This window comes from Kutzneria sp. NPDC051319 (genome assembly GCF_040682195.1).
Lineage (GTDB): Bacteria > Actinomycetota > Actinomycetes > Mycobacteriales > Pseudonocardiaceae > Kutzneria.
In genome coordinates this window covers 1-57671 of sequence record NZ_JBFBAM010000028.1, presented here as the reverse complement: position 1 = coordinate 57671, position 57671 = coordinate 1, and the positions used below count along the sequence as shown (strand labels likewise).

Annotated in this window: 44 protein-coding genes and 1 pseudogene (1 of these 45 running past the window's edge); 16 read left to right on the top strand and 29 right to left on the bottom strand. The window is 71.2% G+C overall.

What is annotated here, in order from left to right; genetic code table 11:
- Both AB0M73_RS26110 and AB0M73_RS26105 read right to left on the bottom strand, forming a co-directional pair.
- Positions 1-1162: the beginning of a BTAD domain-containing putative transcriptional regulator gene (locus tag AB0M73_RS26110; RefSeq protein WP_363895236.1), read on the bottom strand. 2138 nt of this gene lie to the left of the window's left edge; 1162 of the gene's 3300 nt are visible here — the first part of the coding sequence; the start codon lies at positions 1160-1162; its stop codon lies off the left edge, out of view.
- A gap of 19 nt (positions 1163-1181) precedes the next feature.
- On the bottom strand, positions 1182-2555 hold the full coding sequence (locus AB0M73_RS26105) for an MFS transporter (RefSeq protein ID WP_363895233.1): 1374 nt from the start codon (positions 2553-2555) through the stop codon (positions 1182-1184).
- A gap of 294 nt (positions 2556-2849) precedes the next feature.
- Between AB0M73_RS26105 and AB0M73_RS26100 the strand changes: the two genes are divergently transcribed.
- Positions 2850-4016, top strand: a complete 1167-nt coding sequence (locus tag AB0M73_RS26100) for a CoA transferase (protein ID WP_363895385.1) — start codon at positions 2850-2852, stop codon at positions 4014-4016.
- On the top strand, positions 4013-4918 hold the full coding sequence (locus AB0M73_RS26095) for a hydroxymethylglutaryl-CoA lyase (RefSeq protein ID WP_363895230.1): 906 nt from the start codon (positions 4013-4015) through the stop codon (positions 4916-4918). Before AB0M73_RS26100 ends, AB0M73_RS26095 begins: the two co-directional genes overlap by 4 nt.
- Before the next feature lie 16 nt (positions 4919-4934).
- Here AB0M73_RS26095 and AB0M73_RS26090 read toward each other — a convergent pair whose 3' ends face one another.
- Positions 4935-5777 (bottom strand): IclR family transcriptional regulator, encoded by an 843-nt coding sequence (locus AB0M73_RS26090; protein WP_363895227.1) that lies wholly within the window; start codon positions 5775-5777, stop codon positions 4935-4937.
- 284 nt (positions 5778-6061) lie between these two features.
- Between AB0M73_RS26090 and AB0M73_RS26085 the strand changes: the two genes are divergently transcribed.
- Both AB0M73_RS26085 and AB0M73_RS26080 read left to right on the top strand, forming a co-directional pair.
- Positions 6062-6301, top strand: coding sequence for a hypothetical protein (locus tag AB0M73_RS26085; RefSeq protein ID WP_363895224.1), 240 nt, complete (start codon positions 6062-6064; stop codon positions 6299-6301).
- 252 nt (positions 6302-6553) lie between these two features.
- Positions 6554-7762 (top strand): erythromycin esterase family protein, encoded by a 1209-nt coding sequence (locus AB0M73_RS26080; RefSeq protein WP_363895221.1) that lies wholly within the window; start codon positions 6554-6556, stop codon positions 7760-7762.
- Here AB0M73_RS26080 and AB0M73_RS26075 read toward each other — a convergent pair.
- The 4 genes from AB0M73_RS26075 to AB0M73_RS26060 form a co-directional block, all read right to left on the bottom strand.
- On the bottom strand, positions 7731-8582 hold the full coding sequence (locus AB0M73_RS26075; protein WP_363895218.1) for a GNAT family N-acetyltransferase: 852 nt from the start codon (positions 8580-8582) through the stop codon (positions 7731-7733). The two genes, AB0M73_RS26080 and AB0M73_RS26075, sit on opposite strands and share 32 nt — an antisense overlap.
- Before the next feature lie 171 nt (positions 8583-8753).
- Complete coding sequence (locus tag AB0M73_RS26070) at positions 8754-9674, bottom strand: transporter substrate-binding domain-containing protein (RefSeq protein ID WP_363895215.1); 921 nt, start codon at positions 9672-9674, stop codon at positions 8754-8756.
- A gap of 15 nt (positions 9675-9689) precedes the next feature.
- Positions 9690-10454, bottom strand: coding sequence for an amino acid ABC transporter ATP-binding protein (locus tag AB0M73_RS26065; RefSeq protein ID WP_363895212.1), 765 nt, complete (start codon positions 10452-10454; stop codon positions 9690-9692).
- On the bottom strand, positions 10451-11380 hold the full coding sequence (locus AB0M73_RS26060) for an amino acid ABC transporter permease (protein ID WP_363895209.1): 930 nt from the start codon (positions 11378-11380) through the stop codon (positions 10451-10453). The genes AB0M73_RS26065 and AB0M73_RS26060 overlap by 4 nt, the downstream gene beginning before the upstream one ends.
- Positions 11381-11656: 276 nt before the next feature.
- Here AB0M73_RS26060 and AB0M73_RS26055 point away from each other — a divergent pair, with 276 nt between their 5' ends.
- From AB0M73_RS26055 to AB0M73_RS26045, 3 genes are read left to right on the top strand one after another with little or no spacing between them, the layout of a single operon-like run.
- The gene (locus AB0M73_RS26055) at positions 11657-12610 is read left to right on the top strand and encodes an NADPH:quinone oxidoreductase family protein (RefSeq protein WP_363895206.1); all 954 of its coding nucleotides are present in this window, start codon (positions 11657-11659) and stop codon (positions 12608-12610) included.
- A gap of 49 nt (positions 12611-12659) precedes the next feature.
- A complete protein-coding gene (locus AB0M73_RS26050) occupies positions 12660-13229 on the top strand; it encodes a DUF4232 domain-containing protein (protein WP_363895203.1) in 570 nt (189 codons plus the stop codon).
- Positions 13230-13250: 21 nt separating this feature from the next.
- Entirely contained in the window at positions 13251-13988 is a 738-nt protein-coding gene (locus AB0M73_RS26045) for an SDR family oxidoreductase (RefSeq protein ID WP_363895200.1), read from the top strand.
- A 184-nt stretch (positions 13989-14172) separates the two neighbouring features.
- Here the strand turns inward: AB0M73_RS26045 and AB0M73_RS26040 are convergent, their stop codons facing one another.
- From AB0M73_RS26040 to AB0M73_RS26020, 5 genes are read right to left on the bottom strand one after another with little or no spacing between them, the layout of a single operon-like run.
- Positions 14173-14367, bottom strand: coding sequence for a 2-hydroxymuconate tautomerase (locus tag AB0M73_RS26040; protein ID WP_043727863.1), 195 nt, complete (start codon positions 14365-14367; stop codon positions 14173-14175).
- A gap of 53 nt (positions 14368-14420) precedes the next feature.
- Positions 14421-15614, bottom strand: coding sequence for an MFS transporter (locus AB0M73_RS26035; RefSeq protein ID WP_363895197.1), 1194 nt, complete (start codon positions 15612-15614; stop codon positions 14421-14423).
- Positions 15614-16009, bottom strand: a complete 396-nt coding sequence (locus AB0M73_RS26030) for an MAPEG family protein (RefSeq protein WP_363895194.1) — start codon at positions 16007-16009, stop codon at positions 15614-15616. The genes AB0M73_RS26035 and AB0M73_RS26030 overlap by 1 nt, the downstream gene beginning before the upstream one ends.
- Positions 16006-16977, bottom strand: a complete 972-nt coding sequence (gene gshB, locus AB0M73_RS26025) for a glutathione synthase (protein ID WP_363895191.1) — start codon at positions 16975-16977, stop codon at positions 16006-16008. The genes AB0M73_RS26030 and gshB overlap by 4 nt, the downstream gene beginning before the upstream one ends.
- On the bottom strand, positions 16974-17948 hold the full coding sequence (locus tag AB0M73_RS26020) for a glutamate-cysteine ligase family protein (RefSeq protein ID WP_363895188.1): 975 nt from the start codon (positions 17946-17948) through the stop codon (positions 16974-16976). Before AB0M73_RS26020 ends, gshB begins: the two co-directional genes overlap by 4 nt.
- 81 nt (positions 17949-18029) lie before the next feature.
- Here AB0M73_RS26020 and AB0M73_RS26015 point away from each other — a divergent pair, with 81 nt between their 5' ends.
- The 5 genes from AB0M73_RS26015 to AB0M73_RS25995 all read left to right on the top strand — a co-directional run bounded on the left by AB0M73_RS26015 (position 18030) and on the right by AB0M73_RS25995 (position 24716).
- A complete protein-coding gene (locus AB0M73_RS26015; RefSeq protein ID WP_363895184.1) occupies positions 18030-20804 on the top strand; it encodes an AAA family ATPase in 2775 nt (924 codons plus the stop codon).
- A gap of 156 nt (positions 20805-20960) precedes the next feature.
- Entirely contained in the window at positions 20961-22334 is a 1374-nt protein-coding gene (locus AB0M73_RS26010; protein WP_363895181.1) for an FAD-binding oxidoreductase, read from the top strand.
- A 93-nt stretch (positions 22335-22427) separates the two neighbouring features.
- The gene (locus tag AB0M73_RS26005) at positions 22428-23249 is read left to right on the top strand and encodes an NAD(P)H-binding protein (protein WP_363895178.1); all 822 of its coding nucleotides are present in this window, start codon (positions 22428-22430) and stop codon (positions 23247-23249) included.
- The gene (locus AB0M73_RS26000; protein ID WP_363895175.1) at positions 23246-24169 is read left to right on the top strand and encodes an MBL fold metallo-hydrolase; all 924 of its coding nucleotides are present in this window, start codon (positions 23246-23248) and stop codon (positions 24167-24169) included. Before AB0M73_RS26005 ends, AB0M73_RS26000 begins: the two co-directional genes overlap by 4 nt.
- Before the next feature lie 184 nt (positions 24170-24353).
- The gene (locus AB0M73_RS25995) at positions 24354-24716 is read left to right on the top strand and encodes a hypothetical protein (RefSeq protein WP_363895172.1); all 363 of its coding nucleotides are present in this window, start codon (positions 24354-24356) and stop codon (positions 24714-24716) included.
- 53 nt (positions 24717-24769) lie between these two features.
- Here the strand turns inward: AB0M73_RS25995 and mmsB are convergent, their stop codons facing one another.
- The 11 genes from mmsB to AB0M73_RS25940 form a co-directional block, all read right to left on the bottom strand.
- The gene (gene mmsB / locus AB0M73_RS25990; protein ID WP_084578764.1) at positions 24770-26011 is read right to left on the bottom strand and encodes a multiple monosaccharide ABC transporter permease; all 1242 of its coding nucleotides are present in this window, start codon (positions 26009-26011) and stop codon (positions 24770-24772) included.
- Positions 26008-27546 carry a multiple monosaccharide ABC transporter ATP-binding protein gene (mmsA, locus tag AB0M73_RS25985; RefSeq protein ID WP_363895169.1) on the bottom strand — a complete coding sequence of 513 codons (1539 nt, stop codon included), beginning with the start codon at positions 27544-27546 and terminating at the stop codon, positions 26008-26010. The genes mmsB and mmsA overlap by 4 nt, the downstream gene beginning before the upstream one ends.
- A 5-nt stretch (positions 27547-27551) precedes the next feature.
- On the bottom strand, positions 27552-28682 hold the full coding sequence (chvE, locus tag AB0M73_RS25980; RefSeq protein ID WP_363895166.1) for a multiple monosaccharide ABC transporter substrate-binding protein: 1131 nt from the start codon (positions 28680-28682) through the stop codon (positions 27552-27554).
- Positions 28683-28708: 26 nt separating this feature from the next.
- Positions 28709-30211: an L-arabinose isomerase gene (gene araA, locus AB0M73_RS25975; RefSeq protein WP_363895163.1), complete on the bottom strand. Its 1503-nt coding sequence runs from the start codon at positions 30209-30211 to the stop codon at positions 28709-28711.
- 20 nt (positions 30212-30231) lie between these two features.
- Complete coding sequence (locus AB0M73_RS25970; protein ID WP_363895160.1) at positions 30232-30912, bottom strand: L-ribulose-5-phosphate 4-epimerase; 681 nt, start codon at positions 30910-30912, stop codon at positions 30232-30234.
- Positions 30909-32579, bottom strand: a complete 1671-nt coding sequence (gene araB / locus AB0M73_RS25965) for a ribulokinase (RefSeq protein WP_363895382.1) — start codon at positions 32577-32579, stop codon at positions 30909-30911. Before araB ends, AB0M73_RS25970 begins: the two co-directional genes overlap by 4 nt.
- 38 nt (positions 32580-32617) lie before the next feature.
- A complete protein-coding gene (gene yjfF / locus AB0M73_RS25960) occupies positions 32618-33601 on the bottom strand; it encodes a galactofuranose ABC transporter, permease protein YjfF (protein ID WP_363895157.1) in 984 nt (327 codons plus the stop codon).
- Positions 33598-34617, bottom strand: a complete 1020-nt coding sequence (locus AB0M73_RS25955) for an ABC transporter permease (protein WP_363895154.1) — start codon at positions 34615-34617, stop codon at positions 33598-33600. The genes yjfF and AB0M73_RS25955 overlap by 4 nt, the downstream gene beginning before the upstream one ends.
- Positions 34614-36119 (bottom strand): sugar ABC transporter ATP-binding protein, encoded by a 1506-nt coding sequence (locus tag AB0M73_RS25950; RefSeq protein WP_363895151.1) that lies wholly within the window; start codon positions 36117-36119, stop codon positions 34614-34616. The genes AB0M73_RS25955 and AB0M73_RS25950 overlap by 4 nt, the downstream gene beginning before the upstream one ends.
- Positions 36120-36159: 40 nt before the next feature.
- A complete protein-coding gene (locus AB0M73_RS25945; RefSeq protein ID WP_198047710.1) occupies positions 36160-37086 on the bottom strand; it encodes an ABC transporter substrate-binding protein in 927 nt (308 codons plus the stop codon).
- A 135-nt stretch (positions 37087-37221) separates the two neighbouring features.
- Positions 37222-38268, bottom strand: a complete 1047-nt coding sequence (locus AB0M73_RS25940) for a LacI family DNA-binding transcriptional regulator (RefSeq protein ID WP_363895148.1) — start codon at positions 38266-38268, stop codon at positions 37222-37224.
- 300 nt (positions 38269-38568) lie between these two features.
- Between AB0M73_RS25940 and AB0M73_RS25935 the strand changes: the two genes are divergently transcribed.
- Complete coding sequence (locus AB0M73_RS25935; RefSeq protein WP_363895145.1) at positions 38569-41367, top strand: AbfB domain-containing protein; 2799 nt, start codon at positions 38569-38571, stop codon at positions 41365-41367.
- Between the two features lie 56 nt (positions 41368-41423).
- On the opposite strand, the gene AB0M73_RS25930 is transcribed toward AB0M73_RS25935, so the two are convergent.
- Positions 41424-42386: a winged helix-turn-helix domain-containing protein gene (locus AB0M73_RS25930; RefSeq protein WP_363895142.1), complete on the bottom strand. Its 963-nt coding sequence runs from the start codon at positions 42384-42386 to the stop codon at positions 41424-41426.
- Positions 42387-42579: 193 nt separating this feature from the next.
- Here AB0M73_RS25930 and AB0M73_RS25925 point away from each other — a divergent pair, with 193 nt between their 5' ends.
- Positions 42580-45255, top strand: coding sequence for a S8 family serine peptidase (locus AB0M73_RS25925; RefSeq protein ID WP_363895139.1), 2676 nt, complete (start codon positions 42580-42582; stop codon positions 45253-45255).
- A gap of 50 nt (positions 45256-45305) precedes the next feature.
- Here the strand turns inward: AB0M73_RS25925 and AB0M73_RS25920 are convergent, their stop codons facing one another.
- From AB0M73_RS25920 to AB0M73_RS25910, 3 genes are all read right to left on the bottom strand, one after another.
- Entirely contained in the window at positions 45306-46826 is a 1521-nt protein-coding gene (locus AB0M73_RS25920) for a trypsin-like serine protease (RefSeq protein ID WP_363895137.1), read from the bottom strand.
- Positions 46827-46942: 116 nt separating this feature from the next.
- Complete coding sequence (locus tag AB0M73_RS25915; RefSeq protein WP_363895134.1) at positions 46943-47344, bottom strand: ribonuclease domain-containing protein; 402 nt, start codon at positions 47342-47344, stop codon at positions 46943-46945.
- Between the two features lie 240 nt (positions 47345-47584).
- Positions 47585-48409, bottom strand: coding sequence for a chitosanase (locus AB0M73_RS25910; RefSeq protein WP_363895131.1), 825 nt, complete (start codon positions 48407-48409; stop codon positions 47585-47587).
- A gap of 158 nt (positions 48410-48567) precedes the next feature.
- Between AB0M73_RS25910 and AB0M73_RS25905 the strand changes: the two are divergent.
- Positions 48568-48725: pseudogene (locus AB0M73_RS25905) on the top strand (MFS transporter); the annotation flags it as partial.
- A 307-nt stretch (positions 48726-49032) separates the two neighbouring features.
- On the top strand, positions 49033-54234 hold the full coding sequence (locus AB0M73_RS25900) for an AAA family ATPase (protein WP_363895128.1): 5202 nt from the start codon (positions 49033-49035) through the stop codon (positions 54232-54234).
- Here AB0M73_RS25900 and AB0M73_RS25895 read toward each other — a convergent pair.
- Both AB0M73_RS25895 and AB0M73_RS25890 read right to left on the bottom strand, forming a co-directional pair.
- On the bottom strand, positions 54231-55922 hold the full coding sequence (locus tag AB0M73_RS25895; RefSeq protein ID WP_363895125.1) for an ABC transporter ATP-binding protein: 1692 nt from the start codon (positions 55920-55922) through the stop codon (positions 54231-54233). The genes AB0M73_RS25900 and AB0M73_RS25895 overlap by 4 nt on opposite strands.
- Positions 55907-57616, bottom strand: a complete 1710-nt coding sequence (locus AB0M73_RS25890) for an ABC transporter ATP-binding protein (RefSeq protein ID WP_363895122.1) — start codon at positions 57614-57616, stop codon at positions 55907-55909. The genes AB0M73_RS25895 and AB0M73_RS25890 overlap by 16 nt, the downstream gene beginning before the upstream one ends.
- Positions 57617-57671 lie beyond the last annotated feature (55 nt).

Here is a 57671-nt window from a genome sequence, read left to right as displayed (position 1 = left end):
CGATCACCAGCCCGCCGGCGGCGATCCTGGTGATCAGCGCCGTCACCTCGTCGAAGAGCGCGAACCGCTCCTCGGCGGTCGGCTCGCCGGCGACGTCCGACCGCCGGATCTCCGGCACGATGCGGGCGATCCGGTCGCCGGAGTCGCCCAACACCTCGGCGGCCACGGTCGGCTCGGTCTCGGCCAGCCACTGCCGGAAGATCTGCCGCCACGGCCAGTACGCCGGCGCACCCTCCTCGGCCACGCCCTGACCCCGCAACACCCTGATGCCACGCCCGAACTCGTCCAGGAGCGAGCTTTTGCCGATGCCGGCGGCGCCTTCCAACAGCACCACCGTCGGTCGGCCCGACAACGCCTTGGCCTGCCACTCGGTCAGCAGGGCCAACTCCGGCCGGCGGCCGACCAGCGTCGGGGCGTCCGGCTCGACGAGGCGGTGCTCCAGCTTCTCGTCGTTACGCAGGATGGCCAGCTCCAGCCGCCGCAGCTCGGCACCGGGATCGATGCCCAGCTCCTCGGCCAGATAGGCCCTGGTGCGGTGGAAGACGTCCAGCGCCGGCCCGGCCCGACCGCCTCGGTACAGCGCCAGCATCAGCTGCCCCACCAGCCGTTCCCGGGTCGGGTGGGCGTCGACGAGGCCGAGCAGCTCCTCGACGACGTCCCGGTGCCCGCCCAACCCGAGCAGGGCGTCCACCCGATCCTCGACGGCGACCAGCCGCGTCTCCTCGACGCCGGAAGCGAGCGTGTCCCGCGTCCGGTCCGAGGCCACGTCGGCCATGACCGGGCCCCGCCACAGGCCCAGCGCCTCGTCCAGCACCTCCAGCCGTGCCCGGTCGTCGGCTGTCTTCCGGGCCTGAGCGATCAGGGCCAGGAACCGGTGCACGTCGATGCGCATCGGGTCGCAGCGCAGGAGATAACCGGTTCCGTGCGTCTCGATCTCCACCGGCAGCCGGGACCGCAGGTCGGAGACGGCCACCCGGACGGCGTGCGAGGCCGAGCGCGGCGGGGACTCGGGCCAGACCAGGCCGACCAGCCGGTCGATCGGGACCAGCCGGTTGGCCTCCCAGGCCAGGACGCCGAGCACCAGCCGCCGCTGTCGCGGTCCGAGCGCCACGAGCTCGTCGCCAACCTGGGCTTCGACCGTGCCCAGCACCCGGATCTGCACCCTGTCCGTTTACCACACCTCAGCGAGGATTGATCGCTTCCACCGACCGCCCCGAGGTGCAGGGGCCGAGCACCGCGACGTCCACCGCCACGAGCACCAGCGCCGCGGCCACCACCGTGAACACGACGGTCGAACCCCCGTTGTTCAGCAGTGGCAGCAGCAGGAACGGCATCGCGCCCGTGGCCAGGCGGGACAGCGAGTACGTCCAGCCGGTGGCCGAGGCGCGCAGCTCCGTGGGGAAGATCTCGGCCTGATAGATGTGGTAGGCGTTGGAGAAGACGTTGCTGATGGCCGTGAACGCGAAGCCCGCGATGACGATCAGTGCGGGCGAGCCGGCCGTGGCGAACAGGATGCCGACCACGGCCATTCCGAGCACCGAGCCGATCACCAGGAACTTGCGTTCGATCCGGTGGATCAGCGGCACCGACAGCAGCGAGCCGATCGGGTAGCCGAGGAACGACAACGCCGTGTAGAGCAGGGAATGCTGCACGGTGAAGCCGCGCGAGGCCAGCACCAGCACGGCCAGCGTGCCGAAACCGTAGTAGCCGAAGGTCTGCAACAGGTGGAACGCGCCGAGCATGAGCATCCGACCGCGGTAGGGCTGCTTGGCCAGCGCGGCGGTGGTCAGCGGCTTCTTGGCCTCCCCGGACGGCGTCGTCGCCGTGAACGGGGACGGGCTCGGCTGCCGGCGCAGCGGCTTGGCCTGCGTGAACTCCTTGAGGGCGCGCTCCGCCTCGTCGTGACGGCCGGCCGACTCCAGCCAGCGCGGCGACTCCGGCAGACGGCGCCGCAGCACCAGCACGCCGATCGCGCCGACGGCGCCGATGGCCAGCAGCCAGCGCCAGCCGTCGATGCCCAGCGGGGACTGCGTGGCCAGGCCGAGGCTCAGGAAGCCCAGCGCCGGCACGGCCAGGAAGGAGCAGGTGTACGCCCACGCCGCGAGCCGGCCGCGGGAGCCGGCGGGCAGGACGTCGCTGAGGTACGCGTCGGAGACGGGGTACTCGGCGCCCACACCGATGCCGGCCAGGAAGCGGCAGGCCACGACCGTCGCGGCGTTCGGACTGAAGGCGCCGAGCAGGGAGAACAGCGAGTACCAGAGCAGGGAGAACAGGAACAGCCGGCGGCGGCCGAGGCGGTCGGCCAGCCGCGACACGAAGAACGCGCCGACGAACATGCCCAGGAAGGCCGAGGCCAGCACCAGTGCCAGTCCGGTGCCGGACAGGCCGAACTTCGAGGTCAGGGCCGTGCTCACGGTGCCGGCGAGGAACACCTCGTACATGTCGAAGAACAGGCCGAGGCCGACCGCGAGGACCACCCTCAGGTGCGTCCGGGTGACCGGCAACTCGTCCAGCCGCTGGGCCACCCGTGACCGGGTCGAACGTTCGTCGAGCATCGAATCCACGCCTCCAACCACCACGATGTGATTACTTGGCCACCCAGTGATGGAGCACGGTAAACCTCTTCACATACGACAACAAGTGCGGTCCCACCCCCTGGACACCCCGCCCGCTGTCAGTGCGCGTCAGACTGGCCTCCCAACGGCCCATGCGGTCCGCATGGGCCGTTCGAGTCGGGGCACGTGCGGGCGTGATTGAGGCGACAGTTCAGGGTTGTGACACCGGGAGTACCTTCATTGTGGTGAGTGCACCGCATTGTGGTTGAGGAGGTAGTCGTGGGCAAGCGGCCGATGAGCGGGATCCGGGTGCTGGAGCTGGGCAACTACATCGCGGCGCCGACGGCCGGCCGGCTGCTGGCCGACTTCGGCGCCGACGTGATCAAGGTGGAGCGGCCGGCCGGCGGCGACGAGCTGCGGCGCTGGCGTCTGGTCGAGGGCGACACCTCGCTGCTGTACCGGACCATCAACCGCGGCAAGCGGTCCGTGACGCTCGACCTGCGCAGCGACGCCGGCCGCAAGATCGCGCTGGACCTGGCCTCGCACTGCGACGTCGTGCTGGAGAACTTCCGCCCCGGCACGCTGGAGCGCTGGGGGCTCGGGCCGGACGAGCTGCGGGCCGTGCGGCCGGACATCGTGCTGGTGCGGATCTCCGCGTACGGACAGAACGGCCCCTATCGCGACCGTCCGGGCTTCGGCGCGATCGCCGAGGCCGTCGGCGGCCTGCGGGAGCTGACCGGGGAGCCCGATCGGCTGCCGGCGCGCACGGGCGTCAGTCTTGCCGACTCCGTAGCCGGGCTGTACGCCGTGATCGGGGCGTTGATGTGCCTGCTGCGCCGGGAAGGCGGGGCCGTGGACGTCGCGTTGCACGAGGCCGTGTTCAGCCTGACCGAGTCGTTGCTACCGGATTTCGAGGCGTACGGAGTGCAGCGGGAACGGCTCGGCGGGCGGATGGAGGGCGTCGCCCCGAGCAACGCCTACGCCTGCGCCGACGGCACGGTGATCATCGCGGGCAACGGGGACTCGATCTTCCGGCGGTTCATGGACGTGATCGAGCGCCCGGATCTGGCGTCGGATCCCTTGCTGGCCACCAATGACGGCCGCTGGGCTCGCCGGGACGAGATCGACTTCGCCATCGGACAGTGGACCCGGCGGCACGACATCTCGTACGTGCTGTGCACGCTGGAGAAGGCCGGCGTGCCGGCCGGGCGGATCTACCAAGCCGCCGACATCGCCCGCGATCCCCAGTACCTGGCCCGGGGCATGGTGCAGCAGCTCGACGTGCCCGGGATGACCACCCCTATCGGATTTCCCGGTGTGGTGCCGAGGATTGACGACAAGACGACCCGGGTCCGTTCCCTGGGGCCGGATCTCGGGGCCCACACCCGTGACGTGCTGGCCGGGCTGCTCGATTTCACCGACGACCAGATCGACGATCTCTACGCCGAGGAGGTGCTGTGAACGACGTCGTGGTGCGGGATGTGACGTTGCGGGACGGGTTGCAGCTGGTGTCCGCCGTGTTGCCCACCGCGGAGAAGATCTCCCTCGCGCGCTTCCTTCTTTCCTGTGGGTTGCCCGCGCTGGAGGTCGGGGCCGTTGTCCGGCGCGTGCCGGCGATGGCCGACACCCTGGATGTCGTTGCGGCGCTTGATGCTTCCGAGCTGGATCGCTGCTGGGTTCTCGTGCCGAATGCGAAGGGCGCTAGGCTGGCGGTCGAGGCCGGGGTGCGTCGGATCCAGTACGTGCTGTCCGTTTCCCCTTCGCACAACAAGGCCAACGTCGGCTGCGACGTCGGGCAGAGCCTCGACGGCCTGGCCGAGGCCGTCACGCTCGGCGTTCCGGTGCAGCTGGCGCTGGCCACGGCGTTCACGTGTCCGTTCGAGGGTCAGACGCCCGAGGATGCCGTGCTGGCCGTGGTGACGGACGCCCGGGCGGCCGGGGTGGACAGCGTGGTGCTGTGCGACACCATCGGGCAGGCCGTGCCCGCGCAGGTCTCCAGCCTCACCGCCGCGGTGGGCGGCGAGGTGTGGTTCCACGGCCACGACACCTGGGGTTTGGGCGTGGCCAACACCGTTGCCGCCATCAACGCCGGCGCGGTCGCCGTCGACGCCTCGCTCGGCGGGCTCGGCGGCTGTCCCTTCGCGCCTGGGGCGAGCGGCAACACCGCCCTGGAGGACATCCTCTACGCGCTGCGGCCGAACTGGCTCACGCCGTCGATCTTCCAACGGCTCGTGGCTCGCGGTTCGGCCCTTGTCTCGGCCTTGGGCGAGCCGTCACGCAGCCGCGCCGCCGAGGGCGCCACCCGGTCGCCGGGCAGCCATCCGTGGGCGCTCGGGAGTACGCGGTGCGGCTCGACCATGTGACCATCGAGCTCAGCGCCTACTGACCGCCGAGGAGCTGGGTGGCCTGCTGGGCGGCGCGGACGACCAAGGGGGCCCACTCGGCGCTCTGCTGGGTGGAGATCCGCATGGTGGGGCCGCTGATGCCCAGGGCGCCGACCAGCACACGGCCGGGGCCGAAGACCGGGGCGGACACGGAGGCCGCGCCGGGGTCGCGTTCCTCGAACGTCGAGGCGTAGCCCTGCTGGCGGGTCTGGGCGAGGAGGGCGCGGAGTAGGGCGGCGTCGGTGACGGTGGTGGAGGTGAACCGCTCCAGCGGGCGGTCCAGGACTTCGTCCACTGTGGACTCGTCCCAGGCCAGGAGGACGCGGCTGGCCGAGCCGGCGTGCAGCGGCATGAGCTTGCCGACGTACATCTCCCGGCGAATGGCGTGATAGGTCTCCGCCATCGCCACGCAGACGCGGACGTCGCCCTCCCGCCGGTACAGGCACGAGGTCTCGCCGGTGGCGTCCCGCAGCCACTCCAGGGCCGGGCGCACCACCTCGCTGACGTCCATGCCGGCGCCGGCCGGCGAGGCCCAGTAGCCGAACCGCAGGCCGATCCGGTAGCGGTCGCCGTGCCGGTCCAGGAACTGCTCCGCCACCATGTTGGCCACCAGCCGCTGGCACGTGCTGGCCGGCAGCCCGGTGGCCTTGCGGATCTCCAGGAACGTCAGCTCCGGCCGGTCCGGCGCGAACACCTCGATGATCTGCCGGATCTTGCCCAGCACCAGCAGCGGCCGAATCCCCCGGGGCAGCGCGCGGGGACCGTCGTCCTGCTCCGACGCCAGCTCGTCCCCGAGGTCGTCGGCGATGTCGTCCTGGTCGTCGAACTCGCTGCTCACGCCGGGATGATACCGGTTCGTCCCGGCGCCGTGGGCCACAACGACGGCGGGTCCACTGTGGACCCCGGGTCGGGCCGTCATGTCGAAGGCCAAGGTCGTGGGCAGGACGCTCCCGATGGCCGTCGTCATCACGGAGCGGTGCTCGGCGTCGACGGGTGGGTGGAGGCGGTGTCGTCCCACCCTGGGATGGGCGACCCGCCTGGTCAACAATCCATGTCCACAGCAACTGTTGCAGCGTACAATTGTTACGGGCGGCGGTTCCCGAGCTGAAGGAGATGGGGCGGATGTTCTCCGAGCGTGTCGTCGAGCAGTACCGATTCCTGTGCATCCGCTGCGGTTCCAACACCACGGACAGCTACCAGGCCGTGCTCATCACCGACTCCGAGGGCAATATCCGCTCCTTCTACTCCCGTGGTGGCCTGCCGTGCGAGGCCCCGGCCGCCGCGGAGACCCTCTGCCCCGACTGCCACCGCGGCCCGGTCCAGGTCACCCTGGCCCGCCAGACCGTGCTGACCAGCAGCTAACTCAGACGAAGTCGGCCGACCGAGGTCGGCCCGGCGCTCGTCCTCGGCCGCCTGACGGGCCATGCCGACCCGGATCCGGTCGACGGCAGCCGGCTGCTCGGCGGCGCCCGCCAAGTCGTCGCGGCCGCCGGCTCCCTGGCCGTCGCCTTCTGGCAGGTCTCCCATCCCCGGCCACGCTCCCGGGCTTGGTGGCGGTTCACGGCTCGTCAACCGTTCGTTGACAACTCTCATGCGTCAACTTACGGTTGACGCATGCCGCACGCACTTCGCACCCTTGACCCCGATGACGAGGACTTCAGCGACCTGGAACCGCTCCGGGACATCGTGGGCGACGCCCGGGTGGTGGCCATCGGCGAGAGCGCGCACCGGGTCCACGAGTTCTACCGACTGCGCCACCGCCTGACCCGCTTCCTGGCGCGGGAGTTGGGATTCAGCGCCTTCACCATGGAGTCCGGCTTCGCCGAGGGCCTCGCCGTCAACGAGCCGACGGCCGGCGACGAGGTCCTGCACGACGGCATCACCTACCGTTTCGGCCGCTGCGCCGAGATGCGCGATCACCTGCGCTGGATGCGAGCCAACGGGATTCGCTTCTACGGCATGGACATCTCCGGCTCCAGCGGCAGCACCGTGCCGGCCATCGAGGCTTGCCTGCCGCTGCTGGACGAGGTGGATCCCAGCTACGCCGAGGTGGTCCGGTCCACGCTGCTCCCCCTGTTCGACTACCTGCCCACCGACCGCACCGGCCACGCCTGGGTGGCGCCGGCCCTTCAGGCCTACATGGCGCTGGAGCCCTCCCGACGGCACGAGATCACCGCCCGCGTCGGGTCCTTCGCCGAGCGCCTACACGCCATGCGCGTCGACTACGCCGCCCAAGCCTCGCCGGACCGGGTCGAGAAGGCGCTGCACTGCGCGACCATGGCCCGCCACACGGACGCCTTCATGGCCGCCATATCCGACGGCGCGACTCGCACCTATCCCGGCGCCAACATGCGCGACCTCGCCATGGCCGAGACGGTCGAGTGGATCCTGCGCCGTGAGGACCGCGTCGTGGTCACCGCGCACAACGGGCACATCCAGCGCAGTCCGCTGTGGGCGCCGCCGGTCATCAACGACAAGCTGACCACGCTCGGCCAGAACCTCGCCGCCGCCCTCGGCCCCGACCTCGTGGTCATCGGCTCCGCCTTCGGCGGCGGAACCCTTCAGCTGCACCGCCCGCTGCTGGACGGCCCGCCCGGCCACGTCGAGCAGTTCACCGAGAAGGTGGGGCCGTTCGAACCCCACACCCTCGACGGCGTGCTCTCCACCTTCGGTCTTCCGCTGCACCTCACCGATCTGCGCAGCACGCCGGTGTCCTTCACGCACGTCATCAACGGCGGCGCGGCCCAGCCCATCGAGGCGTCCTACGACGCCGTGGTCTACATCGACAACGTCACACCGTGGCACGCATTTCCGGGGCAGTGAAGGCGTACACCGTGAACTCGCTGATCGGCACGTAGCCGAGCCGCTGATAGAGGGCATTGCTGGTGGGGTTGGACGGATTCGCGTACAGGACGACGTCTGTCGCCCCTGCGGCCAGCGCGGCCCGGCTCACCTCGACCGTGGCGGCGGCCGCGTAGCCCCGACCGCGCAGGTGGGCCGGGGTGTAGACGGGGTCGACGCGGACCATGCCGGCGACCATCGGCGTGTTGCCGGCGATGGAGACCGGCGTGCCGTCCGGGGTCTCCCAGAAGGTGAAAGTCTTGTCGGCGAAGCGGGATTCCGCCCAGGTGGGGGCCGGGGCTTCCGCTACGGCGTCGAGGAACTCGCCGCACCAGCGCACGAGATCCTCGTGGTCGGCCGGTTGCAGGACCCGGCCGCGGCCTTCGGGGAACGGATCGGGCGGGGTGAGCGTGCCGAGCCGGTACAGCCGAATCCGCACGGTCGGCTCCGCCGCCGCGCCGGTTTTCCGTTGCCAGGCCTCGGCAAACGCCGTCGAGGTGTCGTGGTCCGCGGTCACGGCGACAACCTCGCGGCCGGCCAGGTGGTCGGCCACGCTGTCGGCCTGGTCGGGTGTCAGCGGGGTGAGGTTCACGCGATGCGTCACGGGTCCGTGGAGGTAGGCGGCTCGGACCTCACCGTCCTGCACCAGCCAGCCCAGGCGGCCGGGCCGGCCGCTGAGCCGGAGCTTCTCCACCGAGGTCAACGGCGTGTTGTGCAGTGCCGGCCGCGACCGCAGGAAATCGCCCGTGTGGGCCAGAAACTCGAGGACGTCTTCGGTGCTGTGCCATTCCCCCGCGCTCATGGCTTCATGATCGCATCTACCGCCGACGACGGCACCGCGACTTTCGATACCGCGAGGCGACCTTTGCCTGAGAGGATCCCCGCATGACCACCGGGATCTTCGCCGAGTCGGCGCCCAGGTTCTCCGTCGACAGCCTTGCCCTCCGAGCCGCCGGCGAGCAGGGTGGAGTGGTCACAAAGTCGGCGTCGGGTTGACCGCGGACCGGGTGATGCCGGAGCTGTCCACGCCCCACTTGCCCAGGATCTTCGCGTAGTCGCCGGTGGCGATCAGCTTGTTGACGGCATCGCTTACCGCCTTGGCCACCGGGGATCCCTTGCCGGTCACGAAGCCGACGGGCGTCGAGCTGAACTGGCCGAGGAACTTCGTGTCGGGCACATGGGTCTCGTCGTACTTGAGGCTCAGCGTCGGTCCGAAGTAGACGTCGACCTTGCCGTTGGCCAGGCCGAGCCAGATGGGCGCGGTGTCGGAGAAGAGCTGCACGGAGTAGGGCTTCTTGCCGGCCGCGGCGCACTTGTCGGCGCCACTCGTGAGGATCTGCTGGAACGTGGAGCCCGGGCTGGTGGCGACAGTGAGGCCGCACAGGTCCTGGAGCGTCTTGACGCCGGCCGGGCCACGGTCGGCCGGGCCGAGGAAGGACTGGCCGTCGGACAGGTAGGTGGCGAAGTCGACGACCTTCTCGCGGGCGGCCGTGACGCCGAAGTTGTCCTGGCCCACGTCGTACTTGCCGTTCTGCACGCCGGGAATGATCGTCTCGAAGGTCCCGTTCTGCACGGTCCAGGTGATGCCGAGGACCTTGGCCACGGCGTCACGCAGGTCCACGTCGAGGCCGACGTTCTTGCCGTTCACGGTGCCGCCGTGGGGCAGGCCGGCGGTGCCGGGCGACAACGTCGTGCCCAGCGTGAGGGACGTCGTCGACGGCGGCAGCTCGGCGTGCAGGGCCGCATCCACCGACAGGGACGACACGACGTCCTGCGTCGGGTACGTCACCGGCGAGGTCGCTGCGGCCGGATCTTCGGCGGTGGCCGATCCACACGCCGTCAGGACCACCGCGAGCGCCGCCAGCGAAACCCCGAGAACACCCGATCTGAACACGAAGAAGCCCTTCTCCTACAGCACGGCGGACAGGAACACCCGCGCCCGGTCATGGCGTGGATGGGCGAAGACCTCGGCCGGCGGCCCCGACTCGACGATCCGGCCGCCGTCGAGGAACACCACGGTGTCGGCGACCTCGCGGGCGAAGCCGATCTCATGCGTGACAACAAGCATTGTCATGCCGCTGGCCGCCAGGTCCTTCATGACGCCGAGGACCTCGCCGACCAGCTCCGGGTCGAGCGCGCTGGTCGGCTCGTCGAACAGCATCAGGCGCGGCTCCATGGCCAGCGCCCGCGCGATGGCGACGCGCTGCTGCTGGCCGCCGGACAGCTGCCGTGGATAGGCCTGCGCGCGCCCGGCCAGCCCGACCCGCGCCAACAGCTCCTCGGCCCGGCCGGTCGCCTCCTTTTTGGACAGTCGGCCGGCGGCCAGCGGACCTTCGACGACGTTGTCCAGCACGGTCAGATGCGGGAACAGGTTGAACTGCTGGAACACCATGCCGATCCGGGACCGCTGCCGGGTGATCGCCGACGGCCGCAGCTCGTGCAGGCGTCGGTGCGCGTAGCGGTAGCCGATGATCTCGCCGCCGACCTCGACGAAGCCGGCGTCCGGCTTCTCCAGGTGGTTGACGCACCGCAGCAGCGTGCTCTTGCCGGCGCCGGACGGGCCGAGCAGCACCGCCACCTCGCCCTCGCGGACGTCCAGCTCGACGTCGTCCACCACGACGTTCGAGCCGAAACTCTTGCGCAGCCCGCGAATGCGCACCAGCGGCGGTGTCATGAGATGCCGGCCAGGTTCCGGAACAGCGGGATGTTCGAGCGCGTGACGGCCCACAGGCCGCGCGAACCGCCCCGGCGGCTGCCGCGCGCGTAGAACCGCTCGACGTAGTACTGCCCGACCGACAGCACGGTGGTGAGCAGGACGTACCAGATCGTCGCCACCAGCAGCAGCGGGATGATCAGGAAGTTCTGGTTGTAGATCAGCTGCACCGAGTACAGCAGGTCCTGCACGGCGATCACGCTCACGATGGACGTGGCCTTGAGCATGGAGATCAGCATGTTGCCCGACGCCGGCACGATCGCCGGCATGGCCTGCGGCAGCACCACCCGGCGGAAGATCCGCAGCGGCCCCAGGCCGAGTGCCTGCGCCGCCTCGACCTGGCCGTGCTCCACAGAAAGGATGCCGCCACGGATGATCTCCGACGAGAAGGCCGCCACGTCCAGGGTGAGGCCGACGAACGCGGCCAGCACACCGGTGAACAGGTGCGCCGTCTTCACCGTGACGAACGCCGGCCCGAACGGAATCCCCAGTGAGAGCTCGGGATACAGCGACGCGAGCTCGTACCAGAACAGCAGCTGCACCAACGGCGGCACCGACCGGATCAGCCACACGTAGCCGAAACTCACCAGGCGCAGCACGGGGTTGCGGGACAGTCGCATGACCGCGAGCACCACACCGAGCAGATACCCGCAGATCATCACCGCCGCCGTCAGCCACAGCGTCAGCACCAGGCCGTTCATGATCGGGGCGGTGGTGAAGTACCGCCAGACGATCGGCCATTGGAAGCGCGGGTTGGTGAACAGCGTGTGCACCACCATGGCCACCAGCACGACGACCACCGCGGCCGACACCCACTGGCCGGGCCGCCGCAGCGGCACCAGCCGCGCAGCGAGAAGATCGGTGTCCGACGGAAATCTGTCGGACACCGATTCTTCTTGCCGCGCAAGGGCGATCGACGCTTCGTCGGAACGTGTCACCGGGCCATCATGGACGGCCACCACGGTCAACCGTCAATGCGCGGTCACCCCTTCCCACGCAGTGGACGTCCCGGACGACGCACTCCGGCGCGACGTACGGTCGGATCATGGTGAACCCCGGACTGCATCTCGCCATCGAGATCGACGGCGACGGCGCCGTCGGTCCTCACGCCCAACGCGTCCGGCCGCGCGAACTGATGACTCCGGAACGGGGAACACGCTGACATGCGGGCAATTCAGGTCACGCGGCATGGCGGCCCGGAGGCACTGAAGGTGGCGGAGGTCGACGCCCCCGTGCCCACCGAGGGCCGGCTGCTGGTCGCCGTCACCGCTGCCGGCGTCAACTTTGCCGACGTGTCAAGGATAGCCGGCACCTACTCCCCCGCCGTCGAGCTGCCTTTCGTGCCCGGCTCCGAGGTTGTCGGCCATACCGCGGACGGCCGCCGCGTGGTCGGGCTGTCCTTCGGTGGCGGTGGTTTCGCCGAGCAGGCGCTGGTTCCGGCCGACTCCGCGGTGGAGGTGCCCGACGGCGTGAGCGATGAGCAGGCACTCGCGCTGCTGGTGCAGGGCCTCACCGCCTGGCACCTTCTTCGCGGCTCCGCCCGCCTGCGTGACGGCGAATCCGTTGCCGTCAATGCCGCCGCCGGTGGCGTCGGCTCCCTGGCCGTTCAGCTGGCCCGGGAATTCGGCGCCGGTCGGGTCATCGCCGCCGCGTCCACTTCGGACAAACGCCGGCTGGCCCTCGATCTCGGCGCCGACGCGACCGTCGACAGCGCCCCCGGCGGTTACGCCGACCGGATCCGTCAGGCCAACGGCGACCAGGGCGTCGATGTCGTCCTCGATGCCAACGGCGGCCCCGCCATCACCGCCGGACTCGACGCGCTGGCCCAGTTCGGCCGCCTGGTCAGCTACGGCGACGCCGCGCACCAGGGCCGCCCCTCCATCGACCCCGGAGCTCTCGCCGAGCGCAACCTCTCCGTCTCCGGTTTCTGGCTCCGTCCCGCCCTCGGCCTCCCGTTCGGCTACCGCGAGCCGCTCGTCGAACTGCTCGGACTCACCGCGCAGGGCCGCCTCCGTCCCCTCACCGCCTCCCGCTACCCGCTCGTCGAGGCCGGTCGGGCCTTCGCCGATCTCACCGCCCGCCGCACCACGGGCAAGGTGGTTCTGCTCGTGGCGTGACCGATCGCTCGGACCCGACCACTCCGCCAGGCATGGCAGAGTTGTTGGTGTGAAGCTCCGGCACTTGCTCCTGCTCGGCACCGGCACCCTGATGGTGGGCTGCTCCGCCGCCCCCGCGCCGACGCCCCAGCCGACGACCACCACCGCGGAGCGGCCGCACGGGCCGCTGATCTCCCTGGGCAGGACCGATGCGGCGACGGGACTGCGGGCGCTGCCCATCCACCTCGCCAACTGCGGCAACGCGCCGTTGACGGTGACCGGCTACCCCGCGCTGCGGGTGCTGGACGAGGACCGCAAGCCCATCGACGTCACGGTGGCCGAGGGCGCCGATTCGGTGGCTCAGGTGCCGAGTCTGCAGCACTCGCCGACGACCTTCACCCTGGCGCCGGGCCAGCAGGCCGGCGCGGCCGTGGTGTGGAAGAACACCGTGACCGACGCGACCGTCGAAGCAACCAGCGGCACCTACTTCGACATCGCGCCCGCGACGGGTCAGCCCTGGCAGACCCGCAAGGCCGACGGGCCCATCGACCTCGGCAACACCGGCAAGGTCGGCCTGAGCCCCTGGACGCCCGACGCCGAGCCGGCCACCTGCCAGCAGCCTGCCCAGGACGGGACCTGAACATTCTGGTAGAGGTTGATCATGACGGAACTGATGGAGCTGGCCGGGCGAACGGTGATCGTCACGGGTGCGTCGTCCGGGATCGGGGAGTCCACGGCGCGACTGCTGCATGCCGCCGGGGCGTTTCCGGTGCTGGCGGCACGGCGGGCGGATCGGCTGGCCGCGTTGAGCGAGGAGCTCGGCGGGGCGCTGGCGGTAGCCACGGACGTAACCGAGGCGGGACAGGTGCGCGATCTGGTCGCGGCAGCGCTGGAGCGGCACGGGAGGATCGACGGCCTCGTGAACAACGCGGGCGTCGGCCTCCAGGGACCGATCGCCGACGTGGACGCCGCCGAGTACCGGAAGGTGCTCGACCTCAACGTGGTCAGCCTGATCGAGGTGACCCAGGCCGTGCTGCCGGCCATGCGGGAGCGGGGCTTCGGGCGGATCGTGAACGTCAGCTCGGGCACCACCCGCCGGGTCGCGACCGGCATCGGGGCGTACGCGGCGAGCAAGGCGGCGGTGAACATGATCAGCTCGGTGCTGCGGGAGGAGCTGGCGGCGGACGGGATCGCGGTGTCGCTGCTGCTGCCGTCGATGACCGCGACCGAGTTCGGCGACGGCATCTTCAAGGACGGTGTGCCGCCCCGGCCGGGCGCGGTCGTGCACAGCGCCGAGTACGCGGCCGGGGTGGTGCTGCGCCTGCTGCGCACCGGCGAGGGCACCTTCGACATCCCGCACGGCCCGGAGCAGCCGGACATCGCCAGGGTGCCCGAATGAAATCCTGACGCCGCAGAGGATCAACAACGCCGACAGCGTCCACAATGGACCTGGTGAAGCGGCAGCGCGCATCAGCCGGCCGGGGCGGAACGTCCCGCGCCGTTCAGCCCTGACGTCGAGCGGACCCCGCTTGGGTCGACTTCGGGGCCGAATCTCCTCGTCTGCTGGACGAAGCGACCTCGAACTAACCCCTGGCCCGCTCCTCCAACGTCACGTCGCCGGCGGCCCAGTGGGACGGCTGCACCTCGGTGACGACGACTCGGACGTTGCTGACCGGCGCGTCCACGGCGCGGGCGACGGCGGCGGTGACCTCGCTGATCAGGGCGCGGATCTGCTCCGGCGTCCGGCCGGCGGCGAGGGAAACCTGGACGAACGGCATGGACGTGCCTCCTGGGGCGTGATCGAACAACGGTGTCGAACAACTGCTGACGATCACCACAGTGCCATGCGACGGGGTCGGCGGAGTGCGAGACCGAGCAGGACGGCCCCAACGGTCGCGACGGCGCTGACGGCGAGTGCGGTGCGGGGGCCGGTCAGGGCGATCAGGGTGGCGGTCAGCGGGGCGCCGGCGGCGGTGCCGCCGAGCAGGACAACGGCGAACAGCGACATGACACGCCCGGTCATGGCGGGTTCGCAGCGTTGCAGGACGGCGAGCACGAAGGCGATGAACAACGACCAGGCGAGGCCGACGCCGGCCAGTCCGACCAGCGCGATCGGCACGGAAGTAGACGCGGCGGTGAGGACCAGGGCAGCGGCCATCAAGCCGGCCACGCGGGTGAGGGCGTGCGGGCCGGGTTCGCCGCGGGCGGTGGCAACGAGTGCGCCGACCAGGCTGCCCACGGTGACGGCGGTGAAGGCGGCGCCGACGAGCGCGGGACCGCCGGACAACGAGACCCGGACGAAGATCGGCACCGACACCTGAACGGTGAAGCCGAGGGTGGCGACGACGGCCAGGGCGAGCAGGGGCGCCCGCAGTGCGGGTGTGCGCCACACGTGACGCAGCCCGTCCCGGATCTGCCCGCCGGCCCGGCGGATCCGTGGTGACGGACCGACCCGGATCGTCGCCAGCAGCAAGGCGTCGCCGAGGAAGGACGCGGCGTTGGCGGCGAAGGTGGCCGTCACGCCGACCGTCGTGACCAACACCGCGCCGAGCGCCGAGCCGGCGGTCATGCCGACCAGCATCACGGTGCCGCTCAACGCGGACGCCCCGGCCGCTGCCTCGGCGGGCGCCAGCATCGGCACCAGGGCGCGGCGGGCTGGGGTGTCCAGCGCGTTGATCACTCCCCATGCGGCGGCCAGGAGGTAGATCAGTGGCAGATCGAGGACTCCGGCGCCGGCCGCGAGGGTGTAGCCGAGGGCGACCAGGCCGAGGCCGGTCTCGGCGAGGATCAACAGGCGCTTGCGGTCGTGCCGGTCGGCCAGCGTGCCGAACCACGGTCCGAGCAGCAGGCTGGGAGCGAACTGCCATGCCACCAGCCAGCCCAGGGCCTCCGGATCCCGTTCGACGACCACCCACGACAGCGCCACGACCTGTGCCCACGAGCAGGCGACCGACGGGAGCTGGCCGGCGAGGTACCGGCGCAGCCCCGGCGCCTTCAGGGCCGCGATGGCCGGATGCCCGGTCATCACAACGTGAACGCTGTTGCGACGGCCAGCGCGACCCCGAAGACGTAGGTCCCCATGGCGCCGATGAGACGCCACGGGGTCTGGTCGGCGAGGCTCGGCGCGGTCAGCATGCCGAAGGCGTGGATCAGGCGGGACAGCGTGCCGCCGACGATCAGCGTGATGGCGAGCCACGCCGGGCTGTGCAGCCCGACGAGCAGGAACAGGACGATCATCGTCGGCACGTACTCGGCCGCGTTGCCGTGGGCTCTGATCGCGATGAGCAGCGGGCTGGCCGGATCGCTCGGCATCTGCGAGCCGTTGGCCTTGGCGGTGACGCCGCGGAGCCGGGACACGTTGAAGCCGAGCAGGAACACCAGTGCAGCGAGGATCGCGGTGCAGATGATGGCGGTGGTCATGACTTTCTCCTTCGGTTGGGCGTGGCGAGCACGCTGTCGAGCAGGTCGGCGCAGAGCGTCCAGCCGAGCAGGGCGTCGGCCTTGCGCAGCGCGCCGACGCTGGTGACGTTGACTTCGATGAGGTACGGCCCGATCACGTCGAGACCGGCGAGGCGGATGCCGTAGCGGTCGAGGTGCGGGGCCAGCCGCGCACAGATTTCCTTGTCCCGCACGGTGATCGGCGCCTCGACGGTCGGGTTGCCGATCCGGAAGTCGCCGGCCGCCGGGTAGCGGTGGACCGCCCCGACCGGCTCGCCGCCGACCACGAAGACCCGCTTGTTGCCGGCCCCGACCTCGCGCAGGTAGCGCTGGACGAGCACCGCGCGGGCGCCGTTGTCGGTGGAAATCTCCAGCAGCGAGGCGAGGTTCGGGTCGTGCCGGCTCAGCCGCAGCACACCGCGGCCGGCGAAGCCGTCGACCGGTTTGACGACGGCGTCCCCGTGCTCGGTCAGGAAGCCGCGGATGGTGGCCGGATCGGCGGTGAGCGCGGTCGGCGGGATGAGGTCGGGGAAGCTCAGTGGCATGACGTGCTCGCTACACACCCGGATGCCGCGCGGGTCGTTGACCATCGCCGTGCGCCTCGGGTCGACAAGGTCCAAGACCAGCAAGGCATTCGTGTAGGTCTCGTCGACCGGCGGCTCTGTGCGGATGAACACCGCGTCCGCGTCGTCCAGCCGGAGGTGCTTCGGCGCGCCCGCCTCGAACCACGCGTCCGGCACCGACCAGCGGTGGCCGGACACCGGCTTCGACGGCGCGAGCCGGACCTGGCGGGCAAGGGCGCGGGGCCGGCCGTTCACCACCTCCAGCCGCCGGGCCTCGGTGATCCAGACCTCCGCGCCGCGGTCCTGCGCCGCGTGCATCAGGCCGACCGTGGTGTCGATCGACGGATCCAACGACTCGAGCGGGTCGGCGACGAACACGATCTTCATGACACGCCCCCGACGGCCAGCGTCGAGCCGGCGATCGACAGGAGCTCCCTGCTCTCCGGCGAGTGGCCGGCCGCGGCCTCGCTCCAGGCCCGATCCTGATCAGCGGCCCGGGGCACCAGCAGGTCGAGCGCCGCGCGCCGGGCCCGCGTGTCGCACAGCAGCGTCGTGACGGTGGCGATCGCGTCGCCGACCCGCCACAGCGGTTGGGCGTCCAGGTAGCGGATCTCGAGGTAGCCGCCGCGCGGCCGCACCGGCGGGAACAGAGTCGACAGGTGGTAGCCGGGGTCGGCGGTCTCCGGGATCGGCAGCCGAGGCGCCGCCGTCGCGAACGCCTGATACGCCCCGACCGGGTCGGCGATGTCGAAGTGCCGGCCGTCGTAGCCGGTGCGGCGCAGGTCCACGCCCTGCCAGATACGGGTGCGCTCGCCGTCGGAGGTGTCGAAGGCGGCGGCGAGGGGCGGTCCGGCGAGGGTGGCCACCAGCCACTGCTCCCGTCCGGCCAGCCCGGGCAGCAGGTCCACTGCGATCTGGAGGGAGGCGGTGAGCCGCATCATCCGACGGCCGGCCGGGCCGATTTCGTCGAACGCCTCCTGCATCGCGAGGTAGCGCGGCGATGGCGCACGCAGCGGGACTTCTGCGCTGCCGTGGTACGAGTTGACGCCCACGGTCTCCAGCCGGATGCCACGGGCGGACGCGAGCTCGGTGGCCCGACGCAGCATCGCGCGCAGGTCTCCGACCAGGGCGTCGACGCTCGGCCGTGGGGCCGGGCTGAGCTCCAGCTGGCCGCCCGGCTCGAAGCTCGGCACGGCCGTGGCCACGAAGGCCGGGTCGAATCCGGCGGCCAGCACGCGAGGGTCGACCGGACGGGGCGAGGCGGTGTCGGTCACCGGGATCAGCTCGACCTCGGCCCCGACTCGCCCGGGCCGTCGGGCCGGGGTGAAGAGTCGCTCAACCTCAGTGCTCAGGTTCATGGCGACGACACTCCCGCGGCGGGTCGCCACGCACATCAGTGCTGGCACGCAAGCCGGTACTGCATCGGTGATACTGCCCCCGTGACCTCGACGGACTCGCTCGTCGGGCGCCGGGCCGAGCTGGGCCTGCTGCGCCGCCAGCTGGCCGACGCCCGTGCCGGGTCGGGCCACCTGGTGCTGGTGAGCGGGCCGGCCGGGATCGGCAAGACCCGCCTGGTCGAGGAGCTGGTAGCCGGCGCCGGCGGCATGCCGGTCGGGTGGGGCGCGGCCGTCGCCGATGCGGGGATGCCGGCGCTGTGGCCATGGGCCCGGGCGCTACGGGAACTGCCCGCGCCACGCGCCGCCGTAGCCGCTCTCATCGCCGGGACTGCCCAGCGCGAGTACAGCTCGGCCGAGGAGTCGACGGCGGCGATCTTCGCCGCCGACACCGCCGTGCTCGACGCGCTCGGTGAGCAGGCCTGTGCCGGGTCGGGGTTGTTGGTCGTGCTTGACGATCTCCAGTGGGCCGACCGGGCGACGCTGCGCCTGCTGGACCGCGTCGCCGCCGAGGTCCGCCGGCTCCCGTTGCTGGTCGTCGGCGTGCACCGGGACGGGGCCGCCCTGTGCACGCACCGTGCGGCCGAGGTGGTCGGCCTCGGCCCGCTGTCGCCGAGCGAGTCCGCCCTGCTGTTGTCGACCGCCGTCGACGGCACCGACACGGCCGTGGTGCGGCGCGCGGCCGAGTTGTCGGGCGGCAATCCGCTCTATCTCAGGACTCTGGCCCGGGCGGCAGCGGACACGCTGCGCAGTGGGACGGCCTGGGAGGACGCCGCCGGGACGGCGCCCGCGCTGCGGCATCTCGTGACGGCGGCGATGCAGGCCTCCGGCGGCGAAGCCGCAGCGGCGGTCGAGGCGCTGACGGTGCTCGGGCCCGACACGGAACCTGACGTGGTGGCGCGGCTGATCGGGGTCGACTCGCCGAGCGCCGCGCTCGAACGCTTCCTCCCCGCCGTGCCGGCCGGTTTGGTGGAAATCGCGCCCGGTGACCGGGTTCGGTTCGCCCACGTGCTGGTCCGCGACGCGGCGTACGCCTCGCTGTCGCCGTCACGGCGGGCGTCGCTGCACCGGGCGGCCGCGGAGCTGCTGGAACCCTTGGCGGTCGGCCGCGACGAGCGGGCCGGGGCGGTGGCCGAGCACTGGCATCGCGCGGGCGAACCCGGCAACGCGATCCCGTGGGCGATCCGCGCTGCGGAGGCGGCGCGGGCGGCCGGCGCCTACGAGCAGTCGGCGTCCTATGTGCGCCTGGCACTCGACGCCGGCGCGCCGGACCGGGCCGAACTGCTGCTCGACCTGGCCAGGGTGCAGTACCTCGCCGGCCACATCGGACAGAGCGCCGAGACCTGCGAGCAGGCCGCGGAAGACGGCGAGCGGACCGGCCGTGGCGAGGTGGTGGGCCGCGCCGCGATCATCGTCCAGGGCGTCGGGCATCCCGAGGTCAATCGCCGGCTTGAGGACCTGTGCCGCCGCGCGCTCCGCCTGCTCGGCGCCGACGCGCCGGCCGCGCTGCGGGCCAGGGTGGAGGCCCAGCTGGCGTGCGTGCTCTTCGAACTCGAGGAGAACGACGAGGCGTCCCGCCGATCGCGCGGCGCGCTGGAGCTGGCGATGGCCAGCGGCGACCCGAACGCCGAGCTGGACGCGATCAGGGCCCGGGCCGGAGTCGAGTGGCGGCCGCGGTTCAACGAGGAGATGGTCGCGCTCGGGCGGCGGGCCATCGAGCTGGCCGAGCCGGCCGGTCGGCCGATGGCCCGGTTGTGGGCCCACATCTGGCTTTCGGACGCCGCCGTGCACCGGGCGGACCCGGCGGGCGTGGCCCGCGAGGTCGGCGCGATGTCGGCGCTGGCCGACCGGACCGGACTGCCCCTGGTGCGGTGGCATGTGTTGCGCCGTCAGGCATCGCTGGCCGCGCTGTACGGGGATTTCGCCGCCAACCGCCGGCTGCGCGTCCAGGCCGCCGACGTCGCCGCGGACTGGGCCGACAGGTCCGTGCAGTTCACCGAGCTCGCCCAGTCGATCGGCCTCGCGCTGCTGCGCGGCGACCCCACCGATCTTGCCCCCGGTTGGGCGGACCACCTGCCGGAGATGCGGTCCTATCCGCCGGTCGCGCAGGCCGCTCTCGCGTCCGCAGTGCTGTTGGCCGGTCGGCGGGACGAGGCGCTGGCGCTGGCCGGGCCGCTCGTTCATGCCGTCTCCACCCTGAGTCGGGGTCTGGCCTCCGCGGCGCTGGCCTATCTGCCCGGTCTGGCCGTCGAATTCGGCGACCAGGCCGGGTGCCGGGCGGTCCGCGAGGTGCTGTCCGGGCTGTGCGACGAGTCGGACGTGATGGGAGCGGGAACCGTGTCGTACGAGGGTTCCGCCGCCCGCATGCTGGGCGAGCTGGACCTCGGCTGCGACGAGCCGGCCGCCGCAGTGCGGCATTTCGAGGCGGGGTTACGGATCGACGCCCAGCTCGGCGCGGCGCCATATGTCGCGCTAGGTCGCCTGGGACTGGCCCGCGCGCTGGAGCTGACCGGCGATCGCCGCCGGGCCGCCGAGCTGGCCCGCACCGCCGCAGCCGACGCGCGGCGGCTGGACATGCCCGGCCTGACGCGGGCCGCGGACGCATTCCTGGCCTCGGCCGGGGCCAACGCCGAGAACCCGCTGACGCCCCGGGAGCAGCAGATCACCGATCTGGTCGCTCAGGCGCTCACCAACCGGGCCATCGCGGACCTGCTTGTGCTGTCCGAACGCACCGTGGAAAGCCACGTCCGGCGAATTCTCGCCAAGACCGGCCTGAGCACCCGCACCGAGCTGGCCCGCTGGTTCCTCCAACAGCGCTGATCATGTCTCCATCCGGCGAATTCATGTCCCGATAAGAGGTTGACTCACTTCGTTCACATCTCCCCCGGCAATGGCGGCTGCCCGACCTGCCGACTCGCCTTGCGGGACAGCCGTCGGTCACGTTGCCTGGGAGGTGTGACATTCGACGATTCATCTGTGTCGCCCGATGATGCCGCTTCACTCGCCGCCGTTGTGGCGGGTCTGGTTGTGCTGCCGGGCGACGAGAGATATGACAATGAGCGGGCCGTCTTCAATCTGAATCACGAGCTGACGCCGGCGGTGATCGTGGTCGCGGAAAACGCCGCGGACGTCCAAGCGGCGGTCGCATTCGCCGCGGCCCGGCACCGGCCGGTGCTGGTGAAGACCACCGGCCACCAGATGGTCGGCACGGCCCGGGGCGCCGTCGTGATCGCGACCCACCGGATGAACGCCGTGGTCATCGACCCGGTCGGCCACACGGCTCGCGTCGGCGCCGGGGCGCTGTGGGGCGAGGTCGTCGCGGCGGCGGCCAAGGACGGCCTGGCCCCGTTGAACGGCTCGAATCCCACGGTCGGGGTCTCCGGCTACACCTTGGGCGGCGGCCTCAGCCCGACCCTCGGCCGCGCCCACGGCTACGCCGCCGACCACGTGCGCTCGCTGGAGGTGGTGACCGCGGACGGCGAGCTGCGCCACGTCCACGCCACGTCCGAACCCGAGCTGTTCTGGGCGCTGCGGGGCGGCAAGGGCAACTTCGGCGTGGTGACCGCGCTCGAATTCGATCTGTTCCCGGTGCCCCGCATCTACGGCGGCGGCCTCTATTTCGCCGGCGATCGAATGGCCGACGTGCTGCGCGCCTGGACCGCCTGGCTCCCGGACACGCCGGAAACCATGGTCTCGTCGTTCGCCGCATTGCGATTGCCGCCGTTGCCCGAACTGCCCGAGCCGCTGCGTGGCGTGTTCGCCGTGACGGTGCGATTCGCTTTCAGCGGCCCGGCCGAGGACGGCGAGCAGTCGATCGCACAGCTGCGGGCGATAGCGCCGACAATCATGGACACCGTGCGCGACATGCCGTACAGCGAAGTCGCATCCATCCACGACGAGCCGACCGAGCCGCTGCCCTATTACGAACGGGGCATCATGCTGCGGGAATTCCCCGAGCAGGCGCAGGACAAGCTGGTCGAACTCGTCGGCCCCGGCTCCGACACCACCATGTGGATCGCCGAGCTGCGGGCCCTGGGCGGGGCGTGGGATCGCGAGCCCGCGGTGCCCAACGCCGTGGCGACCAGGGGCCTGCCGTACAGCCTGCTGGGCGTCGAGGTCGGGCCGTTGGACGAGCAGCCCCGGCTCAAGCAGTCCATCGGCGCCCTGCTCGACGGCATGGCGCCCTGGCAGGGCGATCGGCGGCTGGTCAACAACCTCGCCCCGGAGGAGGCCGTCGACGCCGCCGCGATCTACGGCCCGGAACGCTACGCGCGGCTCGTGGCCGTCAAGAAGGCCTACGACCCGACCAACATGTTCCGGATCAACCACAACGTGTCGCCGACAACCTGAGCTGACCACGTCCTCACGGCGGAGCAGGCCGGGCACGTCGGCGATCCGGCGAACGACCATCCGCGCCGAATGCCCGGGGCTAGCATGGACCGCATGATCGTTGTGGCCGGGGGGACCGGCAACGTGGGCCGAGAAGTAGTTCGCCAACTGGTCGAAGTGGGCGAAGCCGTGACCGCTCTGACGCGGGATCCGGCGAAGGCAAGGGTTCCTGTCGGCGCCACGGCGGTGGCCGCCGACCTGACAGAGCCGTCGACGCTGGGCCCGGCACTGACCGGCGCCAGCGCGGTGTTCCTGCTCAGCGGCTACTCGCCGGACATCTTCGCCGAGGCGGAGAAGGCCGGGGTGCGGCGGGTCGTGCTGCTGTCCGGCGGCTCGGCCGAGACCGGCGACCGCGGCAACGCCGTCGCGCGCTACATGATCGAGACCGAGGACGCGCTGCGGGCGTCCGGGCTGGCGTGGACGATGGTGCGGCCACGCATGTTCATGACCAACGCGTTCCAGTGGACGGCGCAGATCAAGGCCGGTGTGGTGCGCGCGCCGTGGTCGGACGTGCCGTCGGCGGTCATCGACCCGGCCGACATCGCGGCCGTCGCGGTAAAAGCGCTGGTGTCGGCCGAGCACGAGGGCCGCGAATACCCTGTCACAGGGCCGGAAGCGCTGCGGCCAGGCGATCGCGTGCGCATCCTCGGCCAGGCCCTGGGACGGGACCTGCGCTACGAGGCCCAGCCTGACGACGAGGCCCGGGCCGAGATGCTGCACCAGATGCCGGCCGAGTACGTCGACGCGTTCTTCGGCTTCTACTCCGACGGAATCCTCGACGAGGCAACGGTTTACCCGACGGTCACCGAGGTCACCGCCCGCCCGCCGCGCACGTTCGCGGACTGGGCCGTCGCCAATGCGGGGCGGTTCCAGTGAAAAAGCTGATCCTCGCGCTCGTTCTCCTGCTGCTGACCGCCACTCCCGCTTCGGCCCGGCCGTTCGACGTGGGCCGGGACGCGTCGCCGAATCCCGGTTCGGTCACCGTGCAGTGGATCTCCGCGCCGCTCGGTCTCATCGTGATCGACTCGGGCCGCACGCTGTCCGAGGCGTGCAAGATCGTCAAAGAACTGCGCGCCACCGGCCGTCCCGTGGCGGGGATCGTCATCACGCACGCGCACCCCGACCACGTCGGCGGGCTCGGCGTGCTGCACAAGGCATTCCCGAACGCGCCGATGTACGCGACGGCCGCGACCAGCACGGAGATCCGGACCGACTCGAAGGGCTTCTACGCGCTGACCCGGCAGATCGACGGGGCCGACTACCCCGCCGTGATGACCGTGCCGGACCACGTGATCACGCCGAACCAGCCGATCACCATCGGCGGCCTGCGGCTGGAGACCGCCGAGTTCGGCCCCGGCGAGACCGATGCCGCGACCGCGTTCTACGAACCGTTGAGCCACAAGCTCTTCCCCGGCGACGTCGTGTCGAACCACATGACCCCGGCGCTGCTGGAAGAGCACAGCTGCGGCTGGCTGGCGGACCTCGACCGGCTGCGAGCCCGTTTCCCGTACGCCCGGACGCTGTATCCGGGGCACGGCGCACCGGGGTCGCCGAGCCTGATTGCCAAGCAGGCTCAGTACATCCGCGACTTCCGGGCCTTCGTGGCGCCGGCGGCCACGGCCGACTCCCCCGGCGGCGCGACGGTCACGCCCGAGGAGTTGGTGTCCGTGAAGGCCGAGATCGACAACCGGTACCCGAACTACCCGAACGTCGCCTCACTGCCGACCCTGATGGACGTCAACATCGCCGCCGTCGCCCACGAGCTCGCGACCGCCCCGGCTTGTCCGGCCGGCTGACCCGGCCTCTTCGCGCTGGAACACGGCCTCACCGGCGCCTTCCCGGCCTGACGCCCGCCGAAGATGGGGCGAGCGCCCCATGCGCCCGGCCCCGGGAACGAGCGAGTCTCGTAGCCGACGGAAAACCAACTGGAGGAGACGCACCTCGGCGTTCCTCGTTCGGCTACCGAAAGGAACCATCGCCATGACCACTCAAGGCGAACTGTTCGCGCGGGCCATCGCCGCGCGCGACGCCGGCGCCCTGCGCGCCGTGCTGGCCGACTCCGTGGCGTTCGAGGCGCTCACCCCGGGGCGGCACTGGACGTCCACCGACGCCGACGAGGTGGTCGACAAGATCATCCTCGGCCCCTGGTTCGGCACCCACCAGGGCGACATCGAGCTGCGCGCGGTCAACACAGGCCAGGTCGGCGACTGCCACGAGGTCGGCTACCGGTTCCACGTGCGCAGCGCCGACGCCGACCGCATGGTCGAGCAGCAGGCCTACTACACCGCGCGGGACGACCGGATCGACACCATCCGCATCGTCTGCTCGGGGTACCAGGGTTAGGCGCTGACAGAAAGCCGGGGCCGGCCGGCGAAGGCCGGTCCCGGCTCCGTCTCTCAGCGGGCCGCGGCGCCGCGGCGTTTGGTCCAGATGTCGTAGGCCACCGCGGCGAGCAGCACCAGGCCTTTCACCAGCATCACCTGCTCGCTCGGCGCGCCGATCAGCGACATGCCGTTGTTGATGACAGCCATGATCAGGCCGCCGGTGATCGCGCCGACCACCTTGCCCACACCGCCCTGGACGGCGGCGCCGCCGATGAAGGCGGCGGCGATGGCGTCCAGCTCGAACGAAGTGCCCGCGGTCGGACCGGCCTGGTTGAGCCGGCCGGCGAAGATCACGCCGGCCAGCGCGGACAGCACGCCCATGTTGACGAAGATCCAGAACACCACGGACTTGACCTTGACGCCGGACAGCGTCGCGGCCTGGAGGTTGCCGCCGATGGCGTAGATACGGCGGCCGAACACCGCGCGCGTGGTCAGCGCCGAGTAGAACAGCACGAGCGCGGCCAGCAGCACCAGCACCCAGGGAATGTTCTTGAACCGCGCCAACTGCACGACAACGGCGAGGACCACCACACCGGCGCCACCGGTCTTGAGCAGGAACACCGGCAGCGGATCGACCGCTTGCAGGTACTGGAGCCGCCCCCGGCGGGCCCGCCACTGCGACACCGCGATCCCGGCCACGACCAGCACGCCCACCAGCAGACTCACCAGGTCGGCCCCGCCCAGCGGACCGAGGCCGATGTTGCCCAGGTAGCCGTCGGTGAAGCCGTTGGACAGCGTGCGGATCGGGTCCGGGAACGGGCCGATGCCCTGGTTTCCCAGCACGGTCAGGGTCAGCGCACGGAAGACCAGCATGCCGGCCAGCGTCACGATGAACGCCGGGATGCCGAAGTACGCGACCCAGTAGCCCTGCCACGCGCCGATCAGCCCACCGACCACCAGCGTGATCAGCAGCGCCGGCAACCACGGGATGTCCAGGTTGACCATCAGCACCGCCGACACCGCGCCGGTCACGGCGACCACCGAGCCCGCGGACAGATCGATGTGGCCGGCGATGATGATCAGGATCATGCCGATGGCCAGGATCAGCACGTACGAGTTCTGCACGATGATGTTGGAGATGTTCTCCGGCTGCAGCATCGTGCCGCCGGTCAGCACCGAGAACAGCACGACGATCAGCGCGAACGCCACGTAGATGCCGCTCTGCCTCGGGTTGAACGAGAACCGGCGCGGCTCGCGGGGCCGCGGCAGCGTGCCGGAGATCTGCTCGGTGGCCGGGGACGCGGTGCCGCTCATGGGTTCTGCTCCTGGTTCCTGGTCATGTGCCGCATCAGCCGCTCCTGGGTGGCCTGCTCCCGGCTCACCTCGCCGGTGATCCGGCCGGCGGCCAGCGTGTAGATCCGGTCGCACAGGCCGAGCAGCTCGGGCAGCTCCGAGGAGATGACCAGCACGGCCTTGCCCTCGTCGGCCAGCCGGTTGATGATCGAGTAGATCTCGTACTTGGCGCCGACGTCGATGCCGCGGGTCGGCTCGTCGAGGATCAGCACGTCCGGATCCGTGAAGATCCACTTGGACAGCACGACCTTCTGCTGGTTGCCGCCGGACAGGGTGCCCGTCACGGTGTTCACGGTGGGCACCTTGATGTTCATGCTGGCGCGGAACCGGCCGGCGACCCGGTGTTCCTCGTTCTCGTTGACCCAGCCGCGGCGGGCCAGCCGGGACAGGCCCACCGCGGAGATGTTGCGCTTGACGTCCTCGATGAGGTTGAGCCCGTAGCGCTTGCGGTCCTCCGTCACGTAGGCGATGCCGTTGGCGATCGCCTCCCGCACCGAGCGGACCTCGATCGGCCGGCCGTCCTTGACCAGGCGGCCGGAGATGTCCCGGCCGTAGGACCGGCCGAACACGCTCATGGCCAGCTCCGTGCGGCCGGCGCCCATCAGCCCGGCCAGGCCCACGATCTCCCCGCGCCGCAACACGAGATTGGCCCGGTCCACCACCGCGTGGTCGGGCCGGGACGGGCTGTGCACCGTCCAGTCCTCGATACGCAGCGCCTCCGCGCCGATCTTCGGCTCGTGGGGCGGGAAACGGTGCTCCAGGTCCCGGCCGACCATGCCGGCGATGATCCGGTCCTCGGTCACGGCGTCGGCGGCCACGTCCAGCGTCTCGATGGTCCGGCCGTCGCGCAGGACGGTGATCGAATCCGCGATCGCCATGATCTCGTTGAGCTTGTGCGAGACGATCACCGAGGTCACCCCGTCCGCGCGCAGGCCACGCAGCAGATCCAGCAGGTGCGCGGAGTCGTCGGCGCCCAGCGCTGCCGTCGGCTCGTCCAGGATCAGCAGTCTGACCTTTTTGGACAGTGCCTTGGCGATCTCCACCAGCTGCTGCTTGCCGACGCCCAGCTCGCCGACCGGCGTCACCGCCGACTCCCGCAGCCCCACCCGGTCCAGCAGCTCGCCGGCCCGCTGGTTGGTGCGGTTCCAGTCGATCAGCCCGCCGGACGTCTGCTCGTTGCCGAGGAAGATGTTCTCCGCGACCGACAGTTGCGGGCACAGCGCCAGCTCCTGGTGGATGATCACGATGCCGCGGCGCTCGCTGTCGCGGATCCCGCCGAACTCGCAGCGCTGCCCGTCGAAGGTGATCTCGCCGTCGTACGAGCCGTGCGGGTACACGCCGGACAGGACCTTCATCAGGGTGGACTTGCCGGCGCCGTTCTCACCGCAGATCGCGTGGATCTCCCCGTGGCGCACGGACAGGCTCACGTCGGCCAGCGCGCGCACGCCCGGGAACGACTTGCCGATCCCGGCCATGGTCAGGATGAACTCGGTCATGGCCGCTACTTCAGCTCGCCCGCGGTGTAGTAGCCGGAGTCCACCAGCTCCTTCTGGAAGTTGTCCTTGGTCACGATCACCGGCTGGAGCAGGAACGACGGCACGACCTTCTTGCCGTTGTCGTAATCCTTGGTGTTGTTGACCTGCGGCTTGGCCCCGGTCAGCACCGCCTGCGCCATGTCCACCGCGGTCTTGGCCAGCTGCCGGGTGTCCTTGAAGACGGTGGAGTACTGCTCGCCGGCGACGATGGACTTCACCGACGCGACCTCGGCGTCCTGGCCGGTGACGACCGGGTAGGGCTGGCCCGCGGTGCCGTAGCCGTTGCTCTTCAACGCGGACAGGATGCCGATGGACAGCCCGTCGTAGGGCGAGAGCACGCCGGCCACCTTCGCGCCGCCGTTGTAGGTCTTGGTGAGCAGGTCCTCCATGCGCTTCTGCGCGGTGGCCGGATCCCAGCGCAGGATCGCACAGGTGGCGAAGTCGGTCTGGCCGCTGCGGACCACCAGCGTGCCCTTGTCCAGGTACGGCTTGAGCACGGACATCGCGCCGTTGAAGAAGAAGGTGGCGTTGTTGTCGTCCGGGGAGCCGGCGAACAGCTCGATGTCAAGCGGGCCCTTGACGCTCGGGTCGTCCGAGCCGTCGGCCTTCTTGACCTTCAGGCCGGTCAGCAGCGAGGTGGCCTGCTCGACGCCGACCTTGAAGTTGTCGAAGGTGGCGTAGTAGTCCACAGTGGACGTGTTGCGGATCAGGCGGTCGTAGGCGATGACCGGGATGTGCCGGTCGGCGGCGTCCTGCAGCTGCGTGGTCAGGGCGGTGCCGTCGATCGAGGCGACGATCAACGCCTTGGCGCCCTTGGTGATCTGGTTCTCGATCTGGTTGGCCTGGGTCGGGATGTCGTTCTCGGCGTACTGGAGGTCGACCTTGTAGCCCAGCTTCTCCAGCGAGCTGCGGATGTTGTCGCCGTCGTGGATCCAGCGCTCGGAGGACTTGGTCGGCATGGTCACGCCGACCAGCGCGCCGGCATTGGACCCGGCGGCCGGGGCCTGGTCGACGGTCTTGACCGCCGAGCCGCACGCGGTCAGTGCGGCGCCGAGGGAGAGGGCGACGCCGGCCGTCGCCCAACGTGCGAACTTCATGAGCACTCCTGTCAGTGTGCGAGCGGTCAGAATCCCTGGGCCAGCCGGTAGTAGGCCTGGTTCCAGCGGATGCGGTCGCCGAAGTCGGCGCCGTCGGTGTTCTTGTCGATCACCAGCAGTTCGGTGTTGAGCATGTGCGCGAAGTCCCGCAGCGCCTCCGCGCCGACGGCCTGCGTGAGCACCGTGTGGTGCGGGCCGCCGGCCGTCAGCCAGGACTCGGCGGACTCCGCGAGCGAGGGCGAGGGCCGCCACACCGCGCGGGCCACCGGCAGGCTCGGCAGCGGCTCGTCGGGCGGCACCACCTCGACCTCGTTGGCCACGAACCGAAAGCGGTCGCCCAGGTCGACGAGGCCGATCACCACGGCCGGGCCGGTCGCCGCGTCGAACACCAGCCGCACGGGATCCTCCCGGCCGCCGATGCCCAGCGGGTGGATCTCGCAGGACGGCCGCGCGGCGGCGATGCTCGGGCAGACCTCCAGCATGTGCGCGCCGAGGATCTTCGGCTCCCCCGGCCCGAAGTGGTACGTGTAGTCCTCCATGAAGGACGAGCCGAGCCCGGTCCCCCGGCCCATCGCCTTGACCGCGGCCAGCAGCGTCGCGGTCTTCCAGTCGCCCTCGCCGCCGAAGCCGTAGCCGTCGGCCATCAGGCGCTGCACGGCGATGCCCGGCAGCTGGCGCAGCCCGCCGAGGTCCTCGAAGTTGGTGGTGAAGGCGCCGAAGCCGCCCTCGGTCAGGAACTGCCGCAGCCCGACCTCGATCTTGGCGGCGTACCGCAGGGACTCGTGCCGGTCGCCGCCCGGCGCCAATTCGGGACGCAGCGCATAGGAGGCAACGTAATCGGCCACCACCTCGTCCACGGCGTTGTCCGCCGCCGCGTCCACGGAGGACACCAGGTCGTTGACGCCGTAGGTGTTGACCGAGACGCCGAAGCGCAGCTCGGCCTCCACCTTGTCGCCCTCGGTCACGGCGACGTCGCGCATGTTGTCGCCGAACCGGGCCAGCCGCAACGTCCTCATCCGGGCCAGGCCGATCGCCGCACGGGTCCAGTCCTCGACCCGGCCGAGCAGCCGGGCGTCGGAGGCGTGCCCGGCCACGGTCTTGCGGGCCACACCGAGCCTGGTCTGCACGAAGCCGAACTCCCGGTCGCCGTGCGCGGCCTGGTTGAGGTTCATGAAGTCCATGTCGATGCTCGCCCACGGCAGCGACCGGTGCAGCTGCGTGTGCAGGTGCAGCAACGGCTTGCGCAGCGCGTCGAGCCCGGTGATCCACATCTTGGCCGGGGAGAAGGTGTGCATCCACGCGATCACGCCGACGCAGTCCGGGTCCCCGTTGGCCGCCAGCATGACCCGGCGGATGGCGGCCGCGTCGGTGAGCACCGGCTGGCCGACGATCTCCGCCGGGATGCGGCCGGACGCGGTGAGCAGCTGCTGCACCTGCTCGGACTGGGCGGCGACCTGGCGCAGCGTGTCCTCGCCGTACAGGTGCTGGCTGCCGGTGAGGAACCACAGCTTCGGCTTGCTGGCGCTCATGGCTGGAATCTCCTGTGAGGTCAACGCTGTCCGTAGACGTTCTGGTAGCGGTGGTGCAGGCGGTCGATGTCCTCGCGGTCCAGCGCGAGGACATCGCCGAGCTGGTGTGCGATGTGGACGGTCCGGGCCACGTCCTCGACCAGCACCGCGGCCTTGACCGCCGCGCGGGCGTCCTTGCCGACGGTGAACGGCCCGTGGTTGCGCATGAGCACCGCCGGCGAACGGCTGGCCCGCAGCGTGTCCACGATGCCCCGGCCGATGGAGTCGTCGCCGATCAGCGCGAACGGGCCGACCGGGATGTCGCCGCCGAACTCGTCGGCGATCATCGTGAGCACGCAGGGAATCGGCACGCCCCGCGCCGCCCATGCCGTGGCGTACGTGGAGTGCGTGTGCACCACCCCGCCGACTTCCGGCATGTGCCGGTAGACGTAGGCGTGCGCCGCGGTGTCCGAGGACGGCGCCAGGTCCCCCTCGACCAGCTCGCCCGACAGGTCGGTGACGACCATCGTGTGCTCGCCGAGCTCGTCGTAGGACACCCCGGACGGCTTGATCACCATGAGGTCCCGGTCGGGCACACGCGCGGACACGTTGCCGGCGGTCCAGCTGACCAGGCCGTTGCGGGTGAGCTCGCCGTGCAGTTCGGCGACCGTGCGGCGCAGACGGGCGATGGTCTCGCGCACATCGGCGCGGGCAGACGTCACTGGTCTCGTCCTTTCCTGGCGTCCCGCCGGCGACGCCTGAGCCGGCGCATGACCTCGTTGGCCCCACGGCCGAAGTGGTCGTGCAGGGTCAGGTACTCGGCGAAGAGCTCCTCGTAGGCGGGCACGTTCTCCGGGATCGGCCGGTACACGTCGCGCTCGACCGAGCCCATGGCGGCGGCGGCCGCGCGGATGTCCGGGTACGCCCCGGCGGCGACGGCGGCGTGGATCGCCGACCCCAGCGCGGGCCCGTTCTCCGACGCGATCACCGACAGCGGCATGTCCAGCACGTCGGCGTAGATCTGCATCAGCAGCGGGTTGCGGAGCAGGCCGCCCGCCACGACGAACTCCGTCACCGGCACCTGGGCGTCGATGAACGCGTCGACGATGACCCGGGTGCCGAAGGCGGTCGCCTCCAGCAGCGCGCGGTAGGTGTCCTCGGCGCGGGTCGCGAGCGTCTGCCCGACGATCAGGCCGGACAGCTCGTGGTCGACCAGCACCGAGCGGTTGCCGCTGTGCCAGTCGAGCGCCACCAGCCCGTGCTCGCCGACCTCCTGCTGGGCGGCCAGACCCGTGAGCAGTTGGTGCACGGAGAGGCCGAGCTCACGGGCCTTGTCGTGGTAGGCCGGCGGAACGCCGTGCTCGACGAACCAGCCGAAGATGTCGCCGACGCCGCTCTGCCCGGCCTCGTAGCCCCACAGACCGGGCACGATGCCGCCCTCGACGACTCCGCACATGCCGGGCACCGCACGCAGTTCGGCGCCGTTCATCACGTGGCAGGTGGAGGTGCCCATGATCGCCACCAGCTGCCCGGGCTCCACGGCCTGCGCGGCGGGCGCGGTCACGTGGGCGTCGACATTGCCGACAGCGACCGCGATGCCCGGCGGCAGCCCGGTCCACGCGGCGGCCTGTGCCGTGAGCCGGCCGGCCACGTCGCCCAACTGCCCCAGCGGATGCGCCAGCTTGTCGGTGACGAAGCGTTCGAAGCCGGGGTTGAGCTCGCGCAGGTAGTCGGCGCTCGGGTAGGCGCCGTCCTGGTGGATTCCCTTGTAACCGGCGGTGCAGGCGTTGCGGACGTAGTTTCCGGTGAGCTGCCAGACGATCCAGTCGGCGGCCTCGACGAACCGCGCCATCGCGGCGTAGACCTCGGGGGCCTCCTCCAGTATCTGCAGGCCCTTGGCGAATTCCCACTCCGAGGAGATCAGGCCGCCGTAGCGGGGCAGCCACTTCTCGCCGCGGCTGCGGGCCAGGTCCGTGATGCGGTCGGCCTGGCCCTGCGCGGCGTGGTGCTTCCACAGCTTGACGTAGGCGTGCGGCTCGGTCCGGAACTCGGCCAACTCGCACAGCGGAGTTCCGTCCTCCGTCACCGGAATCATGGTGCAGGCGGTGAAGTCGGTGCCGATGCCGATCACGTTGTCGCCGGACACGCCGGCGGCCCGGAGTGCGTTCGGCACCGCGTCACGCAGCACGTCGACGTAGTCGGACGGCACCTGCAACGCCCAGTCCGGCGGCAGTGGCCGCCCGTGCAGCGTCTGCTCGATGACGGCGTGCGGGTACTCGAAGACCGCGCTGCCGAGCTCGGCGCCGTCCCGCACGCGCACGACCACGGCCCGGCCGGACAGCGTGCCGAAGTCCACGCCGACCACAAGCGGTTCCGTTAGCGCTAACATTCCGGCCACAGCGTTGTTTCCTCCCTCAGGTCGGCTGGTCAGCGGGTGCGGGCGAGCAGCCGCTGGAGCGCGATGAACACGAACAACAGCACGCCGATCACGATCCGGGTCCACCACGAGCTGAGCGTGCCGTCGAAGGTGATCAGGGTCTGGATGATGCCGAGCACCAGCACCCCCAGCACGGTTCCCAGCACGTAGCCGGAGCCGCCGGTGAGGATCGTGCCGCCGATGACCACCGCCGCGATGGCGTCCAGCTCCATGCCCACGCCGCCGAGCGGATCGGCCGACAGCGTGTAGAAGGCCATCAGCACGCCGCCGAGCGCCGAGCACAGGCCGCTGATCGTGTAGACGGCGACCTTGGTGCGGGCCACCTTCAGACCCATGAGCAGCGCCGACCGCTCGCCGCCGCCGACGGCGTGCACGGTGCGGCCGAAGCGGGTGAAGTGCAGGACGTACCCGGCGATCGCCACCACGACCAGCGCGATCACCACGCTCGGCGACACGTGCAGGCCGGCGCCGAGCGCGATCGGCGTCTGGGCCATGGTGGTGTACGTGTCGTCGGTGATCGTGACGGACTCGGTGCTGATCGTGTAGCACAGGCCCCGGGCCAGGAACATGCCGGCCAGCGTCACGATGAACGGCTGGATCTCGAAGTAGTGGATCACCAGCCCCATCAGGAAGCCGAGCAGCGCGCCCAGCGCCAGCACGGTCGGCGGCACCGCGTAGGCCGGCCATCCCTTGTGCTGCAACAGGTCGGCCGAGGCCATTGTGGACAGTGCCGCCACCGAGCCGACGGAAAGGTCGATGCCGCCGGTGAGGATCACGAACGTCGCCCCGACCGCGACCACCAGCAGGAAGGCGTGGTCGATGAAGATGTCCAGGACGACCTGGCCGGAACCGAAGGCCGGATACCGGACGGCGCCGAAGCCGTACGCGCCGACCAGCAGCGCCAGGGCGGCCAGCACCGGCAGATGACGCCGCTGCGGCCGGTAGGCCCGCAGGCGCACGGACACCGCGGTCATGACGCCACCTCCACCTGGTCGGATCGGGTCTGCACGGCCGTGGGTCGGGGGCGTCGTCGGCGTCCGGCCAGCTTGGCCCGGAAGGCCGGCGACTGCACCAGGCACACCACCGTGACCACGACCGCCTTGAACAGCAACGTTTCCTGGGACGGAATGCCCAGCGCGTACACGGTCGTCGTCAGCGTCTGGATGAGCAGCGCGCCGATCACCGTGCCGCCCAACGAGAACCGGCCGCCGGTCAGCTGCGTGCCGCCGATCACGACCGCCAGGATCGCGTCCAGCTCGATCCACAGCCCGGCGTTGTTGCCGTCGGCCCCGGTCACATTGGAGCTGATGATCAGCCCGGCGACGCCCGCGCACAAACCGCTGAACACGTAGCAGAGCCAGATCAGCCGGCCGGAGCGCAGCCCCGACAGGCGGCTCGCCTCCGGGTTGCCGCCGACCGACTCCAGCACCATGCCCAGCGCGGACCGCCGCACGATCAGCGAGGTCAGCGCGTAGACCGCCATCGCGATCAGGAAGGACAGCGGCAGGGTCAGCAGGTAGCCGCCGGCGATGGCCAGGAACGGCCCGTTCGTCACGGTGACGATCTGGCCCCCGGTGATCAGCTGCGCCAGCCCTCGGCCGGCCACCATGAGGATCAGTGTCGCCACGATCGGCTGGATCTTCAGACCCGCGACCAGCCAGCCGTTCCAGGCGCCCAGCACGAGGCACAGCCCGAGCGCGAGGGCCACCGAGACGACCACGTTGGCGCCGCCCAGCTGCACGCAGGCGACCGCGCCGCTGACCGCGACGACCGCGCCCACGGACAGGTCGATGCCCCGGGTCGCGATCACCAGGGTCATGCCCACCGCGATCAGGATCAGCGGCGAGCCGTTGCGCAGGATGTCGACGAGGTTTCCGTACAGGTGGCCGTCGCGGATCTCGACGGCGAAGAACCGCGGCGAGACCACGAGGTTGCCCAGCAGCAGCGCGATCAGCGCCGCCGAGGGCCAGAAGAGGCGATGCCCGGTCATGACCGGCCTCCGTCCGCGATGGTCGCCATGATGTGTTCGGACGTCAGGCCCTGGTTGGGCAGCTGGGCGACGACCCGGCGGTCCCGCAGGACCACCACGTGATGGCTCAACCGCAGCACTTCCTCGAGTTCGGCCGACACGAACAGCACCGCCGTGCCGTCCTCGGACAGGGTGGCCACCAGCCGCTGGATCTCGGCCTTGGCGCCGATGTCGATGCCGCGGGTGGGCTCGTCCAGGATCAGCAGCCGCGGCTTGGTGGCCAGCCAGCGGGCCAGCAGGACCTTCTGCTGGTTGCCGCCGGACAGCGTGCCCACCACGGCCTCGGGATCGGCCGGGCGGATGTCGAGGGCCTCGATGTACCGGGCCGCCAGCTCCAGCTGACGCCGTCGGGAGATCGGCCGCAGCCAGCCCCGGCCGGCCTGCATCGCCAGCGCGATGTTCTCGCGGATGGTGAGGTCGGCGATCAGGCCCTCGGTCTTGCGGTTCTCCGAGCAGAAGGCGATGTCGTGGCTCATCGCGGCCCGCGGCGACCGCAGCTGCACCCGCTCGCCGTCGATGTCCACGCTGCCGGCGTCCGCGTGGTCGGCGCCGAACAGCAGCCGGGCCAGCTCGGTCCGGCCGGATCCGAGCAGACCGGCCAGGCCGGTCACCTCGCCGCGCCGGATCGTCAACGAGAACGGCTCGATGCCGCCGGCCCGGGCCAGCCCGTCGGTGGCCAGCAGCACCGGGCCGTCCACTTCGGACTGCCGCGGCGCCTCGTCCAGCGCCGCCAGCTCCTTGCCGATCATCTCGGTCACCAGCTCGACCGGGGTGATCTCCGAGGTCAGGTGCTCGCCGACGAGCTTTCCGTTGCGCAGCACGGTCATCCGGTCGGCGATGGCGAACACCTGGTCGATGAAGTGGGACACGAACAGGATCGCCATGCCGTCCGCCCGCAGCGCCCGCAGCACGGTCATCAGCCGCTCCACCTCGCGCGCGTCGAGGCTGGAGGTCGGCTCGTCCAGCACCAGCACGCGGGCATCCACGTCCAGCGCCCGGGCGATCGCCACCATCTGCTGCACGGCGATCGACAGCGTGCCCAGCTCGACCGAGACGTCGAGATGCAGGTCGAGCCGGGCCAGCAGTTCCTCGGCCCGCGCCCGTGTCCGGGACCAGCGGATGCGGCCGAACCGGCGGGGTTCGCGGCCCAGCAGGATGTTCTCCGCGACCGACAGGTTCGGGCACAGGTTCACCTCCTGGTAGACCGTGCTGACGCCGGCGTTCTGGGCCTGGTCGGGGCCGCCGAAGGCGACCGCCGTCCCGGCCAGCTCGATCGAGCCCGCGTCCACTCCCTCGACCCCGGTCAGCACCTTGATCAGGGTCGACTTGCCGGCGCCGTTCTCGCCCATCAGGGCGTGCACCTCGCCGGGGAACAGGCGGAAGTCGACGTCGTCCAGGGCGGTGACACCGGGGAACCGCTTGCTGATGCCGGTCATCCGGACGATCTCTCGGGGTTGTTCCATCACATGGCCGTTCTCGCGGGAGGCGGACGCGGGAGGGGGCTCAGTACTGGCGGCTGGGCAGCGCGGCCTTGGCGGCGGCCTGGTCGAACGCGGTCTCCTTGGTCAGGATCCGGTTCGGCACGCTCTGCCCGGCGGCGACCTTCTTGACCAGGTCCATCAGCTGCGGGCCGAGCAGCGGGTTGCACTCGACGACGTAGTTGAACTTGCCGTCGGCCAGCGCCTGCAGGCCGTCATGGGTGCCGTCCACCGTGACGATCTTGATGTCCTTGCCCGGGGTGAGGCCGGCGGCCTTGATGGCGTCCAGCGCGCCGAGGCCCATGTCGTCGTTCTGCGCGAACAGCACGTCGATCTTGCTCTGCGACTTCAGGAACGACTCCATCACCTGCTTGCCCTGGGCCCGGGTGAAGTCGCCGTCCTGGGAGGCGACGACCTTGAACTTCGGGTCGGCCTTGATCACGTCGTTGAAGCCCTTGGACCGGTCGTTGGCCGGCGCCGAGCCGGTGGTGCCCTCCAGCACGGCGATGTTCACCGGGCCGGTGGCCGAGCCGTACTCCTTGGCCACCCAGTCGCCGGCCTCCTTGCCCTCGTTGACGAAGTCCGAGCCGAGGAAGCTCTTGTACAGCGTGGTGTCGGTGGAGTCGATCGCGCGGTCGGTGAGGATCACCGGGATGCCGGCGGTCTTGGCCTCCTTGAGCACCGTGTCCCAGCCGGTCTCCACCACCGGCGAGAACGCGATCACGCCGACGTGCTGCTGGATGTAGGACCGGATGGCCTGGATCTGGTTGGCCTGCTTCTGCTGCGCGTCGGAGAACTTCAGCGTGATGCCGGCGTCCTTGGCCGAGTCCTGGATGGACTTGGTGTTGGCCGTCCGCCAGCCGCTCTCCGCGCCGACCTGGGCGAAGCCCAGCGTCACCGCACCGCCACCGCCGCCGGCCGCGGTCGAGCCGCCGCCGCAGCCGGTCACCATGCTCAGGCCGAGCACGCCGGCCACGAGCAACGCCACTCTGGTACGCACCACGTTCACTCCTCAATCACCGTTGATCGATCTGTTAGCGCTAACAAAGAGGGTGGCCGACGGCCGCGATCCGGCCGCGCCCGCCCGCTATCGGGGCCCGGTGCTCTCGCGCACGATCAGCTCCGGGGTGATCAGGTGCCTGGTTCCGGTCTCCTCGTTCCGCAGCCGGGACATCAACAGCTCGAACGCCTGCCGGCCGACCTCGATGAAGTCCTGCCGGACCGTGGTCAGCGGCGGGCTGTAGTAGGCGGACTCCGGCACGTCGTCGAAGCCGACCACGTGCACGTCCCGCGGCGCCGTCACGCCCGCCTCGGCGAACGCCCGCAGCATGCCCAGCGCCATCTGGTCGTTGGCCACGAAAACGGCGGTCGGTCGGCCCGCGGTGAGCAGCGTGCGTCCCGCCTCGTAGCCCGAGCGCGGACTCCAGTCGCCGCGCACCACCATCGGCGCCTCGATGTCGTGCGCCTCCAACGTCTCCGACCAGCCCTGCTCCCGGGCGCGCGCCTCCAGCCAGTCCGCCGGCCCGGCCACGTGCCACACCGTGCGGTGGCCCAGCGCCAGAAGGTGCTTGGTGGCCCGCCGCGCCCCGTCACGCTGATCGACGGAGACAACGGGGACCGGGGCGGATTCCGCGGCCCCGACTGCCACCAGCGGCACGTCGCGCGGCGTGAACTCCAGCGCCTGCCCGGCCGCCTCGTGCGGGGCGATCACCAGGATGCCCTCGACGGCCTGCCGGCGCAGGTACTCGACAGCGTCCGAAATGGACTGTCGCTGGGGCCGGCTGACGCTGGAGATCGTGATCGCGTAACCGGCCTCGCGGGCCGCGTGCTCGATGCCGTACAGCGTGCTGGCCGGCCCGTACAGGGTCGAGTCCAGCGCGACCACGCCGAGCGTCTCCGACTTGCCGGTGGCCAGCGTGCGCGCCGCGGAGTTGGGCCGGTAGTCGAGTTCTCGGACGGCTGCCTCCACCCGGGCCCTGGTCTCGGGCCGCACCGGTCCGGTCCCGTTGATCACCCGGGACACCGTCATGTGCGACACCCCGGCGAGCTCGGCCACGTCGGTCAGGCTCGCCTGCCGAACGCCCTGTGCGCTCGGGGCCTTGCGACCGCCTTCGGTCGAGGACGTCCGTGCCACCCGTGTCAGCTCCCCGTCATCTGCCGTTAACGCCGCCGGTTGAGGTGCACAGTGTTAGCGATAACAGGCATCTGGTCAACCGCTGACCGGCAACGGGTTCGAAAGCGGCGGCCGGACGCGCCGAGCCGGTAACGGCTCGGCAACAAAGGGCCGCGCGACCGTTGCCGAGACCCGGACCTGGTCCTACGGTGCCGACTGGCGCGTGTCGGCGGTCACACCCATCGGGGCGGACCGTCGTGACCACTGACCTTTTGCCACCCCTGGGAGACCTTTGTGCGCAGACCACGTTCAACGGCGTTCATGTTAGCGCTAACATTGGCGGCGACGGGACTGGCGGGCGCCGGCACGGCCACGGCCGCCGATCCGGGCGTCGCACTGACCGCCGACGTGAGCCGCACGACCAGCAGCGTGAACAAAACCCAGTTCGGCGAGATCGTCGAGGACATCAACCACTCCGTCGAGGGCGGTCTGAGCGCGAACGTGGTGCGCAACAGCACCATGAAGGAGAACGGCATCGCGCACTGGTCGGCCGTCACGGCCGGCGGCGGGGCCGGCACGGTCTCGCTGGACACCACGCAGCCGCTCAACGCCGCCAACGGCAACTCGCTCAAGTTGTCCATCGCGGACAACGCCCGCGGCCAGCGGGTCGGCGTGGCCAACGACGGCTTCTACGGCATCGGCCTGGCGCCGTCGACCAAGTACACCGCCACGTTCTTCGCCAAGGCCGACGCCGCCTTTCACGGCGGCGTGACCGTCGACCTGGAAAGCACGACCGGGACCGTCTACGCCAAGGCCACGGTCCGCTCGGTCGGCGCGAAGTGGACGAAGTACAGCGTCACCATGACCACCGGCCGCGACACCCCCGTGTCGACGGCCAACCGGTTCGTCATCGCGGCGGACGGCGTCGGCGCGGGCTCCTCGCTGTACTTCGACGTCGTGACGTGCCAGCCGCCGACCTACCACGACACCGGCCTGCGCAAGGACCTGATGGCCAAGTTCGCCGCGCGCAAGCCGGGGTTCTTCCGCGTGCCCGGTGGGAACTACCTTGAGGGCAACACCCTGTCCACGTACTTCGACTGGAAGAAGACCGTCGGCCCGATCGAGAACCGGCCCGGCCACCAGGACGACGCGTGGGGCTACTGGTCGACCGACCAGGTCGGGCTCAAGGGGTATCTCGACATGGCCGAGCAGACCGGCGCGCAGCCGCTGCTGGCCGTCTTCGCCGGCTACACGCTCGACCACACGGTGGTCCCGCAGAGCCAGCTGGCGCCGTACGTGCAGGACGCGCTCGACGAGATCCAGTACGCCATCGGCGGCACCAACACCCAGTGGGGCGCGCAACGCGCCGCCGACGGCCATCCCGCGCCATACGACCTGCACTACGTGGAGATCGGCAACGAGGACTTCTTCGACGGCACCGGCAGCTACAACACCTACCGCTTCCCCCTGTTCCACGATGCCATCAAGGCCGCCTACCCCACGCTCCAGCTGGTGGCGACCACGTCGGTCACCAGCCGGCAGGTCGACGTGATCGACGACCACTACTACAGCGGCGACACCTCGTTCTTCACCGACGCCGCCCACAACTACGACGGCACGTCCCGCAACGGCCCGAAGCACCTGGTCGGCGAGTACGCCACCACCAACGGAACCAAGGACAATCCCACCGGGACGCTGGCCGGCGCGGTCAGCGAGGCCGGCTTCATGACCGGGCTGGTGCGCAACGCCGACGTGGTGATCGGCGCCTCCTACGCGCCCGCGCTGGCCGACGTCAACGACTTCCAGTGGCCCACCAACGAGATCGCCTTCGACGCCGGCTCCTCGTTCGGCTCGCCGTCGTACTGGGTGCAGCACATCTTCGGCAACAACACCGGTGACTACGTCGTGTCCTCGGCACTGGCCGGGGCGGCCGCCGGCCTGAACGAGGCCGTCACGAGGACCGCCGCCGGCACCGTCTACGTGACGGTGGCCAATGCCACCAACTCCCCCGTCGCCAGCCGGATCGCCCTCAACGGCACCAGGTTCGTCCGTCCGAACGGGACCGCGACCGTGTTGACCGGCGACCCGAACGCCCGCAACACGCTCGCCGCGCCGAACACCGTCGCGCCGACGACCACGGCGTTCCGGGCGTCGAACTCCTTCGACTACACCTTCCCGGCGAACTCCGTGGTAGCGCTGAAGGTCGACACCAGCGCGCCGATGACGCCGGTGCTGAACGTGAACCGCGGCCTGTCGCTGCACGTCACCACACCCGGCGCCACCGACCGGTCGGTCGCCGTGACCGACGGTGTCGGCGCGGCGAGCGCCGTCACCGCTTCGTCGCCGGACGCCGCCAAGCTCGACGCCACCTTCCTGCTGCGGCCGGGCCTGGCCGCCCCTTCCTGCTACTCCCTGGAGTCGCGGGCGAATCCCGGCCAGTACCTGAGCCACCGGGGCGATCGGATCACCCTCGGCGCAGACAAGCGCGCCGCGACCTTCTGCGCGGTCGAGGGCAACAGCGGCATCGGGGTGTCGTGGCGCTCGTACGACGATCCGGGCCGATTCCTCAGCTACCGCAACGGCAAGCTGACCCTCAGCGGCCGCGACCACCCCGCTGACAGCAGCTTCACCGTCGGCGAGCCGTGGTGGCGCAGCGACGTGTCCGTGCCGCTGGGCCGCTCCTCGTGGCAGGCGAACACCGGCGATTACCTGCGCCACCAGAACTTCGTCGCCAAGACCTCGCCCATCACGGCCGGCAGCCCCGCCACCGACCTCCAGGACGCCACCTTCACCGTGGAGCCGGGGCTCGCCGACGATTCCTGCTACTCCTTCGAATCAGTCAACTTCCCCGGCCAGTACCTGCGGCACTACAACTTCCAGGTGGTGCTCAACCAGAACGACAAGTCCGGGCTGTTCGCCGAGGACGCCACGTTCTGCGCCACGACCGGGCACAACGGCCAGGGCATCTCCTGGCAGGCCTACGCCTACGAGGACCACTACCTGCGGCAGTACGCGGGCAACGTCTACATCGGCGCGGACGGCGGCCCACGGGTCGGCGACGCGGCTTCCGGCTGGGCCGACGACACCAGCTGGCAGCGCGCCGCGCCCTGGGCCGGCTGACGCCACGCCGGCGGCATGCGGCCTCGGCCTCATGCCGCCGGCAAGGCCTGCGTCCACTAAGGACCGATCGACTCGGCCAGCAGGGACTGTCCTTGCGGCGTCACGGAATGGACGACCGACTGACCGTCACGGATGCTGGTGATCAGCCCGGCCGAGCGCAGGATCGAGGTCTGGCGGCTGGCCGTCGGCAGCGTGGTGATGGCCCGTCGGGCCAGATCGCTTGTGCTGCACGGACGTTCGCCGATCGCCTCCAGCACGCGAGCCCGGGTGGGTCCGAGCAGCGCCGCCAACGAACGCTGCGCGTCTCCGGCGCGGGACCAGCCGACCTCATGCCGGATCGGGTACACCAGCGCCGGCTCGAACTCGTCGGCGAGGAAGGTCGTGGGCCGGCCGGCACAGAAGAACGACGGCACCAGGCGCAACCCCCGGCCGCGCAGGCGCAACGTCTGCTCGACCGGATAGTCGACCTCCAGCACCGGATACCGCCACCGGGCGCTCGGATGCAGGTCGGCCAGCAGCGCGCCGATCCCGTTCAGCGACAACAGTTCCCGCTGCCGTGCGAGGTCACGCTCCACGGCCGCACGGACCTGGGGCCAGTAGGAGGAAAGACAGTCCGCGAAGTAGCGGTCGAACGTATGGCCCAACTGGCGCAACGCGTCCGGTCGCCCCTCCCCCAGGCTCGTCGTCCACGACAGCAGCGGGCGGACCTCGGCCAGGGTGGTCACGTCCGTGCGCAGCCGAGCCTTCGTGGCGCCCAGCATCGCGGAAACGCCCTCTTCCAGCGACGATGCCGCCGGTGTGAGGAAGTCCGCGTAGTAGCCGCGCGGCGGCACCAGATCGGTGAGCATCCGGGTCGCCGGCGGCACGGCCCGCACGGCGTCGCGCCGCCACTCGTCGTAGACCATGGCGTCGTCGCGCAACCGCAGCCGGTGCAGGCTCAACACCGTCTCCCACATCGGCTGCGGCGGACTGATCGTGGTGCGCGCCAAATCCTCCGGCGTGAAGAAGACACGTAACACCGAGCCCCCCGTTCCGTCCCCGCGCTGGATGCTAAACGCGCGCCACCGGCGGGGCAAGATCGCGCCATGCCGTGACCTCGGCCCGAGTCAACACTTTTCCGCCTGAGCACAAAGGTTTGTCGGCGATCGTGTTGCGCTGCCTAGCGTTTGCTCACCACGGATGTCGGAACATCCCGCGAGCAAAGGACTCTTGATGCGCTATTCACGCAGATCACTGGGGGTCTGCGCCCTGACGGCGGCAGTGGTCGCGGCCACCGCGGCGATGCCGGCCGGGGCCTTCGCGGCGCCGGCCGCGAGCGGCGTCTACGACCACAGCGTCGAGAAGGGCCAGCCCGGCACGCACGGCCCGCTGCCGGCCGGCTTCTCACATACCGAGATCGACGTGAAGTTCCGCAGCGCGGCCACCGTCCGGCTGCGCTCGGGCAAGGCCGTCGCGGCCGACGCCGGCGAGACCACGGCACTGCAGGCCGTGTTGGCCAGGTACCCGGGATCACGCATGCGGCGCACGATGGCCGAGTCGGAGCAGGCCGTGGACGCGCGCCGCACGACGTTGCAGTCACGGACCGGCCGCCAGCTGCCTGATCTCAACTCCTGGTACACCATCGATGTGCCGAAGGGCATCGAGTCGCTGCTCGGCGACCTGAACGCGTTGCCGTCGGTGGAGTTCGCCGGCGCCCGCCCGACGATGAAGTCCGTCGACAACCCGACGCCCGCGGCGGCGCGTCCGAACGCCGCGACCGTGGTGGATCCGTTGCGGAACACGCAGGTCTACCGGCAGAGCTCGGCCACCGCCTCCGGGATCGACGCCGACTACGCGCACGGCCTGCCCGGCGGCCGCGGCGAGGGCATCACCGTGACCGATGTGGAAGGCGGGGGCCAGGACCAGGCCGAAACCACCTTCGGCTCGGTCGCTTCGGGCACCGCGCACTCGCTGATGGTCTGGCGCGAGGGCAGCGGCCACGACACGGTTCGGGCCTGGGGCCTGAACTCCAGCGGCCAGCTCGGCACCGGCACCACCACCAACGCCGGCACGTTCACGCTCGTGAAAGGCCTGACCGACGTCAAGGCGGTGGCGGCGGGCGGCAACTTCTCGATGGCCCTCAAGACCGACGGCACCGTCTGGACCTGGGGCGCGAACGGCAACGGCCAGCTGGGCAACGGCACGACCACCAACAGCACCGCTCCCGTCCAGGTCAGCGGCCTCAGCACCGTCACGAGCATCGCGGTGGGCAGCAACTTCGCGGTTGCGGTGCTCTCCGACGGCACGGCCCGCGCGTGGGGCGCGAACAACACCGGCCAGCTCGGCGACGGCACCACCACGCAGCGGCTGACCCCCGTGACCGTGCACAGCGCGACCAGCCTGTCCGCCGCGCCCGGGGCGATCGCCGCCGGCACCAGCCACGCGATCGCGCTCAAGGCCAGCGGCGCGGTTGTCGCCTGGGGCTCCAACTCGGTGGGCCAGCTGGGCAAGAACCCGTCCACCACGACCAGCAGCACCTCGGCGGTGACGGTCTCGGGCGTCAGCGGTGCGACGCAGGTCGCGGCCGCCGCCACCGCGAGCTACGCGTTGCTGTCCAGCGGCGCGGTCTCCGACTGGGGCGGCAACTCTGCCGGCCAGCTCGGCAGCGGCAACACCACAAACCGCTTCACCCCGGCCACCGTCTCCGGCCTGACGTCGGTGACCGTCGTGGCGGCCGGCGGCTCGTCGGCGGTCGTCGCCCGCACCGACCAGACCGTCAAGGCCTGGGGCCTCAACTCCAACGGACAGCTCGGCGACGGCACGACCACTCAGCGGCTCACGCCAGTCGCCGTGTCGGCGAGCGGGGTCCAGGTCGCGATGGGCGCGACGCAGACGATCGCCGCCGACCCGTCGGGCTTCGTCTGGAACTGGGGCGCGAACGCCAGCGGTCAGCTGGGCATCAACACGACCACCGCCAGCAGCAGCCCGGTGGAGGCGCTCAACATCACCAACCTGTGGAACACCTGCCACGAGGACCTGTCCAATCGCCCCGCGCCGGCCGGGCCGCCGGTGCGGCTCCAGGTGACCACCGGCTCGCCGTGCCAGCCGCCCGGCGCGCACGGCACCGGCGCGGTCGGCTTCGTCGGCGCCCAGGACGACAACGGCATCGGCATCGACGGCCTGCTGCCGGCGGCCAAGCTCCAGCTGGTCAGCGGCTGGGACTGGGGCGGCTCGGTCGACCTCGCGATCACCCACTCGCAGCCCGGCGACGTGATCTGGTTCGAGGTCGAGCTCGGCGCCTATCTCGGCGGCAGCGGCAACTTCCCGTGGGAGCACTGGGGGCCGATCTACGACGAGGTCGTCACGGCCGTGGCGGCGGGCATCACCGTCGTCGAGCCGGCCGGCAACGGCTCCAACGACCTCGACAACCCCAACGACCCGGACGCCGTGGACACCATGAGCCGGCCGGACTCGGGGGCCATCATCGTCGGCGCCGGTCAGCCCTCGTCGAACATGCCGTGGACCGTCGAGTGCAAGCCCACCGACCCGCACCCCGCGCCCCGGACCGCGCGTGACTTCAGCACGTACGGCAGCCGGGTGAACGTGCAGGGCTGGGCCAACTGCATCACCTCGCTGGGCAGCCCCGGTCCGGTCGAGCACGACATGACCCCGACCGAGACCGATCCGAACAAGATGTACTGGTCCAACTTCAACGGCACCTCCGGCGCGTCCCCCATGGTCGTGGGCGCGATCGGCTCGATCCAGGGCGTCGTGAAGCAGAGCGGCCCGCCGCTCACGCCGGCCCAGGTGCGAACCCTGGTGGAGAACACCGGCGCCCCTCAGCCCGGCGCCGACCCCCACCACATCGGGCCGCTGCCCGACATCCGGGCCGCGCTCGCGAGCCTGTGACCACAAGCCGTGTTCACGGCCGCTCCGGTGGCCGTGAACACGGCTCACGGTCAGGGGGCCACCAGCTGGATCTCTCGGTGCAGTGCGCCGTCGACGTCCGGGTAGAGGCTGACTTCGCCGTCGCTCCAGCGGACCAGGACGGCGTTGCCGCGGCCGGCGGTGACGGTGGCGTGGGTCCAGAGCTCGTTCGGGGCCTCGACCTGGTGCTCCTGGCCGAGGCCGGCGGAGGCGACGTCACCGTAGATGGTGAACTCGCCGTCGCTCCAGCGGACGAGCAGGTCCGGGGCGCCGCCGCCGACCCAGTTGCCACCGGAGATGGTCTGGGCATGCGTCCAGGTGCCGTTCGGCGCGACGAGCTGGCGTTCGGAGTGGATGCCGTTGGCGGCGATTCCCTGGTACAGCGTGGTTTCGCCGTCGTTCCAGACGACGACCAGGTCACCGCCGAGACCGGCGACGTAGGAAGCGTGGTCACGCCAGAGGTCGTTGGGCGCGGCGAGTTGGACCTCGCCGCCGAAGCCGCCGGTGGACACGGAGCCGTAGTAGGTGACTTCGCCGTCACTCCAGGTCACGACGACACCGTGGTTGACGGTGGCGATTCCCTTGGCGTGGGTCCAGATGCCGCCAGGCGCGGCCAGCTGGGTCTCGCCGGTGAACGGCTTCTGCGGGTCGGCGGTCGTTCCCCCGTGGTACAGGGTGACCTCGCCGTCGCTCCACTTGACGATCATGTCGAGCTGGTTGGCGCCGGTGAAATCGCCGCTGGTGATCAGGTCCGCGTGCTTCCACAGCGGGCCGTCGCCGAGCGGGTAGCCGAGATTGCCGTCGCCGGGCGGCACGGGCGCGGCGACGGCCTTGTCGTACAAGGCCTTGACCCGGCTGTCGAAGCGGACGCTGTAGTTGCGCGGATCGGTGTCGGGCAGGTTCTGCCCCTTGCCGCCGATGACGCCGATGAGGTCGTGGCCGCCGACGATCCAGGGGCCGCCGCTGAAGCCGCCGGGAATTCCCGTGCACTGCAAGGTTTCCCAGTACTCGCCGTCGCGGTTCACGGTGCTGTCGCAGCGGTACGGCTTGTCCTTGTACTTCGCGTTCCCGGTGGACGGGTAGCCGACCACGGTGAGCGGCGACGGCAGCGCGGCGTCGGTCTTCAGGGTCAGCGCGGCCCCGGTCACGTCGGCGACGTTCTTGCCGTTGCGGGGTTGCAGCACGACGAACGCGTAGTCGTAGGGCGATCCGGCGCCGTCGATGTCGTGGCTGGTGTTCCAGCCCGGGTCGATGTGGATCGCCGCCGACTGCCAGGTGCCGTACGGGGCCTGCCCGTCGTGGTAGCCGGGAGTGAAGAACACGGTGTGCTTGCCGGCCACGCAGTGCGCGGCCGTGACGATGACGTTGCCCTTGGGGCTGGCGACGATGCTCGCCGAGCAGTGGTGGTTGCCGGGGTCGGCGCCGTCCGACAGCGAGCCGACCTCGGGTCTCGGCTCGGCGATGACGGTGTGCGGCGTGGTCGCCGCCGCGGCCGTGCCCGGCAGCAGCGCGGCGACCAGTGCGAGCGCCGCTCCCCACGGAAGTTTCGACATGGACGCGAGACTACGTCGTGTCGATCACGTGCCGGCGTGACTCGAAGAACCGACCGTGACTCCTGAGGCGGGACGGACCCGTGCCGCCGAGATCGCGACGGCACGGGTCCGTTCGGCTACAGCTGGTAGAAGTTGCTGTAGTGGTCGGGCGTGAACCACACCTCGCCGTTGTCCATGTCGACCACGATCCGGGCCGCGTCCCGGTGGGCGCCGCAGGCCCGCGGGTAGACGTCGAACTCCTGGAAGGAATCGCCGGCCGGCAGCTGGTTGTCGTCGTTGTAGTACGTGCCGCCCGCGTAGCTGCACTGGCCGTTGGGCCAGTTCACCCAGCCGCGCTTGCTCGGATAACCGAGGGACTGCCAGGTCGAGTCGGCCGACGACGCGGCGGAGCAGCCCGAGACGGAGCAGGAGCCGTGCACGGTCGCGTTGGCCGCGGGCGTGCTCACCAGGGCCAGGCCGAACATCATCGCCAGTGCGGTCAGGGGCAGGGTGACGCGTTTCGTCCAGCGGTGGCGCACAAAACCTCCAGGGTGTGACCATCGAATACCTTCGCAGGTAAACACGTTTCGCCTCGAACGCCAACCGGCCGAATTTGACAGGTCCTCACCGCTTCTGTGAATTCGAAGATCCGCAATGGCCGCTATGTCGGCTGTCGGGGCCGTGACCGCCACGGGGTTCGACTGTTGTTCAGCGCCCGTTTCCTGGGGCGGCGCAACCCGTTCAGCGACGCCGAGACGATGATCACTCGGCTTCGGCGGTCAGGCCAGCGTGTAGGCCGCGCCGTACGCGGTCACGGTCAGCGGCCCCGCCAGGGTGTAGTCACCGGTCGCGGCGATGCGCCGGAAACACTCGACCCGGTCCGTCGACTTGGACCATTCCTCTTTGGTGTCAGCGTTGGCCGGGTTGCGCAGGTCGTCGGCGCGCACGTCGAGAAAGGCGGTCAGCCACGCCGCCTCGTCCGCCTTGCCGGCGCGGGCGGTCGCACGGTCGATCAGCGCCGGCAGGCCGTCCGGATCGGCGCCGTGTCCGTGCTGGATCGCGGCGTCGTACAACTCGGCCCGGGCCAGCGGCGTGGTCAGGCCGAGCCGGTCGGCCGCGGCCATGGCCGGCGTGAAGTAGTTCTGCTCGACCTGATCGTCCTGGGCCCTCCGGAAGGCCGGGTCGTCGGCGGCCTGCTTCCACGCGGCGATGTAGTCGGCCTCGGGCAGGTCACCGCCGCCCGTGTCGGCCAGCTGCCGCAGCGCCGGCGCGAAGCGGGCGAGTCCGTTGCCCGGGGCCAGGTCGGTGTACGCCTGGATCACGCGCAGGGCGTCGCCGTCGTTGGTCGTGTAGCCGGCCCGGCCGGCGGTGACACCACGACCGTCGTGCAGGTCCTCGGCGTATCCGTACTGGACCGTCGGCGTGCCGTTCTCGAAGATGCTGATCAGCTGGTCGGCCCGACGCCGCTGGTCCGCAGTCAGGCCGCCGCCGGGCCGGGGCGCCTGCGACGTCGCCGTGGGTCCGGTCGGGACGTCCGAACCACAGGCGCCGACGGCCACGCCCACCGCGAGCATCGTGGCGGCGACAAGGCATCGAGCGCGCATGGGCCGATTCTAGAGCGGGGCTCACCACGTGAGAGCCGCACGGTACGCCGCCCACGTTCCCGGGCGTCGCCAGATCTCGGACGAGAGGTCCCCATGCGAAGCGATTCCCCGCACCGCGCGTCCACCGCCGCGGCCGCCACACTGGCTGGCACCCCACCCTCGGCGGCCTGATCTTCGGCCACTTCGGGGACCACATCGGCCGTCGGGCCACCTTGGTCGTGTCGCTGCTGGTGATGGGCATCAGCTCACACTGATCGGTGTCGTGCCCAATTACGCGGCCATCGGTGTGTGGGCTCCCGTGCTGCTCGTCCTGCTGCTGTCCACCGGCAACACGGCCGCGGCCCTCGTCGCGACCGCGGTTCCCGTCGCGCAATCGCGGGCGTGAGGCCGTGGGAGTACGGGCACACCTCATGCCCGTACTCCCCTTGACGCCGGTCCACGGGCCGTTGCCCAGCGGAAACACGATGGGCCTTACCTGTTGTGTCCCTTAAGAAAAGACGCATGACCGGGCGGAGGTGCCAGACTCTGACGCTTCGGCATGGGGGAAGCGGGGCGGGCAATGGTGCTGGGGGACGGCGCATGTGCTCGGGCCCTGCCGAGGGAGCGCCTGGAGGGAACTGGCCGTGGTCGAGGCAACTGGGGGCCGATCGGACAGAGCCGGCGCGGCGCCGTTCGTGGGCCGCGCGGCCGAGTGCGGCCGGCTGGACGCGGTGCTGGCGGACGGCGGATCGGCGATCGTCGACGTCACCGGTGAGGCCGGGATCGGCAAGACGCGACTGCTGACGCGGTTGTCCGCCAAGGCCCGCGCGCAGGGGCTGACCGTGCTGAGCGGGCAGGCCACCGCGTACGAGCAGGACAGCGCGTTCCGGCCGTTCGCCGACGCCTTCGCCGACCTCAGCCCGACGCTGATGGGGCGTTTCCCGGCGCTGGTGGAGCTGCCGGCGGAGGTGCGGGGCGTCGGCGAGACGCCGTCGGCAGGTGACCGATTCGGACTGTGCCGGGCCACCGCCGGCCTGCTGGGACAGCTCGGCCCGGACCGGCTGGTGGTGGTGCTGGACGACCTGCACTGGGCGGATCCGGCGTCGCTGGAGCTGGTGGACCACCTTGTGCGCCACCCGGTGCCGTCGCCGCTGCTCCTGGTCATCGCCCGTCGGGACCGGCAGACCCCGCCCAAACTCGCCGCTTCCCTCACGCGGGGCCTGGACACGGGGGCCGTGCACCGGATCGACCTGGGTCCGCTGTCCGAATGCGACTGCGTCGACGGGCTGGCGGCCGAGCTTCCCCGGCCGCAGGCCATGCAGATGTACGTAGCGAGCGGCGGCAATCCCCGGTACTTCCTCGCGCTGCGACAGGCCCACTGCGACGCACCCGAACCGACCTGTCTGGGTTCGCTGCTGCTCGACGAGTTGGCGCCGTTGAGTCCGGTGGAGCGCCAGGTCCTGGAGGCCGCCGCCGTCCTCGGCGACCACGCCACCCCGACGATGATCGCCGGCCTCACCGACTCCGACACCAAGGCGGTCGTCACGGCGTTACGCGAGCTGATGCGCTGCGACCTGCTGCGGCCGGGCTTCGGCGGCCGGCCGGCGCTGCGCCATCCGTTGATCCGGGATCTCGTCCACGACGCCATCGACCCGTGGCAGCGGGAGGACCTCCATCGCCGGGCCGCGGGCGAACTCGCCGCCGCCGGCGCCACGGTCGTCGATCAGGCGCACCACGTCGAGCAGTCGATGACCCACTGGGATCCTCAGGCGGCGGACGTGCTCGTCACGGCGGCCGAGCAGAGCGCCGCGACCGCGCCGGCCGACTCCGCCCGCTGGCTCGGTGTTGTCCTGCGACTGCTTCCGAACGGCCCGGAGCACCTCACCACACGCCGTCAGCTGACGGTGCTCAGGGCCCGCGCGCTCGGCGTGAGCGGCGGCCTGTCGGAAGGCCGGGATCTCCTCCAACAGGTGATGGACATGCCGGCACCGGACCGCTACGACGACGTCCGCGCCGCCGCGGCCACGCTGCGCGGCTTGCTGGAACGGCAGCTCGGGCGGCACTGGGAAGCCGAGGCGATGCTGCGCCGGGAGCTGGCCCGCGGCCCCGAGCCGTCGCACGCGCTGCTGATCGGGCTGGAGCTGTGCTCCTGTGTCCTGTCCGCGGCCCGCTTTCCCGAGGTCCGGGCCGATATCAACGAGGTGCTGGCCTCCGCGCGCGCCCTCGGCGACGGCATCGGCGAGATGCGGGCCCTGGCCCTGATCGCCCTTGGTGAGGCCTACGAGGGCGACATCGCCACGGCCCGCGTCCGCGCCGCGTCGGCGGCCGCGCTGGCCGAGACCTTCACCGACACCGACCTGGCCGAGCTGTGCGAGACCCTGTGCACGCTTGGCTGGACCGAGGTGTTCCTGGAGGACTACGTCGCGGCCGAGAACCACTTGGACCGCGGGTTGGAGATCGCCCGGCGCGCGGGCCGGGCCTGCCTGGTCCCGCAGTTCTTGACGGCGAAGGCGTACCTGCACCTGAGCACGTGCCGCGTCACCAGCGCGCTGGAGCTGGCTGAGGAGGCTGAGCCGCTCGCGCGGGCCTTGGGCAGCGGCGACCTGCTGGCCTTCACGCTGGCGGTCCAGTCCCAGATACGGCTCCAGGCCGGCCCGACCTCTCGCAGCGCGCTGGCCGTCGCCGAGGAGGCCGTGGCCGTCGCGGGCGTCGACGACAGCTGGTGGGCGATCCTGGCCCAGTGCATGCTCGCCTACGCCGCGCTCGACGCCGGGGAGCCGCACCGAGCGTCGGACATCCTGTTGCGCGCCGGCGGAAACGGCCTGTGCCGGCTGCAACCCTCGACGCGCCCCAACAGCCTGGAGGCGCTCAGCGGCGCCGCCCTCGCCGTCGGCGATGTGGACGCCGGCGTGCGGTGGGCGGAGCGTGCCCGCAAGGAAGCGGAGCGGCTCGGCCTGCCGAATCAGCTCGGCGCGGCGCTGCGCAGCCTCGGCCGCATTGCCACCGGCCGTGGTGATTCGGCCGAAGCGGCCCGGATGTTCACCGCGGCGGCGGAGCAGAGCGCCCGCTCCCGGGCGACGCTGCGCGAAGCGCAGTCGCTCCTGCTCGCCGCCGAGCACGTGCGAGCCGTGGGCAACAGCGCCGGGGCGGCCGAGATGTGGCACCGGGGAGCACGCCTAGCCACGGCAGGCGGGGCACACCTGCTCACGGGCCTGGCGGAGCGCACCCGGGCGGCGGCCTTCGCCGCGCAGGCGGAGCCGGACGACGAACTGGTCGTCCTGACCGCCCGAGAACGGCAGATCGCCGAACTGGTCTCGCAGGGCCTGACCAGCCCGTCGATCGCCGACAAGCTCGTGCTCAGCCCCCGGACCATCGAGTCCCACATCGCCCGGATCTACCGCAAGACCGGCGTGTCCTCCCGCGCCGCGCTGGCCGCCGTCGTCACCCGCAACACGGGGCCGGAAGGCTCGGCCCGACCGGTCCAGAACCTCGCGCCCCGACCGGTGGTCGAGAGCCAACGGCTGCTCGGGCGGGACGTCGAGATCGCCGCGATCACCAAGGCGCTCAACGACGTGAAGGCAGGTGTAGGGCGGGCGATCGTGATCGTCGGCGACCCCGGCATCGGCAAGAGCTCGCTGCTACGGACGGCCGCCGCGCACGCCCGATGTCTGGGAATCCCCGTGCTCACGGCCCACGCCGAACCATATGGCGCCGAACCCGCTTTCGCGGTGCTGGACGACCTGCACGACCTCGATGCCGACCGGATCGCCGACGTGGAGCGGATGTTGGCGGCGACGGCCACCCGACCGTTGTTGTGTGTGTTGGCCTATCGGCAACGGCAGCTCTCGCCGCCGCTCGCGGCAGCGCTGTCCCGTGCGCAGGTGGACGTGTGGCAGCTCGGCCCGCTCTCCGTCGAGCAGGCGCGCGAGCTGCTCGGCGACCGGCCGGACCTGGAGGAGCTGCACCGCGAGGCCGAGGGCAATCCGCAGTACCTCAAGATGCTGGCGGCCGACGGCGGCACCGCGATCCTCGGCGAGCTCGACGGCCTCGGCCGCGTTGAGCTGGCGGTCGTCCAGATCGCGGCGGTCCTCGGCGGCCAGTTCCACCCGGACCTGCTCGCCGCCGTCGCCGGCCTGGATCCGACGGCTGCCTTGGATGCGCTGACCCGGCTGGACCTCGTCCGCCGGGCGGAGCCCGCGCCGCAGCTGTCGCTACGGCACCGAGCGGTCGCCGACGTCATCTACGACCGGCTCGAACCCAGCCGCCGCACCGATCTGCACCAGCGCATCGAGACCGAGCTGGCCCGGCGGGCGGCGCCGATCGCGGAGCGGGCCCATCACGTCGCCCGGGCCACGGACCCGCGGCGGCCGGAGCACGCCACGACCCTGATCGCGGCGGCCCGTGGCCTGCTCTACACCGGTCCGGCCGTCGCGGCGGGCCATCTCCAGGCCGCGTTGTCGCTGTTGGAGGAGGGCGGGACGCACTGGTACGAGGCCAAGGTCCTGCTGGCCCGCACCCGGTTGCTGACCGGCGACGCCTCGGAGGGCCGGGCGCTGCTGGAGACGCTGCGATCGGAGATCCCGGGCGGGCCGCTCGGCGACGCGAGCACGCTGGCGGATTCGAGCCGGATCGAACGGCGGCTCGGCCGCTTCACCGAGGCCGGCGCCCTCGCCCGCGCCGGGCTCGCGGCGTTGACCGACGACGACTCCCCCACCGCCGCGGCACTGCACGCGGAGCTGGCCGACTACGCCTACGACATGCAGGACTTCGAGACGTCCCGGCAGCACGCCGAGACCGCCGCGGAGCTCGCTCGCGGGCACCTCGACCAGGTCGGCGAGGCCAATGCCCTGGGCAAGGCGGCGCTGGCCCACCTGTTCACCGCGGACCAGGCCAGCGCGCTGAAGAAGCTGGCTCGGGCCGCCGACCTGCTCGACACCGTGCCCGATGCGACGCTCGTGGCCAACCTTGAGGCTGCGCTCCAGGTGGGCATGGCCGAGGGCATGGTGGGGCGGCTGGCCGACTCCGAACGCCACCTCGCGCGGGGCGCGGAGCTGTCCCGGCACACCGGTCAGACCTACATCCATCCGCAGATGCTGACCGTGCTGGGCAACGCGCAGTTGCGGTCGGGGAACCTCGACGACACGCTGGCGACGTTGGACGAGGCCGATCGGCACGTCCGGCGGGTCGGCGACACGGCGACCGAGGCGGTGCTGATGGCGTTGCGGGCCGAGGCCCTGCTCTGGCGCGACGCCCCCGGCGACCTCGCGGACGCGACCGCCGCGGCCGACCGGGCCATGACCGCCGTCGGCGGCCGGATGACGTCGTGGGCGCTCGCCGTCCGCTGCTTCAACGCCGAGTTCATCCTGCACACCGGCGACCCGGCCCGCGCCGGTTGGCTGCTGCTGGACGCCGCCGGCGGGGAGGAGCTGCCGAGGTTCACCACCTGGCGGCGACCCCGTTGGTGCGAGAGCCTGACGCAGGTAGCGGCCGCGGAGGGCGATACCGTCGCCGCCGACCGCTGGGCCCGGCTGGCCGAGGAGAGCATCGCTCAGCTTCCTTCCGTGGGGCGACGGGGTTTCGCGCTGCGGGCCCGGATGCGCGCGCATTCGGTGCGGGGCGACACCGACGGCGCGCTGCGCTCCGCGCAGGAGGCGATCGCCGACTTCGCCGAGGGCGGTGATCGGGTCGAGCTGGCCCGCACCCTGCTGGCGGCAGCGGCGTTGTCCCTGGACGCGGGCCTCACCGAGTCCGTGGGCGGTTGGCTGAAACGGGCCACGGTGTTGGCCGACCAGTGCGGCTCGGCTCGGCTGTCCGCCGAGGCCACCCGACTCGCCGCGCGCTTTTAGGACGAGAGCACGGGAACCTCGTTGGTGGTCAACAGATGGGCCTCGCCGTCGAGATGCAGGACCCGGCGGGCCCGGGCCGCGGAGCCGGCGCGGTGGGCGATCACGATGAGCGTGCCGGGACGATCCCGGAAGGCCCGTTCCGCGACCTGCTCGGCGGCTAGGTCGAGGTGAGCGGTGGCCTCGTCGAGGATGACGACGGGCGCGGGCGAGAGGTAGGTTCGGGCCAGGGCCAGCAGTTGCCGTTCGCCGCTGGACAGGGCGCCGGGGTCGGCCACCGTGCCGTCGAGGCCGCCGAGCCGGGCGAGCAGCGGGGTGAGCCCCACACGGTCGACGGCGTGCGAGATGGCGTCGTCGTCGGCCTGCGGGGCGAGGTAGCGCAGGTTGTCCCGAACCGTTCCCGGGAAGACGTAGGCCTCCTGGGGAACGAGGACGACCAGCCGGTTGCGGACGCCTTCGGGGAGCGTGGCGGCCGGCCGGCCCGCGAACGCCACCGAGCCGGCCGTCGGCTCGTGGATGCCGGCGAGCAGGGCGGCGAGGGTGGATTTGCCGATGCCGCTGGCCCCGGTGATCACCAGGTGGTCGCCGAACGGGATGGTGAGGCTCAGGTCGCGCAGCACCGGCTCCGCGCCGGCTCCGTAGGCGAAGGACAGCCCGTCGACGGTGAGATCGGGCGTCTCGGGGAACTGGTCGAGCGTCGGCTCGGGACGGGCGGCCGGCGGCAGCTCCGGCGCGGCTTCGCCGAGACGGTGCAGCAGCACCCCTAACTGACTCCAGTACCCGCCGACCGTGCCGGTCATCAGCTGGAGCGCCGGGACGACGGACTCCGCCACGTAGACGGCCGCGCCGATCAGGGCGCCGGCGGTGATGGTGCGGGCGTCGATCAGGCTCGGGCCGAGCAACAGCAGGGCGACCAGCGGGACGTAGCCGCCGAGCAGCACTACCGGGATGCGCAGCGTGACCGCGCGGCCGATGCGCAGCAGCGAGCGGCGAGCCCGGTCCGACTCGGCCTCCACCAGCCCGGCCGCGTGCTCCTCGGCCCCGAGCGAGGTGATGTCGCGGGCGGCGGCGAGGACCTCCCCGACCTGGCGTGCCACCTCCTCCGACGCGACCAGCGCGTCCCGACGCAGCGCTGTCAGCCGGCGCACCGACCAGCTGAAGATCGCCACCGCCGCGGCGAGCGGCACGAGCACCAACACGGCCAGGAAAGGGTCGAGTCCGGCCAGTCCGATCAGCGCCGCGATCAGGCTGGCGGCCAGCGGGCGTGCGGTGCGCAGCAGCGACGCGGTCAGGTCACGGACGGCGTCGATCTGGCTGCTGAGCCGGGAAACGCTGGCCGTGCCCGGATCACGGCCGAGGATCGTCGCCTGGCGCAGGGTGTTGTGGACGACTCGACGCGTGAGGTGGTCGCGCAGCGGTTCGACCACGGCTGCCAGGGAGTCGAACATTGCCCGCTCGGCACAGGCCCGCACCAGGTACAGCACGCCGAGCAGGCCCAGCCAGGCCAGTCCCACGCCCGGCCGGCCGGTGAGGAAGCCCTGGTCGAGGGCCGCGGCCGTCACCCAGCCGGCGGCGAGCACCGGGGCCGCCTCGACGGCGGACAGCAAAACGATGCGCAGCAACGGCTTCCGGCTCCCACGCAGGGCGTCGGCCAGCAGAGCCGCCGCGGTCGGCGTCAGGCCCAGGCGCATGGCTGCTCCTTCTCGTCGGTGTGGGCGAAGACGGCCCGGTAGGCGGCATCGGCCCAGAGCAAGTCGTGCGGGGCAAGGGCTCGCACGCGACCGTCGTGCAGCCAGGCCACCAGGTCGCACCGGGCGGCGGTGGTGGCACGATGGGTGACGACCATGCAGGTGCTGCGGCCGAGCCGGTCGGTGATCGCCTCGCTGACCAGGGTCTCGGTCACTGTGTCCAAACCGGACGTTGCGTCGTCCAGCACGTGCACCAGCGCCGGGCGGGCCAGCGCGCGAGCGAGCCCGAGGCGCTGGAGCTGGCCCCCCGACATCGGGGCTTCGCGGGGCGGGGTGTCGTAGCCGTGCGGCAGGCGGCGAACGAAGTGGTCGGCCTGCGCGGCGCGGGCGGCGTCCTCGACCGCGTGGCGCGATATTTCGGGGCGGCCGAAGGCAATCGCCTCATGGAGGGTGCGGCCCGGCAGCACAGGGCGTTCGAATGCGTAGGCCACGGCGTCGTGCAGCGTGGGCAGATGCAGCTCCCGGACGGGAACGCCGCCCACCAGCACTTCTCCCCCGTCCGGATCGGCCAGCCGGCCCGGCAGCGCGGCCAGCAGGCTCTTGCCCGATCCGGTCGCGCCCACCAGCGCCACCGAAACCCCGTCCGGGATCTCCAGGTCGAGCCCGTCCAGCACGGCAATCCCGTTGCGGCGCACGGTGATGCCGCGCAGCGAGACCGCACCGCTGGGCGGCGGCGTGCGCAGCGGGCCGCCCTCGATCACCGGCTCGTCCAGCACCGCACCGAGCCGGGTCGCGCCGGCCCGGGCGTTGGCCAGGCCCAGCACCGCGTCGACCTGGTCGAGCAGGCCGGAGGCCAGGGCGAGATAGCCGGAGACGGCCAGCAGGCTGCCCGCGCTGATGCGGCCGTCGACCAGGTCCAGTCCAGCTGTGGCCAGCACCAGGACCTGCGTCAGCGGCATCAACAACCCGATCTTCCACACCGCGCCCCGCTGGATGCGCCAGATCGCGTGGCCCGCGGCCGACAGGTCGGAAAGAGGCGCGACGACGCGTTCGGTCTCGACGGCCAAGGTGCCGACCGCCCGGATCGTGCGGGCGCCGGCCAGGGCGTTGACCAACAGGGTCGCCATGCCAGTCTGGGCGGCCAGATAACGGGCCTCGGCGTCGGTGGCCTCGGCGATGAACTTACGGGCCACCAGCGCCGTGAGCGGGAACAGCACGGTGAACACCAGGCCGGCTCGCCAGTCCACAATGTACAGTGCGACCAGGGCCACGGCCGAGCCGACCGTCGAGACGACGGATTCGGCAGCCTGAGTGGGAAAAGCGGCCGCCTGCGGCGCGGCCTGGACCACCTGCGTCACGGCCTCCCCGACCGGGAGCGGCGACCGCGGTCCGAGGCCGAGCAGGCGCCGCACCGTCAGCATGCGGATCCAGGCCGTGCCGTGCGCGCCGGTCGAGACCGTCAGCAGCAGGCCGGCGGTCTCGCCGATCGCACCGGCGGCCAGCACGGCGGCCAGCGCCGCGACCGGCCAGCCGTTCTCGCCGTGTCGCAGCACCGCGTCCACGGCCTGGGCCAACAGAATCGGCAGGCCCAGCCGAGCTGCCACCTGCGTGCTGAGCGCGGTGGTGAGCAGAAGCAGGCGCGTGCGCATGCGGGTCGCGGCGGCGATCAGCAGGCGGCCACCAGGCGTGGCGGGCATGGAACCTCCGGTGCGGTGGGGAACAGTCGCCGTGCCGGAGCGTCGTCGACGCTCC

What these genes read in the sequence shown, in the direction of transcription:
- AB0M73_RS26035 (WP_363895197.1), bottom strand. Translation starts at nt 15,614, where the DNA reads ATGACCGGGCATCCGGCCATCGCGGCCCTGAAGGCGCCGGGGCTGCGC.
- araB (WP_363895382.1), bottom strand. Translation starts at nt 32,579, where the DNA reads ATGTTAGCGCTAACGGAACCGCTTGTGGTCGGCGTGGACTTCGGCACG.
- AB0M73_RS26030 (WP_363895194.1), bottom strand. Translation starts at nt 16,009, where the DNA reads ATGACCACCGCCATCATCTGCACCGCGATCCTCGCTGCACTGGTGTTC.
- AB0M73_RS26040 (WP_043727863.1), bottom strand. Translation starts at nt 14,367, where the DNA reads ATGCCGTTCGTCCAGGTTTCCCTCGCCGCCGGCCGGACGCCGGAGCAG.
- AB0M73_RS25950 (WP_363895151.1), bottom strand. Translation starts at nt 36,119, where the DNA reads ATGGAACAACCCCGAGAGATCGTCCGGATGACCGGCATCAGCAAGCGG.
- AB0M73_RS26100 (WP_363895385.1), top strand. Translation starts at nt 2,850, where the DNA reads ATGAGCGGGATCCGGGTGCTGGAGCTGGGCAACTACATCGCGGCGCCG.
- mmsA (WP_363895169.1), bottom strand. Translation starts at nt 27,546, where the DNA reads ATGACCGAGTTCATCCTGACCATGGCCGGGATCGGCAAGTCGTTCCCG.
- AB0M73_RS26085 (WP_363895224.1), top strand. Translation starts at nt 6,062, where the DNA reads ATGTTCTCCGAGCGTGTCGTCGAGCAGTACCGATTCCTGTGCATCCGC.
- AB0M73_RS26020 (WP_363895188.1), bottom strand. Translation starts at nt 17,948, where the DNA reads ATGAACCTGAGCACTGAGGTTGAGCGACTCTTCACCCCGGCCCGACGG.
- AB0M73_RS26080 (WP_363895221.1), top strand. Translation starts at nt 6,554, where the DNA reads ATGCCGCACGCACTTCGCACCCTTGACCCCGATGACGAGGACTTCAGC.
- AB0M73_RS26045 (WP_363895200.1), top strand. Translation starts at nt 13,251, where the DNA reads ATGACGGAACTGATGGAGCTGGCCGGGCGAACGGTGATCGTCACGGGT.
- araA (WP_363895163.1), bottom strand. Translation starts at nt 30,211, where the DNA reads ATGAGCGCCAGCAAGCCGAAGCTGTGGTTCCTCACCGGCAGCCAGCAC.
- mmsB (WP_084578764.1), bottom strand. Translation starts at nt 26,011, where the DNA reads ATGAGCGGCACCGCGTCCCCGGCCACCGAGCAGATCTCCGGCACGCTG.
- AB0M73_RS25895 (WP_363895125.1), bottom strand. Translation starts at nt 55,922, where the DNA reads ATGCGCCTGGGCCTGACGCCGACCGCGGCGGCTCTGCTGGCCGACGCC.
- AB0M73_RS26065 (WP_363895212.1), bottom strand. Translation starts at nt 10,454, where the DNA reads ATGACACCGCCGCTGGTGCGCATTCGCGGGCTGCGCAAGAGTTTCGGC.
- AB0M73_RS25935 (WP_363895145.1), top strand. Translation starts at nt 38,569, where the DNA reads ATGTTAGCGCTAACATTGGCGGCGACGGGACTGGCGGGCGCCGGCACG.
- AB0M73_RS26075 (WP_363895218.1), bottom strand. Translation starts at nt 8,582, where the DNA reads ATGAGCGCGGGGGAATGGCACAGCACCGAAGACGTCCTCGAGTTTCTG.
- gshB (WP_363895191.1), bottom strand. Translation starts at nt 16,977, where the DNA reads ATGAAGATCGTGTTCGTCGCCGACCCGCTCGAGTCGTTGGATCCGTCG.
- yjfF (WP_363895157.1), bottom strand. Translation starts at nt 33,601, where the DNA reads ATGACCGCGGTGTCCGTGCGCCTGCGGGCCTACCGGCCGCAGCGGCGT.
- AB0M73_RS25920 (WP_363895137.1), bottom strand. Translation starts at nt 46,826, where the DNA reads ATGTCGAAACTTCCGTGGGGAGCGGCGCTCGCACTGGTCGCCGCGCTG.
- AB0M73_RS25955 (WP_363895154.1), bottom strand. Translation starts at nt 34,617, where the DNA reads ATGACCGGGCATCGCCTCTTCTGGCCCTCGGCGGCGCTGATCGCGCTG.
- AB0M73_RS26055 (WP_363895206.1), top strand. Translation starts at nt 11,657, where the DNA reads ATGCGGGCAATTCAGGTCACGCGGCATGGCGGCCCGGAGGCACTGAAG.
- chvE (WP_363895166.1), bottom strand. Translation starts at nt 28,682, where the DNA reads ATGAAGTTCGCACGTTGGGCGACGGCCGGCGTCGCCCTCTCCCTCGGC.
- AB0M73_RS25890 (WP_363895122.1), bottom strand. Translation starts at nt 57,616, where the DNA reads ATGCCCGCCACGCCTGGTGGCCGCCTGCTGATCGCCGCCGCGACCCGC.
- AB0M73_RS26105 (WP_363895233.1), bottom strand. Translation starts at nt 2,555, where the DNA reads ATGCTCGACGAACGTTCGACCCGGTCACGGGTGGCCCAGCGGCTGGAC.
- AB0M73_RS25995 (WP_363895172.1), top strand. Translation starts at nt 24,354, where the DNA reads ATGACCACTCAAGGCGAACTGTTCGCGCGGGCCATCGCCGCGCGCGAC.
- AB0M73_RS25910 (WP_363895131.1), bottom strand. Translation starts at nt 48,409, where the DNA reads ATGCGCGCTCGATGCCTTGTCGCCGCCACGATGCTCGCGGTGGGCGTG.
- AB0M73_RS25945 (WP_198047710.1), bottom strand. Translation starts at nt 37,086, where the DNA reads ATGGTGACCGGCTGCGGCGGCGGCTCGACCGCGGCCGGCGGCGGTGGC.
- AB0M73_RS26005 (WP_363895178.1), top strand. Translation starts at nt 22,428, where the DNA reads ATGATCGTTGTGGCCGGGGGGACCGGCAACGTGGGCCGAGAAGTAGTT.
- AB0M73_RS25925 (WP_363895139.1), top strand. Translation starts at nt 42,580, where the DNA reads ATGCGCTATTCACGCAGATCACTGGGGGTCTGCGCCCTGACGGCGGCA.